Source organism: Streptomyces telluris (assembly GCF_024519335.1).
In the GTDB taxonomy this organism is placed as follows: domain Bacteria; phylum Actinomycetota; class Actinomycetes; order Streptomycetales; family Streptomycetaceae; genus Streptomyces; species Streptomyces telluris.
Genome location: NZ_JANIID010000008.1, coordinates 114,553 through 172,223 on the forward strand (window position 1 = coordinate 114,553; position 57,671 = coordinate 172,223).

Consider the following 57,671-nt stretch of genomic DNA (forward strand, 5'->3'; position numbering starts at 1 on the left):
AGATCTGCGGGCGGTCGCGGAGTTCGAGGAGCGTGGCCGCGCCGGCGGCGGCGGTGACGGAGTTGCCGCTCATGGTCCCGCCGGCGAACGCCCGGCTGTCCACGTCGCGGAAGGGGTCCCCGCTGGTCCGGGCGGTGTCGATGACCTCCGCGCGGCCCACGACGGCCCCGGCGGGCAGCCCGCCGCCGATGATCTTGCCGAGGCAGGTGAGGTCCGGGGCCGTCCCGGCGAGGTGCTGGACCCCGCCGTAGTGCACGCGGAACCCGGTCACCACCTCGTCGTAGACGACCAGGACGCCGGCCTCGGCGCACACCGCGGCCAGCCGCCGCAGGAACGCCGGGTCGAAGTCGCCCAGCGCGGACGGCATCGGTTCGAGGACGACGCAGGCCAGCTCGTGCGCGTGCGCGGCGATCCGCCGCAGCGAGTCCTCCTCGCCGTACTGCAGGACGAGGGTCTGCGCCACCACCGCGTCCTGCATGCCCGCCGAGTTCCCCACGGGTTCGGGGGCGCGGGGGTCGCCGCGGTAGCGGAACCACGAGCTGACCAGGCCCTGGTCGGAGAAGCCGTGGTAGTGGCCTTCGAACTTCGCGACGCGCTGCCGGCCGGTGCGGGCGCGGGCGATGCGCAGCGCGATCTGCACGGCCTCGGTTCCCGAGTTGCTCAGGACGACCTTGTGCTCCGGGCCGAACGCGGCGGCGATCAGCCCGGCCAGCCGCACCTCGTCGGGGTTGCCGACGGCGTTGACCGCGCCGCGGGCGGCCGCCTCCTGGATCGCCGCCACCACGGCCGGGTGGGCGTAGCCCAGGATGTGCGGCCCGTACCCGCCGGACAGGTCGACGTACTCGTTGCCGTCCAGGTCGCGCAGGCGTGAGCCTTTGGCCTGCGCGACCGCCAGTGGGAAGGCGCTGGGCAGGACGAACCGGTCGAAGTGGGTGGGGGCGACCAGGTGCCGCGCGGCCTCCTCGCGCAGCGCCTGCGTCCGCGGGGCGCGCTCGCCGATCTCGCGCTGGAAGGTGTCGCGCAGGCCCTCGTTGAGGTAGGGGGCGAACCGGTCGGTGAAGCGGCGGGTGGTCGCCCACAGGTCGATCTCCGGGTCGACCTCGGAGATGAAGCCCTCGCCGGTGAGCAGCGACAGCGCGAGGACGGAGAACGTCGTCGTGATGCGGGTGCCGTGGCGGCCGAGCAGCCGGATCGCGTCGTCGAGGAAGGCCAGCGTGGACCAGTGGGAGGCCTGCTCCTCGAAGTGGCGGCGCAGGATGGCGCCGAGCTCCTCCTCGTAGGCCCCGTGGCCGAGTGTTTCGGGGCGCACCGCGAAGGCCCGGGTGAAGCGGCGTCCGGCCAGTGCCCACTCCTTGCGGATGCAGGCGTAGTAGAACGAGGCCAGGTTCCACTTGTCGTCCTCGGAGAGGTGCCCGACCAGGCCGAAGTCGAGGAGGGTGATCCCGCCGTCCGGGGTGAAGACGATGTTGCCCGGGTGCGGGTCCACGTGGAAGCGGCCGTGGAAGTAGACCATGCAGTAGAACGCGTCCTGGAGCCTGGCGGCCAGTTCCCGGCGGCTGACCGGGACGGCGCCGGCGTCGTGGCCGGGGATCCCGTCGACGTACTCCATCACCAGGACGTCCGGCCCGCACAGCTCCTCGTGGACCCGGGGCACCCGGACGAAGGGGTGGCTGCGGAAGTTCTCGGCGACCTCGCGCTGCCGGTCCGCTTCGGCGGCCATGTCGCACTGCCCGGTCAGCAGGGGGCGCATCTCGCGGAAGTGCCCCGGCAGGTCGTATCCGCGCAACCGGGGCAGCAGGTGGGCGACGGCGAGCAGGCGGCCGATCACCGCCGCGCCGGCCTCCAGTCTGCCGCGCACCCCGGCCTTCACGACCTTCACCGCCACCGGGCGGCCGCCGGCGACGGCGCGGTGCACCTGCGCCACCGACCCGGCGGCGACCGGGCGCCGGTCGAAGGACTCGAACACCTCCTCGGGCGGGCGGCCCAGGCCGTGCCGCAGCACCTTCTCCAGCGCGGGCTCGCGCATCGGGGGCAGCTCGTTGAAGAACGTCCGGAACTCGTCGGTCACCTGACGGGGAAGCAGCCCCGACTGGGTGCCGAGGACCTGGCCCGCCTTGATGTAGAGGGGGCCCATGCGGAGCAGGTAGGCGCGCAGCAGCCGCGAGGCCCGTGCCCGGTCGCGCCGGCCGAGGCAGAGGCCGGCCGCCAGTACCGCCGTCCACCAGGCCACGCGGCAGCTTTCCAGGAGAGCCTGTGCAGCGGCCTTCACCACGCCTCCCTTTCCGGCCGCCCGGCCGGCACCTCGTGCGCCGCACGGAGACGGCGCAGCCCTTCCTCCGTGCCGACACGCGGTACGTAGCCGAGGTCCCGCTTGGCCGCGGTGATGTCGAACCAGTGGGCCGTGGTGAGCTGGTTCACCAGGAAGCGGGTCAGCGGCGGCTCTCCGGTGCCCAGGGCCCGTCCGCCGGACTCCAGCCCGGCGGCGAGGGCGCGGCAGGCCCAGGCGGGCAGCTCCCGGGTGACCGGGCCGACGCCGGCCGCGCCCAGCAGCCGGTCGATGGTCTCGCCGACCGGGCGGGGGTCGTCCTGGGTGATGAAGTACGCCCGCCCGGCCGCCGGGGCGCCCGGCTTGAGCCGGTCCAGCGCGAGTACGTGGGCCTCGGCGGCGTTGTCGATGTAGACCGTGTCGATCTTCTTGGTGGCCTTGCCGATCCTGCGCAGCCTGCCGCGGCGTGCCTGCTCGGCCAGGCGTGGCAGGAAGTGCGGGTCGCCGGGTCCCCAGATGATGTGGGGCCGCAGGGCGACCGTCGCGAGGTCCGCGGAGTCGGCGCGCAGGACCAGCTGTTCGGCGAGGGCCTTGCTGCGCGGGTACGGCGCGAGGAAGCGGGTCGCGTACGGCAGTGACTCGTCCGCGCCCTCCAGGTCCGCCCCGTCGTGGACGACGGCCGGGCTGGACGAGAGGACCAGGGCCCCCACGCCCTTGGCGCGGCAGGCGGCCACCACGTGGGCGGTGCCCGTCAGGTTGACGCCGATGTAGTCCCGGGCGGGACCCCACACCCCGGCCTTCGCGGCGCAGTGGATCACCGCGTCCCGGCCGTCCACGGCCTTGGCGACGGCGTCCGCGTCGCGCAGGTCCCCGAGGTGTTCCTCCACACCGAGCCGGGCGAGCGCGCGCCGCGGGGAGCGCCCGAGCGAGCGGACGGTGTCGCCGCGCGCGACGAGCTGCGCGCACACCGCCCCGCCGAGGAAGCCGCCGCCTCCGGTGACCAGGACCTTCATCGCGTGCTCCCGCCGTGCCGGAGGAAGCGCCCGGTGGTCCGGGCGGTTCCGTAGCCGTCGGCGAACCGGCCGTGGCGGCAGACGACTTCGCCGGCCACGCAGACGGCGGGGACGGCGGCGTCATTGCGGTTGACCATCCGGGACAGACCTCCGTAGGCGTCCGTGGGGGCTTCGTGGTACGCGTCCACCGTGTCGTCCAGTCCCGCGGGGTCGACCACGACGAGGTCCGCCCGGTCGCCTTCGCGCAGGGTGCCCGCCGCCAGGCCGAACCAGGAGGCGAGTTCACCGGTCAGGCGGTGCACGGCGCGTTCGGGCCGCAGGAACGGGCGGCCGGCGCGCTCGGCGTCCCGGACCCGCTTCAGCAGCCGGAGCGGGGCGTTGTAGAAGGCCATGTTGCGCAGGTGCGCGCCGGAGTCGGCGAAGCCGAACTGCACGAAGGGGTCGGCGGCCAGCCGGTCGAGCACCGCGGGCCGGTGGTTGGCGATCGTGGTCCGCCAGCGCAGCCGGGTGCCGTGCTCGGCGACGAGGTCGAGGAAGGTGTCCACCGGGTGCTCGCCGCGGTCGTCCGCGATCCGCCCGAAGCTGCGGCCCGTCAGCCCCGGTTCGGGACAGGCCACGATCTCGGCGTCGTACAGGTCCCGGTGCCAGGCGCGCGGCGGCAGCCGGCGCCGGTACTCGCGCCGGAACCGCTGCCGGAAGCCGCCGTCCAGCAGCAGCCTGCGCCGCTCGGCCTCGGTCCGCAGGTGCAGCGCGGCGGCGGTGGCGCCGAACTCCTCGAACACCACCAGGTCGATCCCGTCGGAGTAGAGCTCGAACGGCACCGGCAGGTGCTGCCAGCGCAGGTCCGCGCCGAACGCGCGGCCCGCCAGCGCGGCGGTCCGCGTCAGCACCCCGGCCAGCCCGGGAGCGGCCTTCGGGTCGATCGCGGTCAGCAGCGTGGTCTTGAGCGGGGCCCGGGCCGGGGCCGAACTGGCGGCGAGGAACAGCAGCGTGTTGAGCGGCATGGCCGGGTTCGGCGCGCTCTGCAGGATGCCGCCGGTGCGGCGCAGCGTCCGGTGCAGGCGGCGGTACTCGTGCCAGCCGGCGTAGGTGGAGGGCAGCCGGGCCGACCGGTGGCGGTCGCCCGCGAGCCGGGAGAACGGGCTGGTCATGGTGGACAGCCCGACCAGTCCTGCCGTGCGTGCCGCGGCGAGGAGCTCCTCCATGCGCCGCAGTTCCCGCTCGGTGGGGCGCGTGCGGGAATCGACGGCCCGGGCCAGGCCCATGACATGGGCCCGCAGGTCCGAGTGGCCGAGGAAGGCCGCGACGTTGGGGCCGAGCGGCCGCTTCTCCAGCGCGGCGATGTACTCCTCGGCCGTGCTCCAGGTCTTGTGCGCGGTGAGCGCGTCGAGGATGCACCGGCGCGGCACGGCTTCGACCCGGGCGAACAGGTCCGCGCAGTCCACCGGGGCGGCATGGACGGTCGACAGGGAGCAGTTCCCCATCACGACGGTGGTGACGCCGTGCCGCACGGACTCGCGCAGCCCGGGGTCGAGCAGCACCTCGGCGTCATAGTGCGTGTGGATGTCGAGGAAGCCGGGGAGGACCCAGCACCCGGTGGCGTCGAGCACCTGCCGGCAGCCTTCGACGGGCAGCGGGCGGGCCGAGACGGCCGCCACCTCGCCGTCGCGGATTCCCAGGTCCCGTACGGCGGACGCCGCTCCCGTGCCGTCGAACCAGCGTCCGTTTCTCACGACGACGTCGAATGATGTGGGCATACCTCTCCGGGGTTCGCGTTTCCGGCCGCAAAGGGTGCGGCCCGCGGCGGATGCCACGGACCGCTGACGCGTGTGACTCCCCGTTACTCGAAGTCGACGTCCGAGATGTCCAGCGAGCTGCTCGAGGAGCTGCTGCTGCAGCCTTCGTCCATACCAATGGCCTCGAGGCTGGAAACCCGCTCTTCGACGACGGTGATCTCGATTTCGGACATCTTGTTCTCCCCTCGTTAATCCGCACTGGGGCGGACTGTCGTTCACGACCCTACGAGGGCGCGCATATTTTTCACGCCACGGAATTCCGTAGTTAAGACACAGCGAAACCGGGGCGGCCGGGAAGGATCAGGTGGATTCGTGAATTCCAGATGGTGTTTCCGTGCCCGCCCGGGGTTCGGCCGGCCGGCGCCGGCTCCGGCTCCCCCACAGGAGCAGCGCGGCCACGGCGACCGCCACGCCGGCCGCCACCCGGGTGGCACCGTCGAAGCCCAGGGACTGCATGCTCCAGCCGGCGCCCAGCGGAGCCACGGTGAGCCCGCCCGTGTAGGCGAGCGTGTAGAGGGCGTACACGGATCCGTACGCCGGGGGCTGCCGTTCCTCGGCGATCTCCGACATGACGGTGACGGTCGGGGTGAGGACCAGCGACGCGCCGATCGTCACCACGGCCAGCCCGGCGGCGATCGGCACCACGCCGTGCAGCCCGCCGAGCGCGAGCATCGCCACGGCGGCCAGCAGGCAGCCCGCCGCCGCGACCGGTCCCGGCGCCACCCGGCGCAGGGCGGCTCCGGCGAGCGGGGGTGCCACGGCGGCGGCGACGCCCGCTACGCCGAAGACCACACCGACCGCCCCGGGACCTGCATTCTCCGTAGTGAACAGGTGCAGCGGCAGGACGGGTTCCAGGAAGGCGATCAGTGCGGCGCCCGTCGCGGTGAGGACCACGACCTGGACCAGGCCGCGCCGGCCGCGGATCTCCGCGAGCCTGCCGCGCCGCTCGCGGACGGTGTCCTGCGGCACGAGGAACCAGCGGGCGACGCCGTCGGCCAGGGCGATCGCGGCGGCGAGCAGGAAGGGCGCGCGCGGATCCAGCCAGTCGGCCAGCAGGCCGCCGAGTGGCGGCCCGACGAGCGTGCCGACCGCGAACGACGACAGGGCGACGCCCATCGCCTTCCCGCGCTCCTGCGGGGAGTGCGTGGCCGCCACGAGCGCCAGGCCCGCGGTCCAGACCACGCCCGCGGCCGCGCCCTGCAGGGCCCTGGCCACGATGAGCAGGGCGGGGTCGCGGACGAACGCGAACAGCACGGTGGCCGCGACCAGGCCGGCCACCCCGGCCAGCAGCGGCCTGCGGTTGCCCCGGCGGTCCACCCATAACCCGGCGGCGGGCGTGGCGGCGACCAGCGCACCCGCGTAGACGGCGAACATCAGGCCGACGCCGAGCGGGCGGGTGCCGTGTTCGGAGGCGAGCTTCGGGAGCACGGGCACCGCCATGCCGTACACCAGGGCGTCGGTGGCCAGCCCCAGGGAGGCGACGGTCAGCGCCGCGCTGCTGCGGGCCGGCTTCCCGGTGCCGCGGGCCGGCTCCTTGCGATTGAACTCCATAGTGAATCTGACTACCATAGTGAATGTGACCAAGCAACAGCCGCCCCGGCCGACCCGGCTCATGGGGGACCACATCAGGGCAGCGCGGGAGACGCGGAACCTGTCGACGCAGACGGCGTCCGCCCAGGCGGAGATCTCCTCCGGCTATCTGTTCAAGCTGGAGAACGGCTACGTCGGCACGCCGTCGCCGCGCGTGCTGCACCGGTTGTCGCAGGTGCTCGGCCTGGACTACTGGGAGCTCATGGGCCTGGCCGGATACGTGGTGCCCACGGGCGACGACAGCTCCCCCGCACCCGCCGCGCCCCCCTCCCCCGCAGCCGCCCCGGCTCCGCTCGACCGCATCGCCGACGCCCTGGAGGACGTGCGGGACGAGCTGAGGTTGATCAGAAGAGCCCTTGAGGAGCAGCGGGCCGCGAGTCCTGGGGAAACGCCCTGAGGACACGGGTTCCCACGGTTTTCCCCAGGGGGGATTAACGGAATCCCGGACACCAAGGGAAAAAATCCGGCATCGATCGCACAAAACCTTGACAGCTGCCACACATCGTGTGTTTACATCGATGTCCGATCGAGTCTGGCCAATGCTCAAGTCCCCAACTTTCCGCATCGGACGGGACTATGACGATTGATGTGTCTCATTCGCGCCTTGCCGCTCTGGACCAGCAGGACTGTACCGTCGTCCTCTTAGGCTGGTGGGAGGCCGCGGCCCGATTACCTCCGACGACCATCCAGCATGAGAACGTGGAAATCCACCCGTGCTCGGATTCCGACCTGCTGGCCCCGACCATCCATTCGGTGCAGGCCGATTGGATGCTCGTGGGCGAGAAAATCGACGACAGTGAGATTCACCGCGCGTTCGGTCGTGCGAAGGCCGTCCGCGAGGATCTGAACCTGGCGATCCTGGGCCCGCGCCGTGACTGGCGCCGGTGCGAGCGCTGGCTGCGCCGCGGCTGCCGGGTCTACCTGGAGGACACCGTCGGCCTCGACCGGATGGCCGAGGCGATCCGGTCCGCCCGGGACCTCGGGATCAACGTCACCGACCGCAGCATCTTCCAGGTCCTGCAGGAACGATCCGCCGGACCGACGCCGCACCTCACCCAGCGCGAACACGAGGTGCTCGACCTGCTCCGGCGCGGTCTGCGCAACCAGGACATCGCCCACGCCCTGCACGTCACCGAGAACACCGTCGAGTACCACGTGCGCCACCTGCTCGCGAAGTTCGGGGCCCGCAGCCGTCTGGAGGCCGTCGAGCGGGCCTCCGCCCTCGGGCTCGCCTGACCGGCCGCGGCGGCCGGGCCGTGTTCCGTCACCGCCCGGCTGCCGGCACCATCCTGAGTTCCAGCGCCGCGACCGGGCACAGGAAGGCCGCGGCCGCGGCCCGCACGTCCTCGGCCGTCACGGCCGCGATCCCGGCGGGATAGGCCGCGAAGTCGGCGGGCCCCAGCCCGGCGGCCGCGTAGCCCGCGATCCGTTCGGCCCGCCCGCGCTCCGCCTGTGCGGCCCGGTGCCACTGGACGACCAGCCGTTCCTTCGCCGACCGCAGCAGGGCCGGGGCGACGGCGTCCCCGCCCAGTCCGCCCAGGGTCTCCGCCACGCACCCGGCCACCTCGTCCAGCGCGCCGGGGCGGCAGGCGGCGAAGCACATCCCGTAACCGCCCTCGGCGAGTTCCCGGCTGAAGGCCGCCAGCGAGTAGGTCAGCCCCCTCTCCCGCCGCAGCCGCCGGTCGAGCAGCCCCTCCCGGCCGCCGAGCAGCGCCCAGGCGACGTGCAGCGGGAACTTCTCCGCCGAGCCGAGGGGCACGCCCGGCGTACCGAGGAGGCAGCAGGCGCCGGCTCCCGCGATGCTCACCGACCTGCGCTCCCCGCGAGGGAAGCGGGCGGTGGCGGCGGGCGCACCGTCCCGGGCGGGTGCCGCCGGGCGCTCTGCGAGCAGTTCGTCCGCCGCCGCCGACAGCTCGCGCTCACCGGCCTCCTGCACGGCGCGGACGCGCTCGCCGTGGACGATCCCGTAGCGGTGACGGCTGCCGAACAGCGCGCGCCGCACGTCGTCGGAACCGCGCTCGCGCGGCGAGGACAGCCGGTTCAGGCACTCGGCGCGCAGCCGGTCCGCGATCCCGGGTTCCGGCGCCGCCCGGGCCCGCCGGAACCACTCCGGAAGCGCGCGGAGCACGGCACGGTCGGCGCCGACGACTTCGGCGGTCACCCCGGCCAGGTCGGCGCTCATCACCGGCTCCGCCCGGCAGTCCACACCGTCCGCACGCGCGGCGGCGGCCACGGCCCGGGCCCATGCCGCCGCCGCCAGGGGCGCGACGAGCACGGCCGGACGCGAGACCCCGGCGAGCGGCACGGCGACGGTCGCCGCGGCGACCGGGCTTCCTGCGGTGGCGGGGAAGGCGAGGAGGACGCCCGGGGGAAGCCGCCCGGTCACGTCACACGCTCCGCGCCGAACCGCCGCCCCCACTCCGTCAGCAGGTCGCCCACCGCCGCGGCCGGGCACGCCGCCAGTTCGTCCGTGCCGACGGCGGTCCGCGGGTCGGCGGCCCGGATCGCGAGCGCCTCGACGTCGTCCTCCGTGCGCAGACGCGGAATGAGCACCTCCGTCCGCAGCCACGCCGCTCCGTCCGGCCGGGTGACGCGCGCGTGGGCGGCGGACAGCGCGGCCCGCACCGCGTCGCCCGCCGCCGCGGGGCCGGACGCCCTCACCATGGCCCAGGCGCACAGCCGGTCCCGCAGCGGCAGCGTGTGCAGGACGAGACCGGTCGCCGCCTTGACCGCGTCGCAGGCGAGGACGGCGGCCGCGGAGTCGCCTCCCGGCCGGGCGAAGGCGATCCCGGACGCCGGCCCGTGCGTCGCGGCGACTGCGCCCGCGGCTGGGCGCTCGGCGGGGCGCTCGGCGGGGCGGGGCCGTGCGGCCGGCGTGGTTGCTTTGCCACCGGCACGCGGCCGCCGGCTCCCGGCGCCGTCGCGCCCCCGGGCCGGTTCCGGCCCGGCACCGGCGGTCGCCGGTACCTGACCGCACGTCACAGCGACGCCGCCTGCGGTGGAATGCTCGGCGAGGCGTGGGGCGGATTCCGGCCCGGCGCGGGTGGCCCCGGCCTCCTGGCTGCACGTCACGGCCGGCTCCGCGGCGGCCGGGTGGCCGTGCCCCCAGGCCGACGCGATCGCCACGATCGGCGGAAGCAGCTCGCCGGGCTCGTCCGCCACGATCACGAGGACCGCCCCGGCGGGGCGGTACCACCTGAGGTGGAAGTGCCGCACCCGCTGCGGCGTGAGGGCGTCGACCACCCGCGGGTCGCCCAGCACGGGGTGGGCGCACCGGGTGCCGGGCCACAGCGCGCCCATCAGCGCATCCTGCAGCCGCCGGGCGGGGTCGGCCGAGCGCTGGGCGCGTTCCTCGCGGATGGCGGTCAGCTCGGCGGCGAGGTCCTCGCGCGGTACGTCCAGGCCGCCGAGGACCGGGCCGAGGGCGGCGACCGCGGGGACGGCGTCCGCCCGGCGGACCACCGCGCTGTAGACGGTGGCCTCCTTGCCGGTGCGGGCCGTCACCAGCGCGCCGTCGCCGACCCGGCCGCCGTCCATGGCGCACCGGACGACCATGTGTTCGAGCACGTGCGCCAGGCCCTCCTCGCCGGGTTCCTCGTCGGCGCTGCCCACCCCCACCCGCAGCAGGACGGCGGCGAGCGGTGTGCCGGTACGGGGGACGGCGACCAGCCGGATGCCGTTGGGCAGCACGCGGGTGCGCGTCGGTTCCACCGGCTCACTCCGCGGCCTGCAGGGTCACCAGGGTCTGGGCCAGGAAGCGGTCCTGCTCGTCCACCGCGATGACGACCCAGTCGCCGCAGGCGAGCAGCGGGTTGTCGTCGAGGGGGACCTCGTAGTGCGCTTCCGGCCGGTCCGGCGTGCACGTCAGCTCCTCGCGGACGATCCGGCCGATGCCCTGCCAGGCGAGGACGACCGGGGTGGGCTCCGTGAGGCCGGTCAGGCCGACGGAGAAGCGGAGCATCCGGCGTCCGGTGCCGTCCACGGTCTCCTCCAGGTCGGCCCGGCCGAGGCCGAGCGGGGAGACGTAGCGCTGCGTGAACGGGTAGGGGACGGTGCGGCCGGCCCGGTCGAAGACGACGGCGTGCACCGCCACCAGCCGGTTCTCCGCGTCGTAGACCGAGGCGTGGCAGTAGTCGCGGTCGAATCCCGCGAAGAGGATGAGCATCTCCGTGGTGACCTCGGGCTCGTCCGGGGTCACCGCGTGGAAGCGCTCGCGGGTCTCGTCGCGGTCGACGAAGAAGAACTTGTGGGTGAGCATGGCCGGTTCGCCGAGGTTGTCGACCCTGCTGGAGAACCGGAGCCTGATCCCGTCGCCGGCCGGCTCGGCGGAGAAGGAGCAGTGCACCGGCGACCGCTCCGGGGGCAGGCAGCGGCTCACGACGTGCCGTCCGTAGGCCTCGGGGATCAGGGAGGTGTCCGCGAAGTCCTCCTTGCGGACCATCGACAACGAGGGGAACGCGACGAAGGACGCTGCCATGGGATCTTCCTAAGGGAGCGGATGCGGGTAGGGGTTGTCCGGTGCGGAGTCGGCGCCCAGCGTCCGCACGACGTCGTGCAGGCGGGGGTTGCCCAGCATCCGGAAGCGGTGCGCGCCCGACAGGTGCTGCATGCCCGGCACCAGGACGCGGACGACGTGCACCCCCGCCCGCCGTGTGTCGGGGGTGGTCAGGTCGACGACGTAGGTGCGCAGCCCGGCGGCGGCGAGTTCCTCCACGACGGCCTCCGCGGAGGCGGCACCGGTTCCGGTCCGCGGCCGGGCGGGCCGGTCGCAGACGGGCGGGGTGTCGGGGTGGACCAGGTATCCGGCACGGCGGCGCAGTGCGGGATGGCGGGTGTAGAGGATCGCGTGCTTGTTGAACTCGTCGACGTTGGCGAAGTCGGGCGCGGCCTCGAAGCCCTCGTACTCCTTGACCAGCCGCCGTACGTAGGTGAGGCCCTGCGCGGCTTCCAGGAAGGCCTTTTCGACGGCGGGCACCAGCGAGGTCCGGCACGCGGCGCCGAACGACAGGACGGGCTCGGCGCCGCCCCGGCCGTCCATCACCGCGACGACGACGGGCGGAGCGAGGTCCAGGGACAGGTCGTAGAAGCGGACCCGCCAGGACTCGGCCTTGGTCAGGTGGTAGCTGACCCGCGGCGACGCGGCGATCGCGTCCTCGGGGACCGGCCGGGGCGGGAGGCGGTGCAGCCAGGACACCGCCAGCGCGTCCCGCTCGATGATCTCGCAGAGCCCGCCGAGCACCGCGTCGGCGACGGTCGGCCCGGCCGCCAGGCCGGTCGAGATCGACGGCGCGATCGGCGTCTCCTCCTTCGACCGGCGGTAGTAGAGGAACACCTGGGAGGCGGGCACCCAGCACGCCGCGCCGTCCGGCCGGCGCGTGGCGCGGACCCAGCGGACGGTCGTGTCCCCGGTGAAGGGCGCGAACGGAAAGCCGGGCGAGGCGTACTGCTCGGCGGAGAACAGCCCGAAGTCCTGCGGCGCGACGGCGTTCTCGCCGGACCGGGTGAGCTCGTTCCACGACGCGGTACGGAGCTCGGCGGAGCGGAACAGGCCGGCGGCGTAGCGTTCGAGGGATTCGCCGATCGCGGCGTGGAGCGCCTCCTTCTTGGTGAAGCCGGCGCCGCCGTTGCGGACCACGCCGAGGTTCGGCCGGATCAGCGAGTGGTCCGGCGAGGTGCTGCCGGCGAGGTAGATCTGGGGGCCGCTCTCGGCCCGCCGCAGGTTCACCGCGTGGACGACGCCCACCCGGTCGTCGACGGCCGCGGTCAGCTCCCGTGGCGGAGCCGCCGCCTCCCGTGCGGGGGCGGCCGAGCGCTGCCTGTCGCCGCACACCCGGCAGGTGGGAACCGGGAGCAGGACGCGGCGGGTCTCGCCGCCGTCCTCGTCCAGCCAGAACAGGTCGTCGCCCGGGTCGTCGCCGGAGCGGTCCGGCCGGTCCGGCCGGTCCGCCGCGCGCCGTCCCACCGCCGCGGCCAGCCGGGCGGCCCGCCACGGCGGCACCTGCTGCTGGACCGCGGGCGCCCCGGACTCGGCGAGGGAGGCGGTGTAGGAGCGCCAGACCGGGCCGTGGACGGAGTTGGCGAAGATCCGGGTGCGCAGGCACTCGTAGCAGGCGGCGGTCCCGTCCGGGGTCCACAGCGGGCCGGCGAAGGCGGTACCGCCGTGCATGAGGCCGTAGAACAGGCAGTCCAGGCCCTGCTGGACGCAGAGTTCGTTGACCGTGCCGGCCCGCGCGTCGAAGAGCGAGGCGGTCGCCGCGATCACCAGGGAGGCGTCCGTGCCGGCGACGAGGCCGGCCGTCGGTTCCGCGGGCTCGCCCAGGTCGTGCACCTCGGTCCGCGGTGTCCGGCGCAGGACGGCCACGAGGTCGTGCGTGAGGGCGGCGGGTCCGAGCACGGCGACGTGTTGCAGGTCGGTGCGCTGCGGGTCCTGTGATGCGTGCGGGTCCTGCGGGGCGCACTCGATGATCCCCTGGTCGCGGAGGCTTTCGAGCAGTTCCAGTGCGCGGGGGCGCGGCAGCGTGGCTTCGAGGGCCACGACGATGTCGTCGGCGCGGGCCGGGCTGCCGAGCCGGGGCAGGACCTGCTCGGCGAGCAGGCGCAGTCCGCTCCCCTGCAGCCGGTGGACTCCGCGGGACGACTCCACGAAGCCGTTGCGGTCGTCCAGGACGTGCAGGCGCATGCCGGGGGCGGTCCGGAGGACGCTGTCCTGATCTATCACGAGGCGGCCTCTCCCAGGAGGGTCAGGTAGACGACGGCGTCGTCGGTGCCGTTCACGCCCACCAACCGGTTGAAGTGGTCGTCGACGAAGCCGATGAGCGGGTGGGCCACCAGGCCGAGCGCCGCGGCCGCGGTCACCACGCTCTGGGCGAGGTGGCCGCATTCGAGCAGCGCCATGCGGTAGCCGCGCTCCCAGTACTTCCACTGGTTGCGCCGGAAGGCCGCGACGTGCAGGACGATCGCCGCCGCCCCGGCCACCCGGCCGGGGTAGCCGGTGTGCGCGGCGACCTCGTCGAAGTCGTAGTCGTCGTTGACCAGTTGGAGGACGCAGCGGCCCGGGTGGAAGTAATGGACGCCCCGGGTCACGCCCTCGACGCGGTGGGCCAGGACGAACAGGTCGCCGGAGCACAGGCCGCCCGCGGTCGGGGTGGCGCGCAGCGGCAGGCGGACCCCGTCGGGCGCGTGCGCGGTCCCGGTGATCCCCGCGGAGAGGTCCAGGATCCGTGCGAGGTCCGCCGACGGGAGCGGGGCCCGGCCCATGGGCGCGGCCGAGCGGCGGCGGCGGACCGCCGCGTCGAGGGGCAGCAGGTCACGGCCCGCGGCGGTGGGCAGCGGATGCTCGGTCCTGGTCCGGCCGTAGTCCCGGTAGGGCCGTGCCAGGGCGCGCCTGGTGTCGGGGTGCAGCCGGTCGACGTCCACCGGCGGGAGCGTGCGGTAGGCGGAGCGGATCTTCGAGTTCTCGTGGAAGGTGCGGGAGATCCTGACGCGTTCGCGGTCGCAGGCGAGCGACAGGTCGGCGGGGGCCGTGCGGCCGGTGAGGCAGGGCTCGGCCCACAAGCGCGCAGAGCCCGCCGAACCCGCCGGATCCGTCGGCCCTGTCGGCTCTGTCGGCTCTGTCGGCTCCTCGGTGTCTTCGGCGTTCCCGGCGGCTTCGGCTGTCCCGGCGGCTTCGGCGTTCCCGGCGGCTTCCGTCTTCCCAGCAGCTTCCGTCTTCCCGGCGTCCCCGGCGAGGCGGCACTGGACGACGGCTCCGCCGTCTCCTTCGAGCACTGTCCGTACGAGGGCGCCGACCCGGCGTCCGAACTCCGGCTCCGGGACCTCCCCGACCTGGTCGAGGCCGATGTCCCCGCCGACGGCCGGGGCCGGGGCCGGTCCGGTCCACGCGTCGGCGGCGGCCCGGGTGAGGATGCCGTCCAGCGCCCGGGCCAGCGCGCCGCGGGCCGTCGGAGCGCAGCCGAGGGCGCGGATCTCCCGGGGCGGTCCGTCCTGCCTGAGCACGGCCCCCACCAGCGGGACTCCGCCCGCGGCGTCGAAGGCGTAGCAGGTGAGTTCGGCGTCCAGCGCACGGTGCAGCGGCGGCGGCACCACACCGTCCCAGCCCGTCAGCCGTCGCGCCGTGTCAGGGGGGTCGTGCCGTTCCATCGCGTCGCATACCGCTTCGCGCACGGCGTCCGCGCGCGCCGGTGCGGCGCCGACGCCGTCCCCGTCCCGGCCGAGCCGCAGCTCCGCGGCGCGAGCCGCGAGCCGCCAGCGCACCGCGTCGAGGTCCCGGCCCGCCGTCAGGGCGAGCATCGGGACCGGGGCGGCCGGCTGTTCCAGCCGCTCCGCGCGGTGTCCGGCGCCGACGAGTGCGAAGGCCGTCCCCACCAGGCGGGCGGGCAGCGGGAGTTCCCGCACGGCGAAGCCCATGGCTTCGATCAGGCCCACCGCTCCGCGCGTCACAGGGCCACCCACTCGCGCGATGCGCTCGCGTGCCCGGCGCAGTCGGGGCAGAACGGGTCGCGCCAGGTGGTCAGCGAGGTCTGTTCGCCGGTGGCGGCGTCCATGGTGGTGACCCGGCCCCAGGGGTGCTCGGCGGCCATCGGCAGCAGGGCGCGCAGGGCGAGGTGGGCGACGAGCCCGCCGGTCCAGTACAGGCACCCCGGTTGCAGGGTGGCCCATCCGGCGGCCGGTCCCGGCGCGGGGGCCCGTTCCGTCTCCGGCCGTGCGGGAAGGTGACAGCGCAAGCACCCCGACTCGCCGGCCCGTACCCAGGGGCCGATCCGGACGCGCTGCGCGCCGAAGCGCACCGGCAGCCATGACCTGCCGTCGGCGCACAGGGCCCGGTTGGCCGCCGCGAGGCGCGCCTCGTCGGAGTCGGCGACGATGCGGAGCGCGGCGTCCGCCTCCGGCTCCGGCCCGGCGGGGTTCAGCCCCTGTTCCCGGAGCAGGCGGTTCCATACGGAGACGACGAGTTCCGGGCCGGTCACGTGAATGCGTTTCGCCCGGAGGGCGGAGAACACCCGGTCGGGTTCGGCGGCCCGGCGGCAGATATACGAATAGAGCCGCCGGCCGGGCTCGTCGTCGATGACCGCGTTTTCTCCGGGAAAGAGCAGGACTCCCATGTCCCGTAATCGCGGCATGAACGGCGACAGCCTCCGGGCCTCCGCCTCGGTGAGCTGCCGGCGGATCGGAGCGCTGCGGCGCATCCTGGGCACCACCTGCGTGATGACGTCCGCCAGCGGCTGCAGGGCGGCCGGATCCGCGGTCAGCGCGTAGGTCCGGGGGCCGACGGCGATCTCGCATTTCTCCGGCCCGTGCATCCGGAATTCGACGTCGGCGGCCGCGACCGCCACCTTCTCCAGCACCGCGGAAAGGCCGGAAAGGCCGGAAAGCTCGGGAAGCTCGGAATCAGGCACGGGCCCATCGTAGGCCCGGAACAATATCCGCCCAATACGGATTTCCCCGGTACTGTACTACGGAATTCCGTAGTAGGGGAATGCATTGTTCGCATGTCCAATGGCTGCCTCGTTCCCGGGAGTCGGACGGAGCATCCGCATGGACACGTTCAGTCGCAGAGGGTTTCTCGGCACCGGTACCGCGGCGCTGTCGCTGCTGACCCCGGGCATGTCGCCGGCGCACGCCGGCCATGTGCCCTGGGCGCGGCTGGACCGGCGCCTGCGGGGCCGCCTCGTCCGGCCCTCCGATCCGGTCTACCGGACGGCCAGGCAGCTCGACCTCGCGCAGTTCGACGCGGTCGCCCCGAAGGCCGTCGCCTATTGCGAGGGTCCGCACGACGTGGCGCTGTGCCTGGCGTTCGTCCAGGACCACGACGTGCCGTTCGCGGCGCGCAGCGGGGGCCACAGCTACGGCGGGTACTCCACCAGCCCGGGCCTGGTCATCGACGTGTCGCGGCTCAACTCGGTGACGGCGGGCCCCCGGAGCGTGCGGGTCGGCGCGGGCGCGCAGGCGGTCGACGTCGTCGACGCGCTCGCCCCGTACGGGCTGGCCCTGCCCGGCGGCACATGGGCGACGATCGCCGCGGCCGGGTTCGTCCAGGGCGGCGGCATCGGCTATCTCACGCGCTCCCTCGGCCTGGCCTGCGACCGGGTCACCTCCGCACAGGCGGTCCTCGCGGACGGCCGGGTCGTCACCGCCTCGCCGGAGGAACACCCGGAGCTGTACTGGGCGTTGCGGGGTGGCGGCGGGGGCAACTTCGGCGTCGTCACGTCGTACTCCATGACCCCCGCGGCCGTCGGCCCGGTACGGACGGCGCGGCTGTCCTGGGCCTGGGACGACGCCGTCGGCATGATGGACGGCTTCGCCCACTGGCTGGTCGACGCCCCGCGGACCATCGGCGGCGCCGCCGTGGCCGTCCTCGTCGACGCGGCTCCGGGCGGGACGCCCCTCGCGGGGGTGACCTTGCTGTCCACCGGCACCGAGGCCGAACTCACGGCCGAAGTCGCCCGCTTGGTCTCCCTCTGCGGCCCGCCGGCGGACCGCACGGCCGACAGGGTTCCGTACCGGTCGTTCATGATGGAGGCCTTCAAGTGCGGCACCCTCACGGCCTCCCAGTGCCACCGCGCCGGCAGCACCCCCGAGGGCCGGCTCCCCCGGGCCGCCTACGGCCTGGTCCGCGGCCGGATGTTCGGCCGGCCGCTGCCCCGCGCTGCCTGGGAACGGGCCCTGGAGGTCTTCGACCTGGCCCGCGTCCCCGGTCAGACCCACAAGCTGGAGGTCCTGGCCCTGGGCGGCGCCGCGGGCGACCCGGGCCGCACCGACACGGCCTACGTGCACCGCGACACCCTCTTCGACATCAACTACCTGAGCGTGATCGGCCGCGGCCCCGCCGGCACCGCCGCGAAGATCGCGGCGAAGCAGTGGGCCGATGCCGGTTTCCACGCCGTCGACCCTTATTCCAACGGCGAGACCTACCAGAACTTCATCGACCCGTCCCTCCGCGACTGGCGCCACGCCTACTACGCGGAGAACTACGCCCGCCTCTCCTCCGTCAAGGCCGAGTACGACCCCTACGGAGCCTTCCGCTTCCCGCAGGGCATCGGCCCGGGGCCCGCCCGCGCCGAGGGGCGGTGACGGTCCGCGGCGGCCGCAGGGATCAGCCGCCCCGGCCGCGGGGCGGCTGATCCCTCTCAGGGCCGTTCGGCCCATGGTGGACGCCGCTCCCGGCAGATCATGATCGGTGCAGCGCAGCGGTGCGCCGACCGTCGACGGGAGCCGGTTGTGGAGCAGACAGAGGTGTTCTCCCAGGACAGGCCGATCCGGGTCTTCCTCCTGGACGACCACGAGGTGGTCCGGCGGGGGGTCCACGACCTGCTGGACGCCGAGGACGACATCGTGGTCGCCGGCGAGGCGGGCACCGTCGACCACGCCCTCGCCCGGGGGCCCGCCCTGCGCCCCGACGTCGCCGTCCTGGACGTGCGGCTGCCGGACGGCGACGGCATCACCGTCTGCCGGGAGCTGCGCTCGCGGATGCCGGGGCTCGCCTGCCTGATGCTGACCTCGTTCGACGACGACGACGCCCTCCTGGACGCCATCATGGCCGGGGCCGCCGGGTACGTCCTGAAGCAGATCAAGGGGTCCGACCTCGTCTCCGCCATCCGCACCGTCGCCTCCGGCCAGTCCATGCTCGACCCGGCCACGACCACGCGCCTGATGACCAGCCTGCGCGGGGGCGGCGAGGACGCCGGGCCCGGCGACGAGCGGCTCGCCGACCTCTCGCCCCGCGAGCGCGACATCCTCGCGCTGATCGGCGACGGGCTCACCAACCGTCAGATCGGCAAGAGCCTGTTCCTGTCCGAGAAGACGGTCAAGAACCACATCTCGCGGCTGCTCGCCAAACTCGGCGTCGAGCGCCGCATCCAGGCGGCCGTCCTCGCCACCGAGGCCGGCCGGGCCACCGCCGAGCCGGGCCCGCCGGCAGGCGAACCCGGGGACCGCCGGGAGCAGTCCGGCCGCCGGGGCTGAGCCGCACCGCTGCCGCCGTGAACGTCCCTGTGCCATCGGACGCCGGCAGCCGCCTCGCCGTTGCGGGGCGGCCGGGGACGGCCCGTCCTCGGCTACTCCGCCGGGAGGGGGACGCGCCAGGTCAGCACCGTGCCATCGCCGGACGGGGCGGAGAGCAGCAGCCGCCCGCCGTGCCGTTCCGCACGTTCGGCCAGGTTGCGCAGCCCGCTGCGGCGCCCGTCGCCGGGTATGCCGACGCCGTTGTCGGTGACGGTGAGCACCAGGTCCCGGCCGTCGTTGACCACGGAGACGCCGGCGGACGTGGCGCGGGCGTGCCGGACGACGTTCGTCAAGGCCTCCGCCAGGACCGCCACCGCGTCGTCGATGACGGCGCGCGGCACCCGGGTGTCCAGCAGGCCCTCCATCCGCAGGCTCGGCGCGAAGCCGAGGAGCGTGGCGGCGCCTCCGACGGTCTGCACGACGCGGGTGCGCAGCCCGTGCTGGGGCGCGGTCTCCCGCGACCGCAGGCCGAAGATCGTCGCCCTGATGATCTTGATGGTCTCGTCGAGGTCGTTCACCGCCCGCTGCACGCGCTCCGACGCCTCCGCGTGGTCGATGAAGCGGTCCGCGCTCTGCAGCGTCATCCCCGTGGCGAACAGCCGCTGGATCGCGAGGTCGTGCAGGTCGCGGGCGATCCGGTCGCGGTCCTCCAGCAGCGCGAGCTGTTCGGCGTCCGCCCGGCGCTCCGCCAGCTCCATGGCCATGGCCGCCTGCCCGGCGAAGTTCAGCAGGGGCTCGATCTCCTCCTGCGAGAACACCGGCCGCCCCGTCCCCCGGGCCAGGAACAGCACGCCGATCACCGTCTCACCGGACTTGATCGGCACCGCCACCGCAGGCCCCAGACCGGTCACCGACGCGGGCACCGCGGAGACCCGCGGGTCCTCGTCGACGCTGAGGCTGCACACCGGCTCGCGCTCGCAGAGCACGACGCCGACCAGGGTCCCCTCGACGGGAAGGGCGACGCCGCGGATGGCGTCGGCCAGTTCGCCCGTGGCGACCTCGACGGTCAGCGCGGACCCGTCGTCCAGCGGCAGTGAGACCGTGGCCAGCTCGGCCTCGGTGATCTCCTTGGCCAGCTCGGCGATCTGGGCCATCACGTCCTGCCGCGGGCTGCCGGACATCAGACTGGTCGTCACCCGGGCGCTCGCCCGCAGCCACCGTTCGCGCCGCGTGGACTCCTCGTACAGCCGGGCGTTGTCGATGGCGACGCCGGCGGCGACGGCGAGCGTGGAGAGCACCGCCTCGTCCTCGGCGTCGAAGTCCGCCCCGCCGCGCTTCTCGGTCAGGTACAAGTTCCCGAACACCTGGTCGCGGACGCGGATGGGGACGCCCACGAAGCTGTGCATCGGCGGGTGGTTGGGCGGGAAGCCGTACGAGGCGGCGTGCTCGGAGATCTTCGGCAGCCGCAGCGGCGCGGGGTGCCGGATCAGCTCCCCGAGCAGCCCGTGCCCCGAGGGGAACGGGCCGATGGCCTTGATCTGCTCGTCCGTCAGCCCGACGGTGAGGAACTGCGAGAGCGTGCGCCCGTCCTGGCCGATGACCCCCAGCGCTCCGTACTGGGCGTCCACCAGCACCACCGCCGCCTCGACGATCCGGCGCAGCACGTGCTCCAGGTCCAGCTCGCGCCCCACCGACAGCACCGCCTCCAGCAGGCTGTGCACCCGGTCCCACGTACCGCGTGCGGTGTCGAGCCGCGCCTGGAGCTCCCCGAGCAGCTCGTCGAGTCTGAGGTGCGGCAGCCGCACCGAACCACCCCCGGCGGTCTCCAACGCGTCTCCTCACGAACGACGAACGGACGAGGTGTGTCTCGCCGGACCACCGTATCGGTCCCGGGGCGGGGCGGAAACGGATGCGCCGACCCGGGCCGGAAGAGGCGGATCCGTGGCGGAACGGCCCCGGTCCCGCCCCGGAGCGACCGGGGCGGGACCGAGGCGGCGTGGAGCGGTCACCGGTGCCGGAGGGGCCCCGGCCGGAAGGGAGTTACGGCGCCATCTCGTACGCGCCGGACAGCGCCTCGACGCGCTCCCACACGCGGGCCGAGCGGGCGTCGTCGACGACGGGGCGGCGGACCGCGCCGAGGGCCCAGCGCTGCTGCTCCTCGGTGGCGGAGTCCTTGCCGTGCAGTTCGACGGCGTGCGCGGAGAAGTCGCGGACGAGGACGGCGAACAGCTCGTCCAGCACGTCCCGGTCGAGGCCGGTCAGACGAGCCTGCTCCAGGATCAGCTGGCCGTGCACGACGAGCGCGAAGAGCTGGCCGACGGCGAGGAGGAGGTCGAGGTCGCGGCTCTGCTCCTCGTCGGGGGCGGCGGCGGTGACGAACGCGCACAGCGCGTCCGCCTGCTCGCGGAAGCGGCCGACGTTGGGCACGTCGGCGTAGGCGTCGTAGGCGGTGCGCCAGTCGTGGAAGCGGATGGCGCCCAGACCGCGGGCCGGGCCCTGGCGGAAGAGGAAGTCGTCGTCGGCCGCGTCGAGGCGGGTCGGCACGGGCGCGTACTCGGCCGGGTTGAGCAGGTGGTTGCCCATGAACTTCAGGATCAGCGCGAGGTTGACGTGGACGGTGCCCTCCAGCTTCGGCAGGCCACGGATCTCGGTGGCGGCCTGGGCGAAGTAGGTGTCCTTCTCGAAGCCCTTGGCCGCGATGACGTCCCACATCAGGTCGATGACCTTCTCGCCCTCCGTGGTCACCTTCATCTTCGTCATGGGGTTGAAGAGGAGGTAGCGGCGGTCGTCGGGGCCGGCGGAGCGGAAGTAGTCGACGGCGCGGTCGCTGAACAGCTTCATCCCGACGAGGCGGACGTAGGCATCGGTCAGCTCGCGGCGCACGTGCGGGAAGGCGGTGACGGGGCGGCCGTAGAGGATGCGGTTGTGCGCGTGCGTGACGGCCTCGTACATCGCGTGCTCGCAGATGCCGATCGCGCCGGTGCAGAGGTTGAACTTGCCGACGTTGACGGTGTTGAGGGCGGCGTCGAAGGCGGCGCGGCCGGTGTGCAGGACGTCCTCGGCCGCCACCGGGTAGTTCTCCAGGCGGAACTCGCTGACGTACTTCGACGAGTCGACGACGTTCTTGACCAGGTGGTACGCCTCGTGGCGGCTGTCGGCGGCGAAGAAGACGTAGCCGTCGGGGCCCTCGACGTCGGTGCGGCGTCCGAAGACGGAGACGAGGCCGGCGGCGTTGCCGTTGCCGATGTAGTACTTGGAGCCGCTCGCCCGGAAGCCGCCGTCGCCGTCCGGCTCCAGGAGCATGTCGGTGGAGTAGATGTCGGCGCCGTGGGACTTCTCGGACAGGCCGAAGGCGAACACCTCGCCCTGGGCGAGGAGTTCGGCGGCACGGGCGCGGGCGGCGGCGTTGTCGCTCTGCCAGACCGGGCCGAGGCCGAGGATGGTGACCTGCCACGCGTACCAGTAGTCGAGCCCGTAGAAGCCGAAGATCTCGTTGAGGGCGGCTATGCGGGCGGTGTCCCAGCGCTTGTCCTCGTTCCCGCCGGCGGCGGAGGCCGGCGTCAGGAAGGTGGCGAACAGGCCCTCCTTCGCCGAGAAGGCGAGGAAGTCCGCCAGCCAGGCGCGGGAGCGGTAGTCCTCGATCAGCTTGCGCTTGCCGCGCTCCTCGAACCAGTCGACGGTGGCGCGCAGCAGCCTGCGGGTCTCGGGGTCGAAGTGCGCGGGGTCGTAGGTGCGCGGGTTGAAGAGCAGCTGGTCGGCCATGGAGGTTCGCCTTTCCGGCGTGGAGATCGGAGGGTGTGGTCTGCAGGTCAGTGCCCGGCCCGGAGCCGGTGGAGCGTGGCGAGGACGTCGTCGAGCCAGGCGATCGTCATGCGCTCGTAGGCGATGCCGCCGCGCAGGACGACGTGCTGGAGCTCGCGCCCGGCGTCGCCGGGCGTTCCGGGCGCCCCGGGCCCGGTGAAGTCGCGCCGCTCCCCCGCGAGGTAGTGCGCGAGCCGGTCGGAGTGCGCCCGGTGGTGGCGTTCGACTTCGCGGATCAGTGCGGCCGGGTCGTCGAAGGCCGCGCCGCGGATCTTCACGGCGAGGTCGTGCCGGACGCTCTCGGGTTCGATCGGCTCGTGGAGCCAGCCGGAGAGGGCGGCGCGCCCGGGGGCGGCGACGGAGTACTCCTTCTTGTCCGGCCGACCCTGCTGCGGCACCTCGCGCACGTCGATCCAGCCGTCGCCCTCCATCCGCTTGAGGACGCGGTAGATCTGCTGGTGGGTGGCGGTCCAGAAGTAGCCGATGGACCGCTCGAAGCGCCGGGCCAGCTCGTAGCCGGAGCCCGGCTTCTCCAGCAGGGAGACGAGGATCGCGTGGTCGAGCGCCATACCCGGATCCTGCTATGCAACTCGTTTCATAGACAAGCGCCCCCGCCCGGGTGAGACGCGGCTCACTCGCGGCCGCGCCCCGGGGTGGGGCCGCACCATCGGGGTGCCCTCAGGGGCGCGGGATGTTGCGCAGGTTGGAGCGCGCCATCTGGACCATCCGGCCCACGCCGCCCTCCAGGACCATCCGTCCCGCCGACAGGGCGAATCCGCCGACCATGTCCGCGGTGATCTTCGGCGGGATCGACAGGGCGTTGGGGTCGGTCACGATGTCCACCAGCGCCGGGCCCTTGTGCCGGAACGCGTCCCGCAGGGCGCCCCGCACCTGCTTCGGCTTCTCCACCCGCACGCCGTACGCGCCGGCCGCGCGGGCGATGGCGGCGAAGTCGGGGTTGTGGTTGGCCGTGCCGTAGGACGGGAGGCCGCCCACCATCATCTCCAGCTCGACCATGCCCAGCGACGAGTTGTCGAACAGCACCACCTTCACCGGCAGGCCGTACTGCACCAGGGTCAGGAAGTCGCCCATCAGCATGGAGAACCCGCCGTCGCCGGACATCGAGACGACCTGCCGGTCCCGGTCCAGGAACTGCGCCCCGATGGCCTGGGGCAGGGCGTTCGCCATCGAGCCGTGGGTGAAGGAGCCGATGACGCGGCGGCGGCCGTTCGGGGTGAGGTAGCGGGCCGCCCAGACGTTGTTCATCCCGGTGTCGACGGTGAAGACCGCGTCGTCGGCAGCCTCCTCGTCCAGGACGGAGGCCACGAACTCCGGATGGATCGGCGTGTGCTTCTCCACCTTCCGCGTGTACGCCTTCACGACGCCTTCGAGGGCGTCGGCGTGCTTGGCGAGCATCTTGTCGAGGAACTTCCGGCTGCTCTTGACCTGCACCCGCGGCGTCAGGCAGCGCAGCGTCTCACGGACGTCGCCCCACACCGCGAGGTCGAGCGCGGACCGCCGGCCCAGGTGCTCGGGCCGCACGTCCACCTGCACGGTCCTCACGTCGTCCGGCAGGAAGGCGTTGTACGGGAAGTCCGTGCCCAGCAGGATCAGCAGGTCGCACTCGTGGGTGGCCTCGTAGGCGGCCCCGTAGCCGAGCAGGCCGCTCATGCCGACGTCGTAGGGGTTGTCGTACTGGATCCACTCCTTGCCGCGCAGCGCGTGCCCGACGGGAGCCTTGACCCGCTCCGCGAAGCGCATCACCTCCTCGTGGGCCCCCGCCGTTCCGCTGCCGCAGAACAGCGTCACCTTCCCCGCCTCGTCGACCATCCGGGCGAGGGCGTCGATCTCCGCGTCCCCGGGCCGCACCGACGGCCGGGCCGCGACCAGCGCGTGTTCGCCCGAACGGGCCGGGGCCTGCTCTCCCGCGACGTCGCCGGGCAGGACGATGACGCCGACTCCGCCGCGCCCGACGGCGTTCTGGATGCCGGTCCGCAGCACCCGCGGCATCTGCTGCGGGCTGGAGACCAGCTCGCAGTAGTGGCTGCACTCGCGGAACAGCTGGTCCGGATGGGTCTCCTGGAAGAAGCCGGTGCCGATCTCACCGCTCGGGATGTGCGAGGCGAGCGCGAGCACCGGGGCCATGGAGCGGTGGGCGTCGTAGAGGCCGTTGATGAGGTGCAGGTTTCCCGGGCCGCAGGAGCCCGCGCAGGCGGCCAGCCTGCCGGTCAGCTGGGCCTCCGCCCCCGCGGCGAAGGCGGCGGCCTCCTCGTGCCGGACCTGGACCCAGTCGACTGCGGCATGGCGGCGCACCGCGTCCACGACCGGGTTGAGGCTGTCCCCGACGACCCCGTAGAGCCGCCGCACCCCGGCCCGCGCCAGGATGTCGACGAACTGCTCCGCCACCGTCTCCTTCGGCATGAACCCGTCCTCCCGCGTCGCCGGTCGCAAGGACCGGCGCGCGGCCGGTCTCCCCGCCCCCTGCCCCCATCAATCCACAGAACACCTGCCCGTGCATCCCTGGCGGGAGGGGGCGGGTGCGGGGCGCTCCGGCGGCCGGCCGGCTAGCGCCGCCGGTACACCGAGCGCTGGAGGTGGTCCTTGGCGGGCCCGGTGGTGCGCCACTGCACGTGCCACTCGCCGGGCGAGACGACGGTGAACGTGCCGTCGTAGCCGTCCCGCCCGCAGGGGTGACGGGTGGTCCAGTGCCCGGTGCGCAGGTCGAGGTCGTGGAAGGGCCGGCCGTCGGCGAACAGCACCTCGGCCGTGCCGTCCGGCCGGGCCAGCAGCCGCAGCGTCCGCCCGGCCCGGTTGACCGCGCCGGCCCAGCTCAGCTCGCCGTCCTCGACGTGCAGTACGGACGCGCCGTCATCGGCCGGACGGAAGTCGGCCGTGCCGTGGAACGCCCCCTCGGCGCCGGTGTCCAGGTCGAGCAGGGTGCGGTCGACCGTCCACTGCCCGGTCAGGTAGGCGACGGCGTCAGGGACGGGAACGGGACGGGGTGCCGAATCGCTGACGGGTGTCGGATCATGGGCGGCGCAGTTCACCGACCCATCATCCCCCGCCGCCGTGGGGCGGCGGGCGCCGCGGTGGCACGAGGTGGGGACACGAGAAGGGGCATGCACTGATGCGCAGCGTCTACGTCGTCACGCACCCGGAAGCGACCCATCACGTCGAAGGGGTGGTCGGCGGCTGGCACGATTCGCGGCTCACTCCGGCCGGCAGGCGCGCGGCGGCCTCCATCGCCCGGGCGCTGCGGGCCGCGATCCCCGGCGGTGCCGGGGTGGAGCTGTTCTCCTCGGATCTGCGGCGGACCCGGGAGACGGCCGAGGCGGTGGCCGGACTCCTCGGCGTGGAGCCGGTCCTGGACCGCAGGCTGCGGGAGAAGTCCTACGGGGAGGCCGAGGGGCGGCCGCAGGAGTGGCTGGACCGGCGGTTCGTCCCGCCGCCGGCCGCCGGGGACCGGATGGGGCACGACGAGGGCCTGCCCGGTGCCGAGACCAGAGCGGTCTTCGCCCGGCGCGTCTACGCGGCCGTGGACGACATCCTGCGGCGCCCGTGCGCCCACCAGGTGATCGTGACGCACGGTTTCGCCCTGACGTTCGTGGTGGCGGCATGGATCGGGATGCCGTTCGAGGCGCTGGGCCGTGTCGCCTTCCCGGCGGCCCCGGGCAGCATCACCACCCTGCGCGAGGACGACTTCTTCCACAACCGCCAGGTCGCCGGCCTCGGCGACACCCGCCACCTCGGCTCGTGACCGGGGTGCGTGCCCCTCACGCAGCCCGGGCCTCCCGGCGGTAGCCGCCCGGGGCCCGGCCGTATTCACGTTTGAATGCCTTGGCGAAGGCGTATTCGGAGCCGTATCCGGTCCGGGCCGCGACCGTCGTGAGCGGGGCGTCGGTCTCGCGCAGCAGCTGGGCCGCGGTCGTCATGCGCCAGCGGGTCAGATAGGCCATGGGCGGCTCTCCGACGAGGGCGGTGAAGCGGCGGGCGAAGGCCGCGCGGGACAGGCCCACGCGCTCGGCGAGCGACTCGACCGTCCACTGGGCGGCCGGGTCCGCGTGGACGGCGGAGAGCGCCGGGGCGACGGCGCTGTCGCAGAGGGCGGCCGCCCAGCCCTCGGCCGCCGTTGGGGGCTGGTCCTCGATCCAGGCGCGCAGGATGTAGAGGAGCAGCGAGTCGATGAGCGCGGGCACGATGCCGGCCGATCCGATGCGGGGGTTCTCCAGTTCCGTGCCGAGGAGCTGGACGGCGGCGCTCAGTTCGGGGTGGCGGCCGTGCCGGGTGGGGAGGTGGATGATCTCGGGGAGCCGGCTCACCAGGGGGTGGGGGCGCCCCTGGTCCAGGTGGTAGTTGCCGCACAGCAGACTCGTGCTCGGGCCGTCGCCGCCGATGGTGACCGTGCCGAGCGGCGAGCCGGGCTCGAACTGCTCGGGCCTCTCCACTTCGGCCGGGGTGGAGGGGTCGTCGGCGAGGATGTGCCCCCGGCCGTCGCGCAGGAAGACCACGTCGCCGGTGCTGAGGGCGAGGGGCTTCAGGTGCGGCCCGTCGCCGAGGGGGACGAGCCAGCAGGTGCCGTAGAGCACCACGTGGAAGCCGGCGCCGGCGACCGGGGGGAGGCGCAGCCCCCAGGGGGCGCGGCCGTGGGTGCGTACGGACTTGGGCTGCCCGGTCCGCATCGAGCCCAGCGCCTCGGTCAGGATGTCCAACGCCGTCCCCTCTTCCCCGTCGTTCCCGTCACCGGCCTTCCGGCTCTCCGGCTCTCCGGCTCTCCGGCTCTCCGGCCTTCCGGCCTTCCGGCCTTCCGGCCAGCGTACGTCCCGGCCCGTGTCAGTCGACGGTCAGGACGATCTTGCCCTGGGTCCGGCCCGAGCCGACGGCCTCGTGGGCCGCGGCGGCCTCGGCCAGCGGGAAGGTCCCGGCGACGTGGGGGCGGATGCGGCCGGCCTCCACGAGGGCGGCGATCGCCTCCAGCGAGGCGTAGTCGGGCTCGACGGAGATCCCGGCGAAGTTCCGGCCCGCGGCCTCGACCTGGGCGGCGAGCTCCTGGTTCCAGTGCTCCATGATGCTGACGAGGGTGCCGCCGGGGCGCAGGACGGCCAGGGAGCGGATGCCTTCGGAGGAGGAGTCGAAGACGACGTCGACGTCCTTGACCGCCTCCGTGAAGTCGGTGGTGCGGTAGTCGATGACCTCGTCGGCGCCCAGGCCGCGCACGAAGTCGTGCTTGGGAGCGCTCGCCATGGCGATCACGTGGGCGCCGCGGGCCTTGGCGATCTGCACGGCGAAGTGGCCGACGCCGCCCGCCGCGCGGTGGATCAGCACCCGCTGCCCCTCGGTGATCCGGGCCGCGTCGACCAGTCCCTGCCAGGCGGTGAGCGCGGCGAGCGGGAGGGCCGCGGCGTGCACGTGGTCCAGGCCGGCGGGCTTGCGGGCCACCTGGCGGGACGGCACGGCGACGTACTCGGCGTAGCCGGTGGCGGCGCGCGGGAAGAACGGCATGCCGAAGACCTCGTCGCCCGGCTTGAAGCGGGCACCGGGGCCGGCCTCCTCGACGACGCCGGAGATGTCCCAGCCGACGCCGAAGGGCGGCTCGCCGAGCAGCGGGAGGGCGCCGGAGCGGACGGCCACGTCGACCGGGTTCACGCCGCTGGCGTGGACGCGGACGAGGACCTCGCCGCCGAGGGGGGTGGGTCGCTCGGTCTCGACGACCTCCAGGACCTCGGGGCCTCCGAAGGACTTCTGAACGACAGCGCGCATGGTGATCTCTCCTGGTGAGCGGCCGGGGCGGTGTCCCCGGCGGTTGATGTGCTCAACATTAGGGAGATCGAATGAGCGGATGAATATCCCTGAGTCTTCGAAAGATGTCCCACCGTCTTCACCGCCGGGATCCTGGGCCATCCCGGGGGACGGCTACTCCAGGGCACCCGGCGACCGCGCTCCGGAGTGTGGGATTCCCCTCAGCGACACCGCTTGAACAGTCAAAAGAGTGTGGGGTTAGCATATGAGCGCCGCCTAGCTCGATCGAGAGATGGACCTGCACCTGTGACTGTCAACGAAGACTCGTTCACAAGCTGGAAGAACCGCGAGGAGATCGCGGAGTCGATGATCCCGATCATCGGGAAGCTGCACCGCGAGCAGGACGTCACGGTCCTCCTCCACAGCCGCTCCCTGGTGAACAAGTCGGTCGTCAGCATCCTGAAGACCCACCGTTTCGCCCGGCAGATAGCGGGCGAGGAGCTCTCGGTCACCGAGACGCTGCCGTTCCTTCAGGCCCTGACCACGCTCGATCTCGGCCCTTCCCAGATCGACATCGGCATGCTCGCCGCGACGTACAAGGCCGACGACCGCGGCCTGTCGGTGGAGGACTTCACCGCCGAAGCCGTCGCCGGCGCCACGGGTGAGAACAAGGCCGAGCGGTGCGAGGGCCGCGACGTCGTCCTCTACGGCTTCGGCCGCATCGGCCGCCTCGTCGCCCGCCTCCTCATCGAGAAGGCCGGTTCGGGCAACGGCCTGCGGCTGCGCGCCATCGTCGTCCGCCAGGGCGGCGAGCAGGACATCGTGAAGCGCGCCTCGCTGCTGCGGCGCGACTCGATCCACGGCCAGTTCCAGGGCACGATCACCGTCGACGAGGCGAACAGCACGATCGTCGCCAACGGCAACGAGATCAAGGTGATCTACGCCAACGACCCGTCCGAGGTCGACTACACGGCGTACGGCATCAAGGACGCCATCCTCATCGACAACACCGGCAAGTGGCGCGACCGCGAGGGCCTGTCCAAGCACCTGCGCCCCGGTGTCGACAAGGTCGTCCTGACCGCGCCCGGCAAGGGTGACGTGCCCAACATCGTGCACGGCGTCAACCACGACACGATCAAGCCGGACGAGCAGATCCTGTCCTGCGCGTCCTGCACCACCAATGCGATCGTCCCGCCGCTGAAGGCGATGGACGACGAGTACGGCGTGCTGCGCGGCCACGTCGAGACGGTCCACTCGTTCACCAACGACCAGAACCTGCTGGACAACTACCACAAGGCCGACCGCCGCGGCCGCTCCGCGCCGCTCAACATGGTCATCACGGAGACCGGCGCCGCCTCGGCCGTCGCCAAGGCCCTGCCCGACCTCAAGGCGCCGATCACCGGCAGCTCGATCCGCGTCCCCGTACCGGACGTCTCGATCGCGATCCTCAGCCTGCGCCTGGGCCGCGAGACCACCCGCGAGGAGGTCCTCGAGCACCTGCGCGACGTCTCACTGAACTCGCCGCTGAAGCGCCAGATCGACTTCACCACCGCCCCCGACGCCGTGTCCATGGACTTCGTCGGCTCACGCCACGCCTCGATCGTCGACGCCGGCGCCACCAAGGTCGACGGCGACAACGCGATCCTCTACCTGTGGTACGACAACGAGTTCGGCTACTCCTGCCAGGTCATCCGTGTCGTCCAGCACGTGTCCGGGGTGGAGTACCCGACCTTCCCGGTGCCGCAGGTCTGATCCCGGCGCACCGTCTTCTCCGGCGTCCCCGACCGCCGCGGCCGGGCGGCCACCTCAACGGCGAGGTGGCCGCCCGGCCGTTTTCCGTGGGCCTCTCACGCTCCCCCGCCCGGCCCCTCCCTGTGCTCCCGGCCGGGGGCCGGTTCGTCCTGGTCCAGGGCCAGGAGGGCCGCGCCGATCCACCCCGCCTCCGGCCCGAGGCGGGCCGGCTCGATGGCCGGGAGCTCACGGTGGGCGGCCGCGGTGACGTACCGGGCGAAGCTCGCCCGGGTGGGGGCCAGCAGCAGTTCGCCGGCTTCCGCGACGCCGCCGCCGACGACCACCAGCTCGACGTCGAAGAGGTTGACGAGCGTCGCGATGCCGATGCCGAGCCAGTGGCCGAGGCGCTCCAGCTGGGCACGTGCGGCCGGGTCTCCGGCGCGCGCGGCCGCGGAGACCGTCTCCCCGGTCACGCGGCCGGGGCCGCCGGCGAGCGTGGCCAGCGTCCCGCCGGGTTCGGCCGCGGCCGCCGCGCCGCCGTAGCGACCGAGCGCCCGCCCGGAGGCCAGGGGTTCCAGACAGCCGACGACGCCGCAACCGCAGCGCTCGGCGCCGTGCGGGTCGACGATCGTGTGCCCGAACTCCATGGCGATCCCGGTGCGGCCGCGGAAGAGGCGGTCCGCCAGGACGAGGCCGCCGCCGACGCCGGTGCCCACGGTGATGAAGGCCATGTAGGAGGCGCTGTTCCCCTTGCGGTACTCCGCCCAGCAGGCGGCGTTGGCATCGTTGTCGACGAGGGCCGGCAGCCCGGTGGCCTCCTGGAGCAGCCGGCGCAGCGGCAGATCGCGGTAGGCGGTGTTGGGAGCGGTCCGGATGCGGCCTTCGGGCCAGTGGACGAGGCCCGCCGCTCCGACGCCGACGGCGACGGTCCCGGGATTCCGGGCGTGCAGTTCTTCGACCAGGACGGAAACGGCCTTCAGGATGGCCGCCTGGTCGGAGGGGCACGGCACGGCCGGGACCCGCTCGACGACGCGGCCTCCCGCGTCGGCCACTCCTGCTGCGATCTTCGTGCCTCCGATGTCGAGTCCGATGGCGAGCCGGTCGTCGTCGTGGATCCGTGGGCGCATGGGGGACACTCCTACCGGGGTCGGAGCCGGACGCCGAAACAACTCTGCAGCGCGATCAGCGCGGCGCCGTGCGCACCACGGACGGCATCCAGCGGCTTGGTGACGATGTGACAGTCCCTGCTGATGTGGAACGTGTGCGCGGGGAACTTCCTCATCGCGTCGAGGAAGGAGTTCGCCGCCCGGCGCCCCGGCCCGCCGCTGATGAGGTCCTCCGCCGCGTAGATCACCACATGGGTCGGGCCGAACGTGGTGAGCAAGGTGGCGATGCCACGGGCGATCGAGGTCCCGGCCTTGCGGAACGCCGACGCCGCCTGGCGCGCCTGCGGGTCCGTGCTGTCGGCGAGCGCGATCGCGGCCTCCAGCCCGTCCAGTTCCCGCCCGGTCAGCTCTTTGACCACGGCGGTCAGGGCCCGGTTCCCGACCTGGCTCTCGATGCACCCCCGCATGCCGCAGTCGCAGATCCGGCCCCGCTGCCAGACCTGGAGGTGACCGAACTCCATCGGGACGAAGACCCGTTCGCCCCGCACGACCATTCCGGCGCCCACGCCGTCGCGGACGAGGACGACCCCGAACGTCGCGCTGGTGCTGCCCACGCCGAGGCTCTGCTCGTACGCCGCGAAGGCGTGCGCGTCGTTCTCCACCGACGTGGCGCAGCCCATCTTGAAGGCGAGCTCCGCGCCGAGAGGGACGTCCACCCACTCGTACGGGGGAGGCTTCTCGTGCCGGTGGTCGTCGGGGCCGTTGACGAGGTGGAGGACCGTTCCCGTGTCCGGGTCGACGGGGCCGCCCACCTGGACCCCGACGCACACCCTGTCCCGGGGAAAGGCGCAGCCGAGTCTGTCGTCCATCAGGCGGCCCGCCATCTCGGCCACGCGCTGCACCACCTCCGCCGACTCCATGACCGTGAGGTGCCGACGGGTGCGGGCGATGACCGCACCGTCGGCCCCGACGACGACCCCCGTGAGCTTGTACGGCTGGAGTTCGACGCCGACCGCGTAGTGCTCGTGGTCGAGTTCGTGCGAACGCTGCAGCACCTGCCGTACTTTCCCGTCGTTCGCGTTCATGAGATGTCACCTGCGTCCGGTGGTGCGCTCAGGAGGGGAGATCAGGCCATCGGTCCGGGGGCACTCCCTCCGGGTACCGCTGGGCCGCGGCGCGGATGGCGATGGGCGTCAGAGTGACGATCTCTTCGGTGTCGCCCGCCTCCTCGCCGCCGCCGGCCACGCGGCGCAGTTCCGCGGCCTGCCCGGTGGTCGCGCAGTCCCACAGCACGCCCACCAGACCGGATGCGTCCGTGTCCTCGAACTCGTCGAAGGAGTCCTGCTCGGGCATGAGGTGGCGGCTCCGGTCGACGTAGGGCAGGTGCCGGACGCACTCGGTGAGGAACGCCGCCTTCACCTCCGGTACGGCGTCCCGGGGTTCCGGAACCGGCTGCTGCGCCCCCTCGCGGAAGCTGCTCAGCGCCCGCGCCGCCGTCTCCACCGCCAGCGCGTCGACGTCGTCCCGGTGGAGACGGACACCGGGGCGGCCCGCCGTCGCGACGGCCAGCAGCCAGAGGTGGACGACGTGGTAGCCGTAAGCGGCCCAGGCGGCCCGGGACGCGAAGCCGGAGACGCCGCCCGCCGGGGCGGGGTCCGCGTCCGGCGCTTCCCCCGTCGCGGCCCCGACGAGCCGTTGCAGGCGCTCCTCCACCGCGGCCGGTGTGAGCCGGCTTTCGACGTCGGCCCGGACGGTCCGGAGAAATCGCTCGAAGGCCGGATGCACGGCCGGCGCGGCATCTCCGGCAGTCTTCGGCCGGGCCCTGCGTGTGGCGAGACCCCGCTCATCGCTTGCGGACACGCGGACCTCCTTCTTGTTCCTCGTAGTTGTCCAGCAGGCTGCGCAGCGTGGTGATCGCGTGCCGCAGATTGCTGCGGACGGTGCTCGCTTTCACGCTGAGGAGTTCGGCGGTTTCCTGCGCGGAGTATCCGTCCAGGTGCAGGGCCAGGACCTGTCCCTGCCGGGGCGGAAGACCGCGCAGGATCTCCAGCACCTGTTCGTGCTCGTCCGGTTCGGCCCGGTCCGGTGGCACCGTTCCCGACAGGCGTGCGCTCCGCGATTCCAGGGCGAGCCGCCTGCGGTTGCGCTCGGCCTTCTTGCAGTACGCGTGCCAGGCGACCGTCCGGACCCAGCCCGCGGGGCTCTTGCACCCCGGCGACGTGCGCAGGAACTCCTGCATGGCGTCCTGCGCCGCGTCCTCGGCTTCCTCATAGGTCGCCCCGGCTCTCATCAGACTGTGCACGACCCGTGGGTACTCCGTCGTGAAGAAAGCGGCGAAGGCCGGCAACTCAGCGGGTACGGCCCCGTGATCTCCTCGGGGGCTCACGCAGGCACCTCCTCCGGGTCGTTCCACACCCTTATAGGTCCCTGGGAAGGCGATGGCGTGCAAAGGCCGCCGGGGATGTTTTCGGCAACCTCCGGCCATGGGCATTGCACGGAACGGGACTTGCACGGCAGGGGCGCTTTCCGCCCCTTCTTCGACAACAGCCCCGACGGAGGAGAGGCCCTCATGAGTCGCCGCACCGGCACCCAGCACCCCGACGGCACCGGCCCCGCCGGCCCCGAGCGCCGCCCGAGCCCCACGGAGGTCGTGGCGCTCGTCAACGGCACGACGGCGAGCCTCGGAAGCACCTACCTGCTGACGTCCTCGGCCTTGATCACCGTGCTGGCCGGAGTACTGGCTGCGGCCGTCGCGGCCCTGCACTTCGTCCTCGGCTCCTGAGCGCCCGGCGCGCCGCGGGCCGAGGCCGCGTCACTTGAGCGCGTCGTAGCCGATCTGCAGGACGTCGGCGGCGGAGATGACGGTCATGCCCCCGGCCACCCACCGCGTCGTGACGGGCATCAGCAGCAGGCCGGCGACACCGGCCGTGGCCACCCACTGGTCAGGCAGAAGGGACAGGTCAGCAGTTCGCCGACGGCGTGGCGCACCGGGCCCGGCCGCGGGGCTTCGGTGACCTCCCCGGGGCCGGCGGGTTCCTGGTAGGTGGTGAAGGGGGCCCGCAGCGGGGAGACCACGGAGTCCTTGGCGAGCATCCGGCTGATGCGGAACGTGGCGACCGAGAGCAGGGCGAGGTCGGCCGCGGACGGCCGTGCGGGAGTGGTGCGGCGCCTGGCCACCGCGATGCCCACGGCGGACGCGGTCAGGGCCGCGTACCCGCCGAGCAGCACCGTGTAGCCCAGCAGGGGCCGTTCTCCCCCGGCCTCGTCGGCGCCCTGCTCGTAGCTCCGCCGCACCCGGGTCCACCAGCTGTCGTTCCGCTGTGACCGTCGCACCGTTGCACACCGTCCTCCCAGGGCACCGTCCGCCGGTAGGGTCCCGGCCTCCGTATGCCCCGGCCCTCCGACGCTATGGCAGCTTCCGGCGGACCGCGAGCCGCGCGGCGCGGGGGTGCGGGGGTGCGGGACGGCCGGGGCCCGGGCGGCCGAGGGCCGGGCAGCCGGGGGCGGCCGGGGCACGGGCCTGTTTCCCCGCGGTCGTTCGCGGGGAACCGGAGTCCCATGGACCACGCTTCCCCGGACCACTCCTGCGCACCGGTGCTGGACGCTCTCGTCGCGTACCACGAGACCGGGCAGGTGCCGTTCACCCCTCCGGGCCACAAGCAGGGCCGCGGAGCCGACCCACGCGTGCGGGAGGCGCTGGGGGACGCCGTGTTCACCAGTGACGTCCTGGCCACCAGCGGACTGGACGACCGGAGCTCCTCCCACCACGTTCTCGAACGGGCCCAGGCGCTGATGGCCGATGCCGTGGGTGCCGAGCACACGTTCTTCTCCACCTGCGGCAGCTCCCTCTCCGTCAAAGCGGCCATGCTGGCCGTCGCCGGACCCCACCAGGAACTGATCATCGGGCGCGACGCCCACAAGTCCGTGGTCTCCGGCCTCGTGCTCGCCGGCATCCGGCCCGTCTGGGTGGATCCCCAGTGGGACCCCGGCCTGCACCTGGCCCACCCTCCGTCCGCCGAAGCGTTCGACGAGGCCTTCGACAGGCACCCCGGCGCCCGGGGAGCGCTCGTCACCAGCCCCACCCCGTACGGCACCTGCGCCGCGCTCGCCGACATCGCGGCCGTCTGCCACCGCCGCGGCAAGCCGCTCGTCGTCGACGAGGCCTGGGGCGCCCATCTGCCGTTCCACCCCGCCCTGCCGGCCTGGGCCATGGACGCCGGTGCGGACGTCTGCGTCACCTCGGTGCACAAGATGGGCTCCGGGCTGGAACAGAGCTCCGTCTTCCACCTCCAGGGCGACCGCATCGACCCCAAGGCCCTCAAGGCCTGCGCCGACCTCCTCGGCACCACCAGCCCCTCCGTCCTCGTCTACGCGGCGCTCGACGGCTGGCGCCGGCAGATGGCCGAGCACGGCCGGCGCCTCTACGACGACGCCCTCGCCCTCGCCGGACGGCTGCGCGAACGGATCGAGGACATCGACGGCATGCACGTGCACGGCCGCGCCGACTTCTGCGCCCCCGGCCTGGCCGCCGACCTCGACCCCCTGCAGATCATCATCGACATCTCCGCCCTGGGCACGACCGGCTACCGGGCCGCGGACTTCCTCCGCGAACACCACCGGATCAACCTGCACGTCTGCGACCACCGCCGCATCAGCGCCCAGCTCTCCCACGCGGACGACACACAGACCACCGGCCGGCTGCTCACCGCCCTGCTGGACCTGCCCGGGCACGCCCGCGAACTGCGCACCGACGCACGGGTGGAGGTGCCCGGCCCCGCGGAGCTGCGCCTGGAGCAGGTGACGCTGCCGCGCGACGCGTTCTTCGGCCGCACCGAACTGGTCCCCTGGGAGAAGGCGGCCGGCCGCGTCGCGGCGGAGATGCTGACCCCCTACCCGCCCGGCATCCCCGCAGCCGTGCCGGGCGAGCGGCTCGGCGCAGAGGTCCTGCGCTACCTGCGGACCGGGGTGGAGGCGGGCATGGTGATCCCGGACGCGGCGGATACCGAGGTCAAGAACGTCAAGGTGCTCGTGGAGCCGGCCGAGGACGCCTGAGTCGCGCGGGCGCGCCGCCGTGGTGGCGGTCGCGGCGGCCTCGGCCGGGGCCGGGTCCGCCGCCCGCTGCGGGCTGTGTACGATACGCCCGCACAATTGCACGAATTCGAAGGGCTCCGCCATGCCTGGCCCGCAGACCACCCCGGCACCGTCCGATCCGACGCACGACCCGGAGGGCGCGCCCCGGCAGCGCAAGCCCTGGTCGAAGCGCCGGAAGGTCGCGACTGCCGTCGCCGCCGTGGCCGTGCTGGGCGCCGTCCTGCCCGACCTGCGGGAGGACAGCGCAAAGGGCGACGCGGCGGACGCGAAAGCGGCCGGGACGAAGCAGTCCCGCGGCGTGACGCCCGGCGCGACGGCCGCCTCCGCCAGGACGCGCACCGCGGAGCCGACGCGACCGCCGGCCGCCGACTACCGCGGCCAGAACCTGGACGTCGCCTACGGAAAGGCCCGGAAGGCCGGGTTCGTCGTGAACTCCCACGATGCGTCCGAGAAGAACAAGTTCATCCGCGGCCGTACGACGTGGACCGTCTGCTTCCAGGAGGCCGGCCCGCCGCTCGGCGTGAAGCCGGTGCTCGACTTCGGCGTCGTGCCGAAGGACGCCCCGTGCCCGAAGGAGGACGGGCAGCCCATACCGTGGCCGACGATGCCCGAGCTGGTGTGGAAGACGTGGCGGACGGCCCGCGCGGAGGTCGTCGCCCTGGGGGTCCCCGCCGGCCGCATCGAGGCGCGCAAGGCGTACCGCAACGACAAGCTGCCCGACGAAGGCGAGTACGACGACTGGCGGGTGTGCGCGCACGACCCGGCCGAGGGCGCGAAGGTCGAGAGCGGCGCACAGGTGACGCTCTACCTGTCGTCCGAGGACAACGGCTGCCCGGAGCCCGACCGGGGCACCGGCACCTCCGTGGACCTGCCGGACCGGGACGGCGACCGCGATCCGGACTACCGCGACCCCTTCCCCGGCGACCGCAACCGCAACACCGCCTTCCCCGACGGGGTTCCCCGCCTGGGCGACTCCGGAGGCTCCGGCGGCTCGTCCGGCGGTTCCCACGGCGGCGGCCGGATCATCTGCCGCCACACCCGTTTGTGCTGACGGCCGGCGCGGCCCCCGCGTGCCTCAGTAGGCCGCGCGGGGCCGCGTGAATCAGTAGGCCGCGCGGGGCCGCGTGAAGTAGTCCGAGTCCTTGGGGCGGGAGGTGTCGCGGCCGGCGGGGCGGGGCGCCGGCACCAGGTGGGGTATGTACTTGGAGCAGTGGATATAGGCCTCCTCGACGGTCAGGTGCACCCACATTTCCGGACTGCGGCCGGGCGCGACGCCGGTGGGCAGTCCGGGGCGGAGACGTCGGAGGTCGCTGTCGTGGTAGAGGTGTGCGACGCCGTTGACGTGGAGCCCCACGTGGTCGTGGGTGAAGTCCACGAAGAGCATGCCGAGATGAGGGTTCTCGACCATGTTGCCCGCGCTGGCCAGCACACCGTTGCCGCGGAATTCGGGGTAGGCCAGGGTCTGTGCGTCGATCACGTGGACGAAACCCGGCGGTCCCGCCCGGAAGCTCGCGTCGCACTCCCCGTGGGAGTCCGCGGTGGCCAGGAAGACCATGGCCTGACGCCCGATGAATTCCTGCATCTCCGGCGTGAGATGGCGACGCACCTGCTGGTCGTAGAACCGGGCGGCGCGGTCCGCACTTCCCATGTGCTGCTGCAGCTGGTGTTCACCCGCTGATCCGAAGGGCGGCGGAGGCATGGTCACGAAGGGGTCTCCTGGCGGGTGACAGGTCGGATACGGGGGGGGGAGGCGCGGCTCGGGGAGCGGACCGGGGAGCGGACCGGGGAGCGTGCCGGGAAGCGGGCCGGGAAGCCGGCCGGACGGGAGTCAGAGTGCGGACAGCACGGGGGTCTCGAAGGGGTCGTGGTGGATGCGGTCGGGCCGGGTGCCGCTGACGGTGAGCATCTCCTTGGCGGAGGCGACCATCTGGGCCGGGCCGCTGAGGAAGACGTCGTGCTCGTACCAGGGCCCGTAGTCGGCCAGTACGTCCGGGAGGGAGCCGCGGATCCCGGGGATGTACTCGTCGGAGACCGCGCCCTTGATGGTCAGCCAGTGGTGCCGCTGGGCCATCCTCAGCATGTCGTCGACCCCGTACAGCTCGGCCCCGGTCCGGGCGCCGACGAACAGGTGGACCTGCCGGTACCCCCCTCGGCGGGCGACCTCCTCGACGAGCGCGCGGACCGGGGCGAGACCGGTGCCCCCGGCCACGAAGACCAGTTCGTCCTGGTCGGCCGCGTCCAGGGTCATGTCACCCATCGGGGGCCCGAGCCGGATGACGTCGCCCACCACCGCCCGGTGCACCAGCGCCTCGCTGACCGAGCCGCCGGGCACGGCGCGCACGTGAAAGGTGAGGGTGCCGTCCTCGCGGGGCGCGTTGGCGACGGAGTAGTAGCGCCAGCGCTTCGGCCACCACGGAGTCTCGATGCTCGCGTACTGGCCCGCGGCGTACTCGTAGGGAATCTGGGGACGCACGGTGATCTCGGCGATGCCGTGGCCGCGCGAGACGCGGTGGACGACCGTGGCGGGCCACACGGCGGGCCGTACCGCCTCGTCCTCCTCGGCCGCACTGATCATGACCTGCGCGACCGTGCCGTACGCCTTCGTCCAGGCGGCGGCGATCTCCGGGGTCCACGCGGAACCGGCGTACCGGGCCAGCGTGGCGAGGAGGCATTCGCCCACGGCCGGGAAGTGCGCGGCTTGCGTGCCGAACTTGCGGTGATCGCGGCCGAGGTGCCCGCAGAAACGGACGAGGTTCTCGGGATCGTCGACCAGGTCCACGATGCGGAGCAGCGCGCGCAGGAGGCGGTCGCGCTGGGTGTCCATCCCTTCCGGGAACATCGAGCGGACTTCGGGATAACGGGCGAACAGGATCGCGTAGAAGTAGACCGTTATTTCCCCTGCGTGGGGCTCGACCGCCGAGAGGGACGTCCTGATGAGGGCTATCTCGTGGTCGGACAAGGGCGCTTCGGCGGCCGCCGGCTCCTCGGCAGGCGCGGCCCGGGGGCCGCGGCCGGCAGGGACGCCGTGATCGGCGTGGTCGGCGTGGACACTGTGGTCGGCGTGGGCGCCGTGGCCGGCGTGGACCGGCTCGGGGTACTCCTGATGTTCCGAGTACTCCGGGTGTTCCTCATGCTCCGGGTATTGCTGGTACTGCGGGTATTGCTGGTACTGCGGGTACTCCCGGTACTCTGGGGCCGGGCGTGTGGGCGTGCTGCTCGGGCGACCGATCCGGAATCTCAACTGTCCAGGGCCTCCTCGGTGAATCTCCGTCGGCAGCAGGAGGCGGCATGGAAGGCGAACGGGGCCGGCATGGGTCCTCATCGGGGTGTGGAGTCAAAGAAGCGGACTAGTCGCTTCCGGATGCCCCCCGATCCTTAGGGAGCTTCACGAGGTGCGGAAGAGCCGGATCCACTAGAAGTCGGTGCGCGTTCTTGTGGAACCACGCTGGCCGAAACTGATCGGTGTGCCGACTTGAAGGCACATATCGAACGGCCTCCGGCGACATCGGCGCCGATCGCCGCACCGGCGCGCACCGGCGAAAGGTGCGCCCGTGTCCCGGTGTGATCACGAACGCGCGCTCCGGCCCTTTTGCAGGTGCTCGCTCCTGTCCGCTGGAAGGGTGGCGCAGGAATCCGCCGAGCGGCCGGGGACGCCGTCGAAGGCGACGGGGCGTGCGGCAGTGCGGACGCAGGCGGACACCAGGGACAGGTCATACGGACGGCGGGGGTGCCGGAGGTCACCGCCCGGCCCTCAGCGCATCTGCGACGCGAAGGCCTCGTACGCCCGCTCGTCGAAGAGGACGAAGCGGACCTCTTCCACGGACGTCTCCGTCTGCCGCACCGTCTCGACCGCGATGCGCGCCGCGTCCTCGACCGGCCAGCGATAGACGCCCGTCGAGATGGCGGGGAAGGCGACCGTCTTCGCGCCCAGCTCGTCCGCCACGCGGAGGGACTCGCGGTGACAGGACGCCAGCAGCTCCGAGCGGTCCTCCTCCCCCGACCACACCGGGCCGTCGGTCTTGACTACGCCGGCCTGCTCCCGGGCATGGTCATCCTCACCGTGGTCCAGCGGTGGATCCGAAAACGGTGGGCCGGACGGTCAAGTCCTCCGCCCCGGGGCAGACATCGTGCGCTGGGGTGTGCCCGAGTGCGTCGACAGCATCCGTAAGCACCCCGAACTGGGACGCACTGGATTGGATCCGGCATCTCGCCTGGGTAACCCGAAGGGGCCGGGCCGTGAGCCGGGAAGGTGATGCCGACCGCGAGAAGGCCCCGCAGCAGCCGGGCGGAGCCCACAAGGGGGATCCCGTGGCCGTACTAGACACGATCACTCAGTACGTCACCATTGTCATCGCGGTGTTCACGGGCGTCTACAACGTCTCGCTCCTCGCCCTAGGCACAATTCTTGCCCGCCGTGCCGAGGGCTCGATGCGCGGGCAGCTCCTGCGAGCGCACGAGCCGACTGTTGAACTCCCCATCGGCTGGAGCGTCTTCGTCCTCGTTCCTTGCCTGAACGAGGAACGCGTCATCGCCAACACACTGCGCTGCCTGCTCGAAGGGCAACCGGGCGCGCGCATCGTCGTCGTCGATGACGGCAGTGACGACGCCACCGCCCGCATCGTGCAGACCGTTGGCGGTGACCGTGTCACTCTGGTCCGCAGGACGCTGCCCGCCGCCCGGCGGGGCAAGGGAGCCGCCCTCAACGCGGGGCTGTACACGGTGCGCGAGCAGGCCGGGAAGGAGGGCCTGGATACGGGTCGGGTACTGGTCTGCGTGCTGGACGCCGACGGCCGGATGACACCGGGCGCAGCAGGCCGTGTGACGCTGCGGTTCGCGGACCCGGCGGTGGGCGGGGCCCAGCTGGCGGTGCGCATCCGCGGCCGGCATCGCTGGGCGCTGCGGTTGCAGGATCTCGAGTTCTGGGCCTTGAGCGCACTGACCCAGTTCGGGCGGATCGCCACCGGCACAGTGAGCATGGGCGGCAACGGTCAGTTCAGCCGACTCTCCGCCCTCGACAGCATCGGACCGCTCCCCTGGTCGGACTCCCTGACCGAGGACCTCGACCTGGGCATCAGCCTCGCGGCCCGGGGATGGACGGTCACCTCCACCACCACGGCCTTCGTCTCCCAGCAGGGACTGACCAGCCCCCGCCGCCTGCTACGTCAGCGCGCCCGCTGGTACCACGGCCACATGAGCGCCATCAGGCGCCTGCCGGAACTCTGGACCCATTCCGCCGTCGGCATCCGGGGCCGCGTCGAACTCACCTGCTACCTGCTCGTCCCGTACCTGGTCACCCTGCCCGCCTCGGTCATCCAGCACTACGCGGTCCTCCGCGCGTTGTGCGGGGACGGCGCCGGAATGCCCCGCCTCGTGCCCGGCTCGGTGTGGCTGAACGTCCTGGCCTGGCAGTCGCTGCCCTTCACCGCCTACCTGGTTTCGGCGTTGCTCTACTGGCGCCGCACCGACGACCTGCCGGCCTGGAAGGCCGTCTGCGGGTCTCCCGCCGTCATGGTCTGCATGTACCTCGGCTTCGCGGCCAGTTGGTGCGCATTGTGGCAGATCATCACCCGTCGCAGGCGCTGGACCAAGACCGAACGCGCGGTGGAGACACCCGTTGCGAGCGTCACACCCGCGACCGTCCGGAGCACCATGCCATCGACGACAGAACGGTGACCCTTCCAGGACCCGCCCCACGCTGAACGGACCCGACTCACCCGTGGGCCCGTCACCCGACCTGTCGGACAGGCGCCCTAAACCCGGAGGGCCGAGGCGGAATCCGCTACACCGCGCTGTAGCTGAGGCGGAACAGGTCCTGGGCGCGCTCCAGGTCCCGGTCTGTGCGCAGCTGGACCTCCAGGTCGCCGGTTCCGTGGTGGCCGAGCCCAGTCACGTCCCGGGTGAATCCGGGGATGAGGTCGACCTCTTTGGGGTTTGCCTTGAGGTAGACGAGTAGTTTGTCTCTCTGTGGCGGGCAGACGCAGGTAAAGTTTCGCAGTCGCTGGTACGCGCGGTAGATCTTGCGCTGCACCTTGGTGATGTCGTCGCCGAGGCCGAGCAGGACCTGGTCGGCCTCCGCGTACAGCTCCTCGATCGCGGTCTCGGCCGCGCGGGGACCGGATGCCCAGGTCTCGCTCGCGCGGCGGGTGCGCAGGGCAGCTGTCTGGGCGGCGACGGAGGCGACCGCACCCGCTTCACGCTCCAGGAGACCAACCGGTGAGCCCCGCCCCCGATGAACGCGACCGCATCCGCGCCGCCATCAACCGCATCCTCACCGATACCCCGCAGCACTCCAACGGCGCCCTGACCATCGTTGCCCTCGCCATCGAAGCAGGCGTCCCTCGCAACGCGTTGACCCAGCGCCACACCGACCTGAAGAACGAGTTCTACGAACAGGTCAGGGCTCGCGGCGGTGCCTCGGATGTTGAGACCCAGCTGCGACAACGCCCCTTCTCGGGTCGCCCGGTCCAAGGCCGGCGGCGTGACAGTCTCTATGCCCTTGATGTCCTGAACCTCCAGCCACTCTGGGCAGAGCTCAGCGGGTGTCTCCTGAACCTGCCAGTGCTGGTGCCAGCGAGGAGCCCCGTCGCCACCCGGCGCCGCCGTAACCCCCAGAGGCGCGCCGATGCCGATGCGAGCCCTGAACATCTCCGGTTCCTGCCGCACGGGCTGCTTCCCGACCGGAATGTCACCGACGTACCGGAGATCGCACGGAGCACGATGCACCAGCTGCTCGAGCACGGCGGCGGTGGCCAGGCCGCGCTGGTCACCCTGCCGGCCGTGGCCCCCGCGGCATTCACAGGCCGCTGGGCCGCCCGCCGCACCGCATCCCCCGGCGTCGGCAGCGGGCCCGCACCCCTGTGGCTGCTGGCCGGCTCCTGCGCTGTGATCGGCTGCGGCCTGGGCCTGGCCAATGGCGCCGCAATGACGACGGTGGCCACGGGCACATCAGGCACCACAGGGACAACGAGCGCCACTGCAACGGCCACCACGTTCGCCATGCTCGGCGGTGCGTGCGGACCCGCCCTCGCCGGAGCGGCGACCAGCGTGGCCGCCCGCCTGCCTGCGACCGCCCCGGGCACCCCACCCCACCCCACCTCGCACTCTGCTCGGCGGCCCCGGCCCTCGCCCTGACCGCGGTCGCCCTCACCCGCTCGCACGTCACCAAAGGCCCCACAGGGACTCGTGGAACACCCGAGCCCCGTCGCCGCCCGTGGCCCCGAGGGACGAGCTGACATCGGGCACCAGCTGGGAGCCGCCGTTTGCCGTGCCGGTTCCGGCCCGGTCCTGCGAGCCGTGCAGCCATCAGAGCATCTGCGTCACGTCTGCTCCAGTTACTCAACCGCCGTCGGCGGCAGGACGAAGGCTTTGCAACGGTGAAGGCGGTGTCCGTCTTCGTGACGAGGAGTTCAGCAGCAACGGAATGCCCCTGTAACAGCGCTGATTGAGCCGGCCCCAAAGCAACGGACGCCATCGGTCGGACTCGCGTGCTTCCTGTCCCCGGACCTCGAGCCCCTGCGCCGTCTTCTCGTGCGAGAGAGCGTCACCCGCTGACCCTCCCCGCAAGCCGTCGTCATTGTGCCGGCGGAGGCGACGCGATGATCAAAGGGCAATAGGTGCCGTGGATCAGGGTGCGGCTGGTCGAGCCGAGCAGTGCCTTCTTGAGTCCGCCTCTCGTGTGTGCGCCGACGACCAGGCAGTGTGCGCGGCGAGATGCCGATGCGAGCATCGCCGCGGGATCGCCGAGGACGACTTCCTGCCGGAGCTCGACGCCCGGGTACTGCTCGCCCTGTCCCGCCAGCGACTCCGACAGGCTCGCACGGGCCGCTTCCAGGACTTCGGTCCTGCCCGCGTCGCGGAGCCTGCGGACCAGGATCGCCAGCAGACCAACCCTGCGCAGGAACGCCTCCTCGAAGGCCAGCTCGACGGCGGCCCTCGCCGAGGGCGAGCCGTCCGTCCCGACCACCACGGGCGCGTCGTCCGGTACGCCGGAGGACGGTTCCCGCACGAGCACGACCGGGCATGGGAGGTGGCCGGTCAGGGTGTCGGCCTCGTCCCGGGGCGCGAACAGCGAGTCCGCCCCGACGTACCGCGGCGTGCCCAACACGAGGAGGCTCGCGGACTCTGCCTCTTCTCGCAGCACACGCGCGGGCCGCCCTGAGGCCAGCTCGGTACCGACCTCCAGTTCCCGGTGGCGGCGCAGCGCTTGATCGCGTGCCTCGCGCAGCAGGCCTTCTCCACGGGCGTGCAGGTGCGTCGCCCAGGAGTGCGCCCGGCTTCCGGGTTCCGTGTCCGGCGGTGCGCCGACCGGCCCCACCTGGACGTGGAGCAACCGCAAGGGCCGACGCCGCAGGGCCGCCTCGTCCGCCGCCCAGCGCACGGCATGAACGCCGAGGGGCCGGTCGGAGACCTCTGCGAGCACGGCCTGCCGACTCCCATTCATCCGGAGACTCCCTCTGGTCCTGGCCTGCTCCCTGTTTCCAGCCTGCAGCCACCGCCGATGCCGCGCCACAGAACCGTCCGGCCCTACGGGTGGACCCCGGGGTCCCCGTGCGCGCGCAGCAAATCGGAGGCACGGTGGAAGGGCGGGCGGGACGGACTCCGGGCCCGCTCGCCCCGGCCCCGGCCCGGCCCCGGCCCCGGCCCCGGCCCCGGAGGTGAGGATGACCGACACTTCGCAAGCAGCGACGAGGCTCCGTCCGGGGCTGCTGTCCTTCCTCGGCGGCGTGGGCACCGTGACCGGCAGCAAGTTCATGATCGAGACCGATCACGTAAGGGTCCTGGTCGACTGCGGTCTCTTCCAGGGCATGGCCGACCTCCGCCGTCTGAACTGGCGGCGCTTCCCGGTCGACGCTTCGGCCGTCCACGCCGTCGTCCTCACCCACGCTCACCTCGACCACTGCGGATACCTGCCCAGACTGGTCAGGCAGGGCTTTCACGGGGACGTGTTCTGCAGCGCGAACACGTCCCGGCTCGCCGAGATCGTGTTGCGCGACAGCGCCCGGCTGCAGGTGGAGCAAGCCGATCACTGCAACCGCTACGGCCACTCGAAGCACCACCCCGCGGAGCCCCTCTACGATGAAATGGACGTCGACCGCACGATGCGGCTCTTCCGGACCGTCGAGCCGGGCGAGCAGACGGAAGTAGCCCGGGACACCCGCCTGACCCTCCACCACGCGGGACACATCCTCGGCTCCACCTGGGCACTGCTCACTCTGGAGGACGGGCACACCCTGGCCTCCAGCGGTGACCTCGGCAGACCGGTGCACCCTCTGTTGCGCCCGCCGGAGCCCTTCACCGGCGCCGACGTACTGCTGCTGGAGTCCACGTACGGCGACCGGCGCCACGACACCGACAGCAGCCGTGCGGTGTTCAGGGAAGCGCTGAGCAGGACGTTCGCGCGGGGCGGGACCGTAGTGATCCCCGCCTTCGCCGTCGACCGCACCGAGGTCGTGCTGCACGAGCTGGCCGGTCTCAGGCGGGCGGGCGAGCTCCCGCCGACGGTGCCCGTATATGTGGACAGCCCCATGGCGCTGGCCGCACTGCACGTCTACGAGGACGCCCTGGCTGCACGGGCACCGGAGATACGGCCGGAGGTGGTGGATGCCGGAGCGTCCGTGCTGGACCCGGCTCCGTTCTCGGCCGCCCGTTCAGTGGCGGAGTCCATGGCCGTTCAGGAGGTCACGGGCCCGGCCGTGATCGTCTCCGCCTCGGGGATGGCGACCGGAGGGCGCATCCTGCGCCACCTGGCTCGTGTCCTCCCCGGTTCGCGGAACACGGTCGTCGTCGTCGGATTCGCTGCGCGGGGCACCCGGGCCCGTGACCTGGTCGACGGCGCGCGCACGCTCAAGATGCTCGGCGGCTACGTGCCCGTACGTGCGGAAGTCGTGAGCGTGCCGGGGCTGTCTGCCCACGGGGACGCGGCCGAGCTCCTGGGCTGGCTCCGCGGCGCCCCCGCGCCGAGCGTGACGTATCTCGTGCACGGCGAGCCGGAGTCGGCCGCGGTGTTGCGGACCCGTATCGAGCGAAGCCTGAGGTGGACCGCGGTGGTGCCCCGGTCCGGCGAGCGAGTCCTGGTCCGCTGAGTTTCTCCTGCCAGGTCATCCGCAAGGGAGGTATCACGTGCCCCGTACGGTGTACCGAGGCTCCTGCGGTCGCCTGGGCGGTCTGTGATGCCGGTCGGCACCGGTCTTCTGCGACCGGGTGACGCCCCGGGCCCGCCCGGTGCTCCTCCCCCGGCGGACCGGTCCAAGGTGCAGATGCTGCCGTCGTCGGCCGTTTTCCCCGCCCTGGACAGCAGCCCCAGTGGTCTGCCGGACGCGGAGGCGGCATCGCGCACCGCACGTTTCGGTGCGAACGAGCTGCCGCGTGCGGCCCGTAGAGCACCTTGGCGGCAATTGGCCGCCCAGTTCACCGACCTGTTCGCCGTCGTGCTGATCGTCGCCTCGGCGATCACCTTCCTCGCCTGGGGACTCCAGCACCCGAGAGACATCGGGACGCTGCAACTGGCCATCGCCATCCTGGGCGTGGTGCTGCTCAACGCGGTCATCGGCTTCGTACAGGAGTACTCGGCGGAGCGTACGGCAGAGACGCTGCAGGCGATGGTCCCGCACGCTTGCCGTGTGCTGCGTGCCGGGGTGCGGCGGGAAGTACCGGTGCGTGACCTGGTCCCCGGGGACGTGATGCTGCTGGAGGCGGGGGACGCAGTGCCCGCGGACTGCCGTCTGGTGGAGTCGTACGACCTGTCGGTGAACAACGCGGCACTGACCGGAGAGAGCGATGCCGTGGGGCGCACGGCCGAGGCCGTGGCCCCCGGGCCCGTGCTGCAAGCGCGCAATTTCGTGTTCATGGGCACCGACGTGGTCGTCGGCTCGGCCAAGGCGGTCGTCTGCGCGACGGGCGGGGCGACGGAGTTCGGGCGCATCTTCCGTCTCGCCGCCGCAGCCCCGCGCCAGCGCACTCCACTGCAACGACAGGTGGCCGTCATGGCGCGCCGCGTGGCGGTGGCGGCTCTCGCGACCGGTGCCGTGCTGTTCGCCGTACGGCTTCCCACCGGGCAGTCGCTGGTGTCGTCGTTCGTGTTCGCGCTCGGGGTGATGGTGGCCCTGGTCCCCGAGGGGCTGCCGGCAACCCTGTCGGTGTCGCTCGCCGTGGGGGTGCGGCGCATGGCCCGCCGGCACGCCCTCGTGAAGCAACTGCTCGCTGTGGAAGCCCTCGGCTCCACCACCGTCGTGTGCACGGACAAGACCGGCACGCTCACCCAGGCCGAGATGACCGTGGTGCAGGCCTGGGCGGGTGGCGTCACGCACGCCGTCTCCGGCGTCGGATACGTGCCCGAGGGCGAGGTGTCGGGCGACGGACAGGCACATGACCTGCTCCGGTCGGCGGCGCTCTGCTGCGACGCCCGGCTGGTGCCGCCGTCCGGCCGTTGCGGGTGGCGCGTGCTGGGCGACACGACCGAGGGTGCCCTTCTGGTGGCGGCCGCCAAGGCGGGTATCGATGTGCTCTCGGACAGTGCCACCACACCCCGTACGGCCACGTACCCGTTCGATCCGGTGCGCAAGATGATGAGCGTGGTGTGCGCAGAGCCCGGCGGTGACGGCCACCGGTCGTACGTCAAAGGGGCACCACAGGAACTGCTGGGCCGGTGTGCCGACATCGACTGGCAGGGATCACGCAGGCCCCTGACCGGTGAAATGCGGGCCGCAGTCACCGCAGCCATCGACGGACTCGCCGCCCAGGGGCTGCGGACGCTCGGCGTGGCGGCCCGCACGGTCTCCGGTCCCCGGCCGGCTCAGGACGAGGCCGAGAGCGGGCTGACGCTGCTGGGGTTCGTGGGCATGCTCGATCCTCCCCGTCCGGAGGTCAGTGCCGCGGTGGCCGCCTGCCGCTCCGCCGGCATCCGCATCGCCATGGTGACGGGCGACCATCCGCTGACGGCCGAGGCCGTGGCCCGGAGGGTCGGCATCGTCCGTGGGTCACGCCCCACCGTGGTGACGGGCAGCCGCCTGGACGCCATGGACGACGAGGAGTTGGGCCGGCTGCTCGCCTCGTCCGGCGAGCTGCTGCTGTGCCGGGTCAGTCCCGAGCACAAGATGCGGGTGGTCACCGCCTTCCAGCGGCGCGGCGAAGTGGTGGCGGTGACCGGTGACGGGGCCAACGACGCGCCCGCCCTCAAGCACGCGGACATCGGGGTCGCCATGGGCGCCTCCGGTACGGACGTGGCCCGGGAAGCGGCCGTCATGGTCCTGCTGGACGACTCGTTCGCCTCCATCGCGGTGGCGGTACGGCTGGGCCGATCGGTCTACCAGAACATCCGCAAGTTCCTGGTCTACCTCTTCAGCCACAACGTCGCCGAGCTCGTGCCCATCCTCGCCGCGACTTTCGCCGGCTTCCCGCTGGTCCCCATCAGCGCTGTACAGATCCTGGCCATCGACCTGGGCTCGGACGTCCTGCCGGCCCTCGCCCTGGGCACCGAGCCGCCGGAGCCCGACGTCATGGAGCGCCCGCCCCGCTCGCGGGACGAACGGCTCTTCTCTCCCGCCGTCGTCCGCCGCTTCCTCTTCCTGGGCACCATCCAGGCACTCGGCGTGTGTGCCGTGTTCTTCTGGCACGTGAACTCCGCCGGCATCCCCTACTCCGCGTTCACCGCGGACAACCCCGTCTACCGGGAGGCGATCACCATGACCCAGGCCGGCATCGTGGTCAGCCAGTTCTTCAACGCCCTGGCGGTACGCACGGAGCGGCAGAGCATCCTGCGCGCCGGCCTGTTCTCGAACCCCGCGCTGCTGGCCGCCGGGCTCCTGGGCATCGGTTTCATGGTCGCCATCAGCTACGCACCGGCACTGCAAGCCGTCTTCCACACCGCACCGCTGAGCGCGGCCGACTGGGCGCTGCTGGTGTGCCTCGGGCTCCTCCTGCTGGTCGCCGAGGAAGCACGGAAGTGGTGGCTACGGCGCAGGGAACCGGCCGCCGGAGAGGGGGCGAACCGATGAGGCTGATCATCGTCGGCTGCGGCAGGGTGGGTTCCACCTTGGCGACCCGGCTCGTCGCCGAGGGACACGACGTCGATGTCGTCGACCGGGTCGCCCGGGCCCGTCGGCTGCTTGCGGAGAACTTCGGCGGCCGGTTCCATACGGGCAACGGCTACAGCCGGACGACCCTGGACTCGGCCGGCATCGAACACGCCGACGCCTTCGTCGCCGTCACCTCCCGCGACGACAGCAACATCGTCTGCGCCCGTACGGCGAAGGAGACCTACCGGGTGCCGATGGTCTTCGCCCGCGTCTACGATCCGCGGCGTGCCGACCTCTACCGCGAGCTGGGCATCCCGACGATCGCCGGCGTGAGCTGGACGGTCGACCGCATCCACCGGATGCTGCTGCACCGTCATCTGGAGCCGGAGCTCACTTTCGGCAACGGCGAGACGCTCCTGGTGCGTTCTACCCTCCCCCATTACTTGACGGGCCGACCGGTCACCGACTTCGACGTGGACGGAGAGATCCGCGTCGTGGAAGTCACCCGCGCCGGGCACTCCCTCCTCCCGGTCCACGGCACCCCGGCCGAGCCGCACGACGTCGTGACCTTCGCCGTCGCCGCCAAGGCCCTCGGCCGGCTGCGCGCCTTTCTCGACAAGGAGCTGGGAACATGAAGGTCGTGGTCGCCGGAGCCGGCCGGCTCGGGACGAAGATCGCCCAGGTCCTGGTCGCCACCGGCCATCAGGTGACGCTCGTCGACACCGACGAGGAGCGTGTCGACGAGCTGAAGGGACAGGCGGACGCCGACCTGGTCGGCGGGGACGCCTGCGAGCCGGCAGTCCTCGAACACGCCGGCGCGCGGAGGGCCGACCTGGTGGTCGCGGCGACGGGACAGGACGACACCAACCTCGTCACCGCCCTGCTGGCCAAGCGGCACTTCTCGGTCCCCCGCGTCGCCGCACGCATCAACGACGACGAGAACGCCTGGTTGTTCGACCGGCACTGGGGCGTCGACATCGCGCTGCCGGTCGCCTCACCCCTGGTATCACTGATCGAGGAGGCCACGGCGGCAACCGACACCGTGGCCCTGCTGCGCCTGAGCAAAGCCGGGGTCGACGTGATCGAGACGGCCATCACCGAACAGTCCCGGGCATCGGGCCGGACGCTGCACGACGTCCCGCTCCCCGCCGGCACGATCGTCGCCACCGTCATCCGCGACGGCCAACCGACCGCTCCCGCTCCTGGGCTGCTACTCCGACCGGGCGACGAGGTCCTGCTCGTCTCGCACGAGGCGTCGGAACGGGAAATCCACGCCGCCTTCCAATGACAAACGGGAGGCGCAACGATTCGGGGGTCGCGCGGCCGTACGGGGCCCGGTCCTCATCCGGTGCCCGTTCCCGACGCACGCCATGGGTGCGTGTCACGTGTCCGCGCACGCCGTCTCCCGTCGCCCTCCGGCACGAGCCGCGCCTGCAAGCGCATCGCCGCGTACCCGAGCACGAATCCGGCGCAGGCGACGCCCGTGTCGGACAGGGCCGGAGGCTGCGTGCCGAGCAGTTCACGCAGGAGCGGCACGTACGCCCCTGCGATCTGCAAGGTCAGAGCGGCTGCCAGTGCCAGGAGGAGGAAGGGGTTGGCCAGAGTTCCGGGCCGAGCCCGCGAGCCCAGGCCGACACCGAGCTGGGTCGCGCCGAGCACCAGGAAGACCAGCGTCTGCCAGGGGCGGCCCGTGCTGAGCGCCCAGGATCCGACAGCCAAGGTGACCGTCGCGATGAGGGCGCCCAGGACGAGGATGCGCGCCCACAGACCTGCCCCCAGCACGCTTTCCTCCGGCGGTCTGGGCAGCCGGTGCATGGAGTCACCGGCCGTGGGCTCGGCGCCGAGTGCCACGCCCGGCAAGCCGTGGGTCAGGAGGTTGATCCACAGGATCTGGGCCGGGAGCAGCGGCAGGGGCATGCCCAGGGCCGGGCCGGTGAGCATGACCAGGATCTCCGCACTGCCGCCCGCCAAGGCGTAGAGCAGGAAGCGCCGAACGTTGGCGTAGACCCGGCGCCCCTCTTCGACGGCCGCCACGACCGTGCCGATGTCGTCGTCGGCCAGGACCAGGTCGGCGGCCTGCCGGGCGACCTCCGTCCCACGCCGCCCCATCGCCACGCCGATGTCGGCCCGGCGCAGCGCCGGCCCGTCATTGACTCCGTCGCCCGTCATCGCCACCACGTGCCCGGCCGCACGCCACGACTCGACGATGCCGACCTTCTGCTCCGGCGTCGTGCGGGCGAATACCCGGACTGCCGTGGGGTCCCCCGCCCTGTCGCTGTTGAGCTCCTCACCGGTGACGGCTTCTTCCTCTGCTGAGGCGATGCCCAGCCGCCGGGCAACGGCTTCCGCGGTCAGTGGGTGGTCTCCGGTGACGAGCACGGGCGTGATGCCTGCCGCCCGGCACGCCGCTACCGTGCCGGCAGCGGCTTCCCGCGGCGGGTCGAAGATCGCGACAAGCCCGAGCAGGATCAGGCCGCTCTCCCGGTCTTCCGGCGCGGAATCCCTCCAGTCGGCCGCCGCCACGGCCAGCACCCGGTATCCTTCGCCCGCCCAATCGCCTGCCCGCGCCAGCGCCTCGTTCCGGGTCTGCTGATCGCCATGGGCGAGGACGTCACCGCGCAGAACGGTTTCGGGCGCGCCCTTGCAGACGACACGCAGTCGCCCTTCGGGGCGGCAGTGCACCGTGGTCATGCGCTTGCGCTCGCTGCTGAACGGGATCTCGTCCACCCGGGGCATGGCCTCGCGCAACTCGGCGGCTCGCAGGCCGAGCCGGTCCGCAGCGGCCAGCAGGGCGGCTTCCGTGGGATCGCCGAGCGCCGTCCAGGCTCCGTCGCCGGCGCCGGGAGGCTGGAGCTCGGCGTCGTTGCACAACAGTGCGGCGGTCAGCAACTCGGCCAGGTCCGGGGCCTCGTCGGCGCGGAGGACACCTCCGTTCCGCTCGACGCGCCCATGCGGGGCATAGCCGACGCCGGAGACGGTGGCCTCGCCGCCCGCCGGTGTCCACAGCCGCTGGGCGGCCATCCGTCCCTCGGTGAGAGTGCCGGTCTTGTCGGTCGCCAATACAGTGATCGACCCCAGGGTCTCGACGGCGGGCAGCCTGCGGACGATGGCGTGCCGGGCGGCCATCCGGTGAGCGCCCAGAGCCAGGGCGAGCGTCACCACTGCCGGCAGCGACTCGGGAACGGCCGCGACGACCAGGCTGATCGCCGCCACCACCATGAGTTCCACCGGTTGCCCGCGCCCGATGCCGACGAGCAGCATGACGACGGACAACCCGGCGGCGACCAGGGCCAGGAGACGACCGAAGCGCGCCAGCCGGTGTTGAAGCGGGGTGAGGCCGGGCGGCGCGGCCATCAGGGCGGCGATCCGGCCCATGGCACTGGCGGCGCCGGTCGCCGTCACCTCGACGCGGCCTCGGCCCCGTAGGACCACCGTCCCCGCCGCCATCGTCGCGGCGGCGGGGTCGTCCGAAAGTTCCTTGGCCACCGGCAAGGACTCACCGGTCAGTGAGGACTCGTCCACCAGCAACATGGCCGCTTCGACGACACGGCCGTCGGCGGGCACGATGTCACCCTCACCCAGCAGGACCACGTCGCCGGGTACGACCTCCGCGGCTTTCGCCTCCCGCTCGGCACCGTCGCGCACCACGCGCACCACCGGGGCGCTGAGGGCCCGGAGAGCCGCCACGGCCTTCTCAGCACGGACCTCCTGCGCCACGCCGACCGCGCTGTTGGCCACAATGACGATCCCGATGATCGCCGTGTCGACGAGGTCGCCGGTGGCAGTGGTGAGCACCACGGCAGCCAGCAGCACCAGAATCAACGGGTCACGCAGCTGGGCGAGGGCCCGCCGCCACACCGGCGTGGGACGCACGGAGACGATCACGTTGGGGCCGTGACGGGCCAGACGGCGCCCCGCCTCGGCCTCGGTCAGCCCCTGGGGGGTCTGCGGTGCCGTCGTCACCGGTGCACCACCTCCCCGGGCCGTCGGGCCTGCAGCCCGCTGCGGGTCCGGCCTCCCGCAACCCTGCCACGGGGGCTGCGCATCGCTGCCTCGTCGCAGCACCGCCTTCCGCCCCATCTTCCCCAGCCCGACAGCTGTCCGCATTCCGGAGCCCGGGCGCGCCCTGACCTGCTCCGACATGCTGCACCGATGTGTATGCCGCACTGTGGAAGGGTGAGCCCGTGCGCCGCGATGGTCCGGGCAGCACTTCGACCGCGCGCAGCGAGGGGACCGGCATGCTTGAGAGAGCCACGGACACGCCCGCAGGCGTCGACGCAGTCAAGGCGGTCGGAACCGTGTCGAAGGACGACTACCAGAAGGTGGTCGAGCCGCTCATCGACGACGCCCGGCGTAGCGGCCGCCGTATTCGGTTCCTGTGCGAGATCGGCCCTGACTTCACGTCCTTCACCCCCGGGGCCGCCTGGGAGGACCTCAAGGTCGGCATGGGTGCCATCAGCCTGTTCGAGGGCTGTGCGGTCGTCACCGACGTGGGCTGGATCCGCGAGTCCACTCGCCTGACAAGCTTTCTGATGCCCTGCCCGGTACGCACGTTCGACAGCCACGAACGTGACGAGGCCCTGCGCTGGCTGGCGTCGCTTCCTGAGGGACCTGGCATTTCCCACCGGCTGACCGATTCCGACGTACTCGTGGTGGAGGTCGGACACCCCCTGCGTGTACAGGACTTCGACGCCCTCGCCCTGACCGTGGACAGCTGGCTCGCAACACACGCCGAATTGGCAGGTGTCGTGATCCATGCCCGCGATTTCCCCGGCTGGGAGAACATCGGTGGTCTGATCCGTCATGTGCGGTTCGTTCACGACCACCACCGGAAGGTCAGGAAGATCGCGCTAGCAGCTGACAGCAAGGCCGCAGCCCTCATTCCCCAGTTCGCGAATCACTTCGTCCGGGCCGAAGTACGGCGGTTCGAATACGACGAACTCGACGACGCCCTGACGTGGGCGGCCGCCCCTCCGGCCAGCTAGTCGGTACGTTCCCGCACTAGGCCCGGGCCGCTACCGGTTTACGGCTCGCCGCGATCCCCGTCGAGATCACCCGGGAGAACGGGCAGTACGTACTGAAGGCGGAGATGCCCGGGCTGGACCCGGAGGACATCGAGATCACGGTCGAGGGCGAGACGCTCACCGTGAAGGCCGAGCACACCGAACGCGAGGAGGACAAGCAGCATTCGGAGTTCCGTTACGGTTCCTTCGAGCGGTCCGTACGGCTTCCGGCACCGATACCGGAGCAAGGGGTTACGGCCGAGTACCGGGACGGCGTCCTCACCGTGCGCGTACCGCAACCCGAGAAGACGGCGCCCGGCGCACGCACCATCGCGGTCCGGCGAGCGGACTGAGGGCGGTCACGAGCACTGCGAACGGTCGGCCGCCTCCAGCGCGGCCCGGCCATGTGCGGGTGACATCCCGATCGCCCGGATCTCGGGGCGTGCCGTCCATGCCGGTCCGTGATCTCGCCGGACAGCCGCCCCTCCCGGGCGACACGGCGTGCGGCCCGGCCCGCCGGACACGAGAATCCGGGGCAGGAGAGTGGCACGGCACGCGCCGGAAAGGGCAGGAGGTGAACCTGTGGTGCAACCGGTATCCGTCGGCGTCGACGGATCCCCGGAGAGTCTGGCCGCCGCCATGTGGGCGGGCCGGGAGGCGACGCTGCGCGACGGGTCGCTGCGTATCGTGCACGCCCTGGAGTGGCCGGCCAGTGACCAGCAGTTCTCCCCTGGTTCCTGGGCCCAGCGTGAGTGGGCGGAGAGCCGGTTCGAAGCCTTGGCCGAGGAACTCCTGGAAGCCCACCCCCGGCTGCGGATCAGTGTGTACCGGGTGTCCGGCCTCCCGGCGGAGGCCCTCCTCGACGCCACGGGGGAATCCGCGGTCCTGGCCCTCGGATCACGCGGCCTCGGCACCTTGCCGGGCTTCCTGCTGGGCTCCGTGAGCCTGCCGGTGATCGCCCACGCGTCCGCACCGGTGGTCGTCGTCCACCCACCGGAAGACCCCTCATCGACCGACAGCGGCCCCGTCGTGGCCGGCCTCGGCCACCACGACCCGCACGGCCCGCTGCTCGACTTCGCGTTCGAGGCCGCCGCCCTCCGCGGTACGGGCCTCCGCCTCGTCCGCACCGCGGGCCGGACACCTGCCGGGGATCGGGAACCGCACGATGCCGGCGCTCTGGCCGCATCTCTGCGCCCGTGGCGGGCCCGATGGCCCGCCGTCGAGGTGGAGGAGTGGTTCTCCACGGGTCCGGCAGTACCTCGTCTGGTGGAGGCCTCCGACGATGCCCAGTTGCTCGTCGTCGGACGACGTGAGGACAGGCCCTTCCCCGTCACCCGCATCGGCCCCGTGACCCATGGCGTACTGCACCACGCACGGTGCCCCGTCGCGGTGATCCCGGGCGGCTGAAAGCCGCCTCCCGGCTGTGCGGGGTCTACAGGCCGCTGCGGATGCGGCGGCCCGTGGTCCTGCCGATCGGGATGCGCACCCACGTGTCCCGCTCGCCGCCCGCCCAGGCAAGCGGGCCCGCGGTTTCACGAAGGTGTTGCTGCTCTTCCGGCTCGATGACCGGCTCGGCCACGCCTCTGACGAGGATGCTCCATCCTTCGCTGCGTGCCTCGTCGACCCGGTCGACCTCGAAGGCGACATCGCTGCCCACCGTCCCGGCGAGCGCGCCACCGGCGGCCGTGCGGAAGACGATCGCGTCGCCGACGAGGCGGAAGTTGACGGGAACGGCCTCAGGTCCCTCCGCGTCCGCGGTGGAGAAGACCACTCGCCCGATGCCGCCCGAGGAGAGCTTCTCCCGGCATTCGGGCAGCGACAGCTCCTCCAGGACCGGACTGCGCGCCAGGGGCCCCTTCCCCTGAGGCTGCTCGGTGCCCGCGCCCAGGAGCGCGGAAACGGTGGTCTCCAGCGCGTCCGCCACCGCCATGAGCGCTTCCATCGAGACGACCCCGGCCTGCGACTCGACGTACTCGAGGTAGCCGGAACTCAGCCTCGCACGGGTGGCGACGTCCTCCCGGGTCAGGCCCAGTTCCTCCCGGCGCCGGAGCACGCGCCGGCCGAGGTCGCTGCCGGGGTGTGCCGGACGGGAGCCGGCCTCGTCCCCGCGTTCCGTACCCATGGCCGTGCCCCGCTTCCTTTCTCAAAGCGCCGTCCCGTCCATCTTCCCCAGCGGGAAGAGTGCCCGCACTCCGGAGGCGTGCGGGCATGACATGCCGTGACGGCGACGGCGAGAGATGGTGGAGGAGGCGGACGACGCGGGCCGAAACCCGGCCCGGGACGCCGGTGAGGCGGTGAGCACGATGGAACGTCCCGTGGTCGTGGGCGTCGACGGGTCGGACGGCAGCCTCGCTGCCCTGGACTGGGCCGTGGAGGAAGCGACCCGCTTCCGGCTCCCCTTGCGCTTGGTCTACGCATCGCTGTGGGAACGCTACGAGGGGGCAGTGCCCTCGTTCTCCAGCGAGCGACCGGCCGAGGAAGTGGCGGCTCAGCACATCGTCGCTTCTTCCGAACAGCGGGCCCGGCAGCTCTCTCCGGAGTTGCAGGTGAGCACTGTGACCGTGCCGGACGATGCGGCGTCGGCGCTGGTGGAGGAGTCGCGCAGTGCCACGGCCCTGGTCACCGGATCCTCCGGGCGAGGAGCCGTCAAAGGACTGCTGCTGGGCTCCGTGAGCCTGGCTGTGGCGGGGCGTGCCGACTGCCCGGTCGTCGTCGTTCGCGGCGAGGAACGCAACGTCAAGGGCATGAGCAACCGGGTCGTCGTCGGCGTGGGCGAAGCGGACGAGGCCGCCACCGCCGTGCGGTTCGCCCTGCGCGAGGCAGAAGCCCGTGGGTGCGAGCTGCAAGCCGTGCGGGCCTGGCGCAGTCCCCCGCCGTCGGCGGACCCCTTGATCGTGCTGGATTCGGCCGCCCACGCCTATGCGGAACAGGCCACCGCCGTTCTGGACGAAGTGCTGGAGGAAGCAGCGGCCGAACACCCGGAGGTATCCGTCCGGCGCACGGTGCTGGAAGGGCCCGCGCACCGGGTGCTGCTGGGCCCGGCTGCCGACGCCGACCTGCTCGTCCTCGGCGCCACCCGGCGGCAGGGCCAGCTCGGCCTGCAGCTCGGCCGGGTCAGCCACACCGCCTTGCACCGGGCCGCCTGCCCCGTCGCAGTGGTGCCGCACCGGTGAGGCCCGCGGCGGCTCATCTCGCACCGGCGGCCGGCATCTCCGTCTCGATGCGGTGACGCACGCGGGCAGCGAGTTCGGTGAGCGGCTGCGAGAGAACGGCCTCGGGGGCGACGGGCGAGGTGATCCCCCGCGCTCCGGCGGGCAGCGCGGCGAGGTCGTCGGCGAACCTGCCCCGGGCGTCGTCCAGCCGGGAACGCCGGGTGCCGGTCCGGGTCCGACGGCCGTGCCGCATGACCGTCTCCAGCAGCGGTTCGCCGCCCGGCGGGGGCGCCTCGTCGATCAGGCCGATGACGTCGGCGTACCCGGGCAGCCGGAAGACCTGCTTGCGGCCCGGTGCCGTCACCTTGGCGGAGGACAGCTTCATGACGGGCCGTCCGTCGTACTCCACCAGCTTGTACGCGGAGTCCAGGTA

47 protein-coding genes and 3 pseudogenes (2 of these 50 only partly in view) are annotated in these 57,671 nt (G+C 72.6%); 19 read left to right on the forward strand and 31 right to left on the reverse strand.

Going from position 1 to position 57,671, the window contains the following annotated elements; all coding sequences use genetic code 11:
* From NQU55_RS11830 to NQU55_RS11850, 5 genes are all read right to left on the reverse strand, one after another.
* Window positions 1-2,269, reverse strand: partial view of an aminotransferase class III-fold pyridoxal phosphate-dependent enzyme gene (locus NQU55_RS11830; protein ID WP_256790470.1) — the 5' portion only. It extends 347 nt beyond the left edge of the window; 2,269 of the gene's 2,616 nt are visible here — the first part of the coding sequence; the start codon lies at window positions 2,267-2,269; its stop codon lies beyond the left edge, outside the window.
* Entirely contained in the window at window positions 2,266-3,279 is a 1,014-nt protein-coding gene (locus NQU55_RS11835) for an NAD-dependent epimerase/dehydratase family protein (RefSeq protein WP_168093645.1), read from the reverse strand. Before NQU55_RS11835 ends, NQU55_RS11830 begins: the two co-directional genes overlap by 4 nt.
* A complete protein-coding gene (locus tag NQU55_RS11840) occupies window positions 3,276-5,012 on the reverse strand; it encodes an N-acyl-D-amino-acid deacylase family protein (RefSeq protein ID WP_206329484.1) in 1,737 nt (578 codons plus the stop codon). Before NQU55_RS11840 ends, NQU55_RS11835 begins: the two co-directional genes overlap by 4 nt.
* Window positions 5,013-5,119: 107 nt before the next feature.
* The gene (locus NQU55_RS11845) at window positions 5,120-5,248 is read right to left on the reverse strand and encodes a hypothetical protein (protein WP_256790471.1); all 129 of its coding nucleotides are present in this window, start codon (window positions 5,246-5,248) and stop codon (window positions 5,120-5,122) included.
* Window positions 5,249-5,375: 127 nt separating this feature from the next.
* Window positions 5,376-6,626, reverse strand: coding sequence for an MFS transporter (locus NQU55_RS11850; protein ID WP_168093643.1), 1,251 nt, complete (start codon window positions 6,624-6,626; stop codon window positions 5,376-5,378).
* Between the two features lie 25 nt (window positions 6,627-6,651).
* Here NQU55_RS11850 and NQU55_RS11855 point away from each other — a divergent pair, with 25 nt between their 5' ends.
* Both NQU55_RS11855 and NQU55_RS36780 read left to right on the forward strand, forming a co-directional pair.
* The gene (locus NQU55_RS11855) at window positions 6,652-7,062 is read left to right on the forward strand and encodes a helix-turn-helix domain-containing protein (protein WP_168093642.1); all 411 of its coding nucleotides are present in this window, start codon (window positions 6,652-6,654) and stop codon (window positions 7,060-7,062) included.
* 302 nt (window positions 7,063-7,364) lie between these two features.
* Entirely contained in the window at window positions 7,365-7,901 is a 537-nt protein-coding gene (locus tag NQU55_RS36780; protein ID WP_206329483.1) for a response regulator transcription factor, read from the forward strand.
* A gap of 28 nt (window positions 7,902-7,929) precedes the next feature.
* On the opposite strand, the gene NQU55_RS11865 is transcribed toward NQU55_RS36780, so the two are convergent.
* The 6 genes from NQU55_RS11865 to NQU55_RS11890 are packed head-to-tail and all read right to left on the reverse strand — an operon-like array spanning window position 7,930 to window position 16,060.
* Window positions 7,930-9,051 carry an insulinase family protein gene (locus tag NQU55_RS11865; RefSeq protein WP_168093641.1) on the reverse strand — a complete coding sequence of 374 codons (1,122 nt, stop codon included), beginning with the start codon at window positions 9,049-9,051 and terminating at the stop codon, window positions 7,930-7,932.
* Window positions 9,048-10,376: an insulinase family protein gene (locus NQU55_RS11870; protein WP_168093640.1), complete on the reverse strand. Its 1,329-nt coding sequence runs from the start codon at window positions 10,374-10,376 to the stop codon at window positions 9,048-9,050. Before NQU55_RS11870 ends, NQU55_RS11865 begins: the two co-directional genes overlap by 4 nt.
* Before the next feature lie 4 nt (window positions 10,377-10,380).
* Complete coding sequence (locus NQU55_RS11875; RefSeq protein WP_168093639.1) at window positions 10,381-11,142, reverse strand: DUF5944 family protein; 762 nt, start codon at window positions 11,140-11,142, stop codon at window positions 10,381-10,383.
* Window positions 11,143-11,151: 9 nt separating this feature from the next.
* Window positions 11,152-13,383: a TOMM precursor leader peptide-binding protein gene (locus NQU55_RS11880; protein WP_168093638.1), complete on the reverse strand. Its 2,232-nt coding sequence runs from the start codon at window positions 13,381-13,383 to the stop codon at window positions 11,152-11,154.
* Window positions 13,380-15,089 (reverse strand): SagB/ThcOx family dehydrogenase, encoded by a 1,710-nt coding sequence (locus tag NQU55_RS36435; protein ID WP_168093637.1) that lies wholly within the window; start codon window positions 15,087-15,089, stop codon window positions 13,380-13,382. Before NQU55_RS36435 ends, NQU55_RS11880 begins: the two co-directional genes overlap by 4 nt.
* Window positions 15,090-15,100: 11 nt before the next feature.
* Window positions 15,101-16,060, reverse strand: coding sequence for a TOMM precursor leader peptide-binding protein (locus tag NQU55_RS11890; protein ID WP_256790473.1), 960 nt, complete (start codon window positions 16,058-16,060; stop codon window positions 15,101-15,103).
* Window positions 16,061-16,199: 139 nt separating this feature from the next.
* Between NQU55_RS11890 and NQU55_RS11895 the strand changes: the two genes are divergently transcribed.
* A complete protein-coding gene (locus NQU55_RS11895; RefSeq protein WP_168095559.1) occupies window positions 16,200-17,735 on the forward strand; it encodes an FAD-binding oxidoreductase in 1,536 nt (511 codons plus the stop codon).
* Window positions 17,736-17,882: 147 nt separating this feature from the next.
* Window positions 17,883-18,626, forward strand: a complete 744-nt coding sequence (locus NQU55_RS11900) for a response regulator (protein WP_256790474.1) — start codon at window positions 17,883-17,885, stop codon at window positions 18,624-18,626.
* Between the two features lie 92 nt (window positions 18,627-18,718).
* Here the strand turns inward: NQU55_RS11900 and NQU55_RS11905 are convergent, their stop codons facing one another.
* From NQU55_RS11905 to NQU55_RS11925, 5 genes are all read right to left on the reverse strand, one after another.
* Window positions 18,719-20,434, reverse strand: a complete 1,716-nt coding sequence (locus NQU55_RS11905) for a GAF domain-containing sensor histidine kinase (RefSeq protein WP_168095557.1) — start codon at window positions 20,432-20,434, stop codon at window positions 18,719-18,721.
* A gap of 211 nt (window positions 20,435-20,645) precedes the next feature.
* On the reverse strand, window positions 20,646-22,367 hold the full coding sequence (locus tag NQU55_RS11910) for an acyl-CoA dehydrogenase family protein (RefSeq protein ID WP_256790475.1): 1,722 nt from the start codon (window positions 22,365-22,367) through the stop codon (window positions 20,646-20,648).
* A gap of 47 nt (window positions 22,368-22,414) precedes the next feature.
* Window positions 22,415-22,975 (reverse strand): PadR family transcriptional regulator, encoded by a 561-nt coding sequence (locus NQU55_RS11915; protein WP_168095820.1) that lies wholly within the window; start codon window positions 22,973-22,975, stop codon window positions 22,415-22,417.
* A 109-nt stretch (window positions 22,976-23,084) separates the two neighbouring features.
* On the reverse strand, window positions 23,085-24,827 hold the full coding sequence (locus NQU55_RS11920) for a pyruvate dehydrogenase (RefSeq protein ID WP_168095819.1): 1,743 nt from the start codon (window positions 24,825-24,827) through the stop codon (window positions 23,085-23,087).
* Window positions 24,828-24,970: 143 nt separating this feature from the next.
* Complete coding sequence (locus NQU55_RS11925) at window positions 24,971-25,453, reverse strand: DUF6314 family protein (protein ID WP_256790476.1); 483 nt, start codon at window positions 25,451-25,453, stop codon at window positions 24,971-24,973.
* 80 nt (window positions 25,454-25,533) lie between these two features.
* On the opposite strand from NQU55_RS11925, the gene NQU55_RS11930 reads away from it, so the two are divergent.
* The gene (locus NQU55_RS11930) at window positions 25,534-26,163 is read left to right on the forward strand and encodes a histidine phosphatase family protein (protein WP_168095818.1); all 630 of its coding nucleotides are present in this window, start codon (window positions 25,534-25,536) and stop codon (window positions 26,161-26,163) included.
* Between the two features lie 16 nt (window positions 26,164-26,179).
* Here the strand turns inward: NQU55_RS11930 and NQU55_RS11935 are convergent, their stop codons facing one another.
* Both NQU55_RS11935 and NQU55_RS11940 read right to left on the reverse strand, forming a co-directional pair.
* A complete protein-coding gene (locus NQU55_RS11935) occupies window positions 26,180-27,115 on the reverse strand; it encodes an AraC family transcriptional regulator (protein ID WP_168095817.1) in 936 nt (311 codons plus the stop codon).
* Between the two features lie 121 nt (window positions 27,116-27,236).
* Window positions 27,237-28,163: an NADP-dependent oxidoreductase gene (locus NQU55_RS11940; RefSeq protein ID WP_256790477.1), complete on the reverse strand. Its 927-nt coding sequence runs from the start codon at window positions 28,161-28,163 to the stop codon at window positions 27,237-27,239.
* A 285-nt stretch (window positions 28,164-28,448) separates the two neighbouring features.
* Between NQU55_RS11940 and NQU55_RS11945 the strand changes: the two genes are divergently transcribed.
* The gene (locus NQU55_RS11945; RefSeq protein WP_256790478.1) at window positions 28,449-29,894 is read left to right on the forward strand and encodes a glyceraldehyde-3-phosphate dehydrogenase; all 1,446 of its coding nucleotides are present in this window, start codon (window positions 28,449-28,451) and stop codon (window positions 29,892-29,894) included.
* A gap of 95 nt (window positions 29,895-29,989) precedes the next feature.
* Here the strand turns inward: NQU55_RS11945 and NQU55_RS11950 are convergent, their stop codons facing one another.
* Genes NQU55_RS11950 through NQU55_RS11965 form a run of 4 tightly spaced genes read right to left on the reverse strand, consistent with a single transcriptional unit; the run spans window position 29,990 to window position 33,470 of the window.
* The gene (locus NQU55_RS11950) at window positions 29,990-31,000 is read right to left on the reverse strand and encodes an ROK family protein (protein ID WP_168096312.1); all 1,011 of its coding nucleotides are present in this window, start codon (window positions 30,998-31,000) and stop codon (window positions 29,990-29,992) included.
* A gap of 11 nt (window positions 31,001-31,011) precedes the next feature.
* On the reverse strand, window positions 31,012-32,064 hold the full coding sequence (locus NQU55_RS11955; protein ID WP_168096311.1) for an ROK family protein: 1,053 nt from the start codon (window positions 32,062-32,064) through the stop codon (window positions 31,012-31,014).
* A gap of 28 nt (window positions 32,065-32,092) precedes the next feature.
* A complete protein-coding gene (locus NQU55_RS11960; protein ID WP_168096310.1) occupies window positions 32,093-32,839 on the reverse strand; it encodes a hypothetical protein in 747 nt (248 codons plus the stop codon).
* Window positions 32,823-33,470 carry an RNA polymerase sigma factor gene (locus NQU55_RS11965; protein WP_308402219.1) on the reverse strand — a complete coding sequence of 216 codons (648 nt, stop codon included), beginning with the start codon at window positions 33,468-33,470 and terminating at the stop codon, window positions 32,823-32,825. Before NQU55_RS11965 ends, NQU55_RS11960 begins: the two co-directional genes overlap by 17 nt.
* Before the next feature lie 78 nt (window positions 33,471-33,548).
* Here NQU55_RS11965 and NQU55_RS11970 point away from each other — a divergent pair, with 78 nt between their 5' ends.
* On the forward strand, window positions 33,549-33,761 hold the full coding sequence (locus tag NQU55_RS11970) for a hypothetical protein (protein ID WP_168094751.1): 213 nt from the start codon (window positions 33,549-33,551) through the stop codon (window positions 33,759-33,761).
* A 30-nt stretch (window positions 33,762-33,791) separates the two neighbouring features.
* Here NQU55_RS11970 and NQU55_RS37320 read toward each other — a convergent pair.
* Window positions 33,792-34,072, reverse strand: a pseudogene (locus NQU55_RS37320) (DUF1360 domain-containing protein).
* 465 nt (window positions 34,073-34,537) lie between these two features.
* Between NQU55_RS37320 and NQU55_RS11980 the strand changes: the two are divergent.
* Window positions 34,538-36,031 carry an aminotransferase class I/II-fold pyridoxal phosphate-dependent enzyme gene (locus NQU55_RS11980; protein WP_168094750.1) on the forward strand — a complete coding sequence of 498 codons (1,494 nt, stop codon included), beginning with the start codon at window positions 34,538-34,540 and terminating at the stop codon, window positions 36,029-36,031.
* Between the two features lie 121 nt (window positions 36,032-36,152).
* The gene (locus NQU55_RS11985) at window positions 36,153-37,121 is read left to right on the forward strand and encodes a PASTA domain-containing protein (RefSeq protein WP_168094749.1); all 969 of its coding nucleotides are present in this window, start codon (window positions 36,153-36,155) and stop codon (window positions 37,119-37,121) included.
* A 51-nt stretch (window positions 37,122-37,172) separates the two neighbouring features.
* On the opposite strand, the gene NQU55_RS11990 is transcribed toward NQU55_RS11985, so the two are convergent.
* From NQU55_RS11990 to NQU55_RS12000, 3 genes and pseudogenes are all read right to left on the reverse strand, one after another.
* Window positions 37,173-37,769 carry a pyridoxamine 5'-phosphate oxidase family protein gene (locus tag NQU55_RS11990; RefSeq protein WP_168094752.1) on the reverse strand — a complete coding sequence of 199 codons (597 nt, stop codon included), beginning with the start codon at window positions 37,767-37,769 and terminating at the stop codon, window positions 37,173-37,175.
* Window positions 37,770-37,898: 129 nt separating this feature from the next.
* On the reverse strand, window positions 37,899-39,311 hold the full coding sequence (locus NQU55_RS11995) for a globin domain-containing protein (protein ID WP_240976724.1): 1,413 nt from the start codon (window positions 39,309-39,311) through the stop codon (window positions 37,899-37,901).
* A 510-nt stretch (window positions 39,312-39,821) separates the two neighbouring features.
* Window positions 39,822-40,097, reverse strand: a pseudogene (locus NQU55_RS12000) (macro domain-containing protein); the annotation flags it as partial.
* 209 nt (window positions 40,098-40,306) lie between these two features.
* Here NQU55_RS12000 and NQU55_RS12005 point away from each other — a divergent pair.
* Window positions 40,307-41,743, forward strand: coding sequence for a glycosyltransferase family 2 protein (locus NQU55_RS12005; RefSeq protein WP_168094748.1), 1,437 nt, complete (start codon window positions 40,307-40,309; stop codon window positions 41,741-41,743).
* 106 nt (window positions 41,744-41,849) lie between these two features.
* On the opposite strand, the pseudogene NQU55_RS12010 reads toward NQU55_RS12005, so the two are convergent.
* Window positions 41,850-42,251 (reverse strand): annotated as a pseudogene (locus NQU55_RS12010) (DUF5655 domain-containing protein); the annotation flags it as partial.
* Window positions 42,252-42,283: 32 nt separating this feature from the next.
* On the opposite strand from NQU55_RS12010, the gene NQU55_RS36790 reads away from it, so the two are divergent.
* The gene (locus NQU55_RS36790) at window positions 42,284-43,201 is read left to right on the forward strand and encodes a hypothetical protein (protein ID WP_308402215.1); all 918 of its coding nucleotides are present in this window, start codon (window positions 42,284-42,286) and stop codon (window positions 43,199-43,201) included.
* Window positions 43,202-43,640: 439 nt separating this feature from the next.
* Here the strand turns inward: NQU55_RS36790 and NQU55_RS12020 are convergent, their stop codons facing one another.
* Entirely contained in the window at window positions 43,641-44,510 is an 870-nt protein-coding gene (locus tag NQU55_RS12020; RefSeq protein WP_168093549.1) for a universal stress protein, read from the reverse strand.
* Between the two features lie 220 nt (window positions 44,511-44,730).
* Between NQU55_RS12020 and NQU55_RS12025 the strand changes: the two genes are divergently transcribed.
* From NQU55_RS12025 to NQU55_RS12040, 4 genes are all read left to right on the forward strand, one after another.
* Window positions 44,731-46,152 (forward strand): MBL fold metallo-hydrolase RNA specificity domain-containing protein, encoded by a 1,422-nt coding sequence (locus NQU55_RS12025; RefSeq protein ID WP_168093548.1) that lies wholly within the window; start codon window positions 44,731-44,733, stop codon window positions 46,150-46,152.
* A gap of 174 nt (window positions 46,153-46,326) precedes the next feature.
* Window positions 46,327-49,062 (forward strand): cation-translocating P-type ATPase, encoded by a 2,736-nt coding sequence (locus NQU55_RS12030; RefSeq protein WP_168093547.1) that lies wholly within the window; start codon window positions 46,327-46,329, stop codon window positions 49,060-49,062.
* Window positions 49,059-49,718 carry a potassium channel family protein gene (locus tag NQU55_RS12035; protein WP_168093546.1) on the forward strand — a complete coding sequence of 220 codons (660 nt, stop codon included), beginning with the start codon at window positions 49,059-49,061 and terminating at the stop codon, window positions 49,716-49,718. The genes NQU55_RS12030 and NQU55_RS12035 overlap by 4 nt, the downstream gene beginning before the upstream one ends.
* A complete protein-coding gene (locus NQU55_RS12040; RefSeq protein WP_168093545.1) occupies window positions 49,715-50,371 on the forward strand; it encodes a potassium channel family protein in 657 nt (218 codons plus the stop codon). Before NQU55_RS12035 ends, NQU55_RS12040 begins: the two co-directional genes overlap by 4 nt.
* A gap of 53 nt (window positions 50,372-50,424) precedes the next feature.
* Here the strand turns inward: NQU55_RS12040 and NQU55_RS12045 are convergent, their stop codons facing one another.
* Window positions 50,425-53,046, reverse strand: coding sequence for a cation-translocating P-type ATPase (locus NQU55_RS12045; protein WP_256790484.1), 2,622 nt, complete (start codon window positions 53,044-53,046; stop codon window positions 50,425-50,427).
* A 191-nt stretch (window positions 53,047-53,237) separates the two neighbouring features.
* Between NQU55_RS12045 and NQU55_RS12050 the strand changes: the two genes are divergently transcribed.
* From NQU55_RS12050 to NQU55_RS36795, 3 genes are all read left to right on the forward strand, one after another.
* Window positions 53,238-54,068 carry a SpoIIAA family protein gene (locus NQU55_RS12050; protein WP_206329462.1) on the forward strand — a complete coding sequence of 277 codons (831 nt, stop codon included), beginning with the start codon at window positions 53,238-53,240 and terminating at the stop codon, window positions 54,066-54,068.
* 65 nt (window positions 54,069-54,133) lie between these two features.
* Complete coding sequence (locus tag NQU55_RS12055) at window positions 54,134-54,439, forward strand: Hsp20/alpha crystallin family protein (protein WP_168093551.1); 306 nt, start codon at window positions 54,134-54,136, stop codon at window positions 54,437-54,439.
* Window positions 54,440-54,668: 229 nt separating this feature from the next.
* Window positions 54,669-55,493 (forward strand): universal stress protein, encoded by an 825-nt coding sequence (locus tag NQU55_RS36795; RefSeq protein ID WP_168093544.1) that lies wholly within the window; start codon window positions 54,669-54,671, stop codon window positions 55,491-55,493.
* Window positions 55,494-55,518: 25 nt separating this feature from the next.
* Here the strand turns inward: NQU55_RS36795 and NQU55_RS12065 are convergent, their stop codons facing one another.
* Complete coding sequence (locus NQU55_RS12065; protein ID WP_168093543.1) at window positions 55,519-56,208, reverse strand: helix-turn-helix domain-containing protein; 690 nt, start codon at window positions 56,206-56,208, stop codon at window positions 55,519-55,521.
* Window positions 56,209-56,389: 181 nt separating this feature from the next.
* On the opposite strand from NQU55_RS12065, the gene NQU55_RS12070 reads away from it, so the two are divergent.
* Window positions 56,390-57,259 carry a universal stress protein gene (locus NQU55_RS12070; protein WP_256790485.1) on the forward strand — a complete coding sequence of 290 codons (870 nt, stop codon included), beginning with the start codon at window positions 56,390-56,392 and terminating at the stop codon, window positions 57,257-57,259.
* Window positions 57,260-57,272: 13 nt separating this feature from the next.
* Here NQU55_RS12070 and NQU55_RS12075 read toward each other — a convergent pair whose 3' ends face one another.
* Window positions 57,273-57,671 carry the final stretch of a nicotinate phosphoribosyltransferase gene (locus NQU55_RS12075; protein WP_168096252.1) on the reverse strand. It continues 951 nt past the right edge of the window, so 399 of the gene's 1,350 nt are visible here — the last part of the coding sequence; its start codon lies off the right edge, out of view; the stop codon is at window positions 57,273-57,275.

Bases quoted from the DNA above. Each gene is read 5' to 3' on its own strand.
- NQU55_RS11850 (WP_168093643.1), bottom strand. From the start codon at position 6,626: ATGGAGTTCAATCGCAAGGAGCCGGCCCGCGGCACCGGGAAGCCGGCC.
- NQU55_RS11930 (WP_168095818.1), top strand. From the start codon at position 25,534: ATGCGCAGCGTCTACGTCGTCACGCACCCGGAAGCGACCCATCACGTC.
- NQU55_RS12035 (WP_168093546.1), top strand. From the start codon at position 49,059: ATGAGGCTGATCATCGTCGGCTGCGGCAGGGTGGGTTCCACCTTGGCG.
- NQU55_RS11970 (WP_168094751.1), top strand. From the start codon at position 33,549: ATGAGTCGCCGCACCGGCACCCAGCACCCCGACGGCACCGGCCCCGCC.
- NQU55_RS12070 (WP_256790485.1), top strand. From the start codon at position 56,390: ATGGAACGTCCCGTGGTCGTGGGCGTCGACGGGTCGGACGGCAGCCTC.
- NQU55_RS11965 (WP_308402219.1), bottom strand. From the start codon at position 33,470: ATGCCCATGGCCGGAGGTTGCCGAAAACATCCCCGGCGGCCTTTGCAC.
- NQU55_RS11910 (WP_256790475.1), bottom strand. From the start codon at position 22,367: ATGGCCGACCAGCTGCTCTTCAACCCGCGCACCTACGACCCCGCGCAC.
- NQU55_RS11940 (WP_256790477.1), bottom strand. From the start codon at position 28,163: ATGCGCGCTGTCGTTCAGAAGTCCTTCGGAGGCCCCGAGGTCCTGGAG.
- NQU55_RS11835 (WP_168093645.1), bottom strand. From the start codon at position 3,279: ATGAAGGTCCTGGTCACCGGAGGCGGCGGCTTCCTCGGCGGGGCGGTG.
- NQU55_RS11990 (WP_168094752.1), bottom strand. From the start codon at position 37,769: ATGCCTCCGCCGCCCTTCGGATCAGCGGGTGAACACCAGCTGCAGCAG.
- NQU55_RS11980 (WP_168094750.1), top strand. From the start codon at position 34,538: ATGGACCACGCTTCCCCGGACCACTCCTGCGCACCGGTGCTGGACGCT.
- NQU55_RS11920 (WP_168095819.1), bottom strand. From the start codon at position 24,827: ATGCCGAAGGAGACGGTGGCGGAGCAGTTCGTCGACATCCTGGCGCGG.
- NQU55_RS11985 (WP_168094749.1), top strand. From the start codon at position 36,153: ATGCCTGGCCCGCAGACCACCCCGGCACCGTCCGATCCGACGCACGAC.
- NQU55_RS12030 (WP_168093547.1), top strand. From the start codon at position 46,327: ATGCTGCCGTCGTCGGCCGTTTTCCCCGCCCTGGACAGCAGCCCCAGT.
- NQU55_RS11875 (WP_168093639.1), bottom strand. From the start codon at position 11,142: ATGGCAGCGTCCTTCGTCGCGTTCCCCTCGTTGTCGATGGTCCGCAAG.
- NQU55_RS12065 (WP_168093543.1), bottom strand. From the start codon at position 56,208: ATGGGTACGGAACGCGGGGACGAGGCCGGCTCCCGTCCGGCACACCCC.
- NQU55_RS11845 (WP_256790471.1), bottom strand. From the start codon at position 5,248: ATGTCCGAAATCGAGATCACCGTCGTCGAAGAGCGGGTTTCCAGCCTC.
- NQU55_RS11895 (WP_168095559.1), top strand. From the start codon at position 16,200: ATGGACACGTTCAGTCGCAGAGGGTTTCTCGGCACCGGTACCGCGGCG.
- NQU55_RS11950 (WP_168096312.1), bottom strand. From the start codon at position 31,000: ATGCGCCCACGGATCCACGACGACGACCGGCTCGCCATCGGACTCGAC.
- NQU55_RS11955 (WP_168096311.1), bottom strand. From the start codon at position 32,064: ATGAACGCGAACGACGGGAAAGTACGGCAGGTGCTGCAGCGTTCGCAC.
- NQU55_RS12025 (WP_168093548.1), top strand. From the start codon at position 44,731: ATGACCGACACTTCGCAAGCAGCGACGAGGCTCCGTCCGGGGCTGCTG.
- NQU55_RS11915 (WP_168095820.1), bottom strand. From the start codon at position 22,975: ATGGCGCTCGACCACGCGATCCTCGTCTCCCTGCTGGAGAAGCCGGGC.
- NQU55_RS12020 (WP_168093549.1), bottom strand. From the start codon at position 44,510: ATGAATGGGAGTCGGCAGGCCGTGCTCGCAGAGGTCTCCGACCGGCCC.
- NQU55_RS12040 (WP_168093545.1), top strand. From the start codon at position 49,715: ATGAAGGTCGTGGTCGCCGGAGCCGGCCGGCTCGGGACGAAGATCGCC.